We start from the raw sequence: 57,671 nt of genomic DNA, 5'->3' as shown, positions 1-57,671 counted from the left end.
CCAAAGTGTATCTTTTTTGACCATTTGGACTTTTACAACATCTATTCTTTTTCTACTCATTATGGATAACCTCTATACTTTCTATTAAGTCAGGGTGAACGATGGATGTGATAGAATCGTCATTCATATAAATGGAATATAGCTCATCTAATTTTGAATTATTTTTTATGTTTGATGAAAAGGCGATAATGCCTTTAATAACATCGATGTGTGGTTGATGCATTAAATATTGGTATAATTCTTTCCATGTTTGATTCATTCTATTTAGTCTCCTTTAATTGTTTAATTGTCCATGCTTTTCTAGCGTATGGATTTAATGGATGCATGATTTCAATTGTTTGAGGGTTTGTTAATATATTGATTTTCTTTTTGTGAGGTTTTAACATGTCTAATACATCATTCACTCGGTTTTCCACAAGGGGTTTCTTACCGTAGGAACCCCAAGCCAATAAAACACTATCGGCTTCTTTGACAGCTTTCATAATGTGAATATCCGTATGCTTGTCATGGCTGTTTTCGATATGTTTCAGATTAATAGGTGTCGTAATATTAGAATATAAATTCACAAAATAAATTGCACCATATTCATCCATTTCTGAAATTTTGTTCATAATTAATTGGGTTGTTAAATCTATTTGAAGCATGCCTGTCATATTCGGTTACATGGTAATGATGACGATAGATTGTTTCTTGTCATCCCATGTTTTCTTTAGTAAATACCGATGTTGCTTATCATCACTAAATATAGCTTCAGTTTCTACTGAAAAATATAGCTATCCATCGGACATTCAAAAAATGGCTGTGGAACAAGTTGTTGAACAAGCAAAATTAATGGCAGGTCAGCAATAAAAATAAATTCAATGAGCGCATCCAAAGTTTGGATGCGCTCATTTTTCACTTTATAAAATTAAATTCAATTTCAATCACTCGCTGTGGCATTTCTAATACTTTCTTATACTGAAAGTATTGATAAAATTGATTTAATTCCTTTTTAATCATACAGAGAATGCGTCTGTCTATATCCTTCATATGAGGATATTTTGAATTAATATCTAGAAATTCTCTAAACGCTTCTATACTAAATGTATAAGTACCTTCATCTTGATATTCTGTAAATAAGCGATATAAATGTTTAGAATATATTGATTTTAAGTTAGTGAAATCAGACATTGAAAAACAAATACTATTCTCATCAAAGTTATTTAAAAGGTATACGAAATCTGGATTTAAGGCTATAGATAACTTTTTACCTTCAAAATCAATCATAGTTTTATCATCATTAAACATACTTAACTGCTTACTTTCAAATTCACTATAAACACTGAAATTTAATGATTTTGCCTTTTTAATAGTATTTGTAAAGTCCGGTTCAAAACGCTTTTTACTACGACTTGTATAATTAGCTATTTTCTTTATTTCACTAATTTCTAATATCATACGCTCGGATCCGCAATGTTTTAACAAGCTACATATAGCAAAAAATAAATTAAGTTCTACTGCTTTAAAATCATTAAATATAACTTTATTTAAATCGCTATGATATTCTACAAACACATTTCCATTAAATTTTGTCATGAATTTTATTCCTCTCCATGTTATAAGTTAGCACTCGCCAAATTTATTAATAGTTTCCCACTTCTATATAATCATATTAATCAATTTCTCAATACTTCTCTATTGTTATTTTAAAAAAGTTTGATTTATTTAAATATCCATTTGCTTCTTGCTTTTGGATTGAGTGGATGAATAATTTCATTGGTCTGCGGATTGATTAATCTCTTCACTTTCTTTTTATGAGGTTTTAACATTTCCAACACTTCATTGACTCTAGACTCAACAGAAGCTTTTTTAGCGTAAGCACCCCAAGCTAATATAACTTCATCTGATTCTTTCACCGCTTTCATAATTTGAATGTCTGTATGCTTGTCATGGCTATTCTCTAAATGCTTTATATTTATTGGTGTCGTAATATTGGAGTATAAATTCACAAAATGGATTGAACCAAATTCATCCATTTCTACAACTTTGTTCATAATTAGTTGAGTCGTTAAATCTAATTTTTTCGTTCCTTCGAAATTTGGATAACAAGTTATAACTGAAATTATCTTTTTATCATTGTCCCATGTTTTTTTGAGTAAGTAACGATGTTGATTATCGTCACTAAATATTGCTTCAGTTTCTAATGTACACTGTATATTCTGCATGATTGATGCCTCCTATTAATATTCTTCTGGTAATAACATGACGTAATAAGAAAGGTCTACATCATCTTCTCGGATGATGTAGACCTTATTAATATTGATAGCTTTTGAATAATTTGCCTTATGAATTTTTACGTACTCTGGACGTTCTTGTTTATGTTTGATGTAAAGTTGGTCACTATACATATTAAATTGGAAAATATGAAAATAATCTGTGACTTGCTCTTTAGATTGTTCATGTTCTCTATATGAGACAATTTTCCATAATTGTTGCTGTAACATTTCTGGTAAGTAATTGGCAATACCACGTGTAATATAACGTTCCATGCTCATTTCTCCTTTTCTATATCTTTCATTATTGTAATAACTTCTGTAATGACTGTGACGCTTATCTGAGCTATGTGTATCCATTTATTCATTATTATGATTCTCCTTTTCAAGTAAGTGTCTTTGATCTAGTAGTGGCATAACTGTGTTATGAAGATATAAGAAGTCCATATCGTTTGTTTCATCAATATAACCAATAGCAATGAGTTGTTTTTGGTAGTAGAGAATAAAGGGGTATATATGCCTTTCATGAAGTGTGTCAGAGTAGTAAGTATACGTATGAAGTATTTTGTTGGTGAGTGGACCAAGTCTGACATATTGATCAGGAAGGATATTATCTGCCACTTCCTCGATAGATTCACATTCCCATTTTTCGTCCTGTGGTAGACTGAATAAGTTTGTTATATAGTGCTTGAGTTGTTTTTCTAGTGTCATCATTATGACCTCCTAATGTGTTTGATGGATGTATGCATGTGATACATCATTTTGATAATATAAGTTTGAAATAATATTTGTTTCACTTAGAAATCCCACTGAAATACAGAAAATATCCCAATCGAAAATCATCACAATTGTTGATATGACAAGGAAATCCCATTATCCCGCTCATTTCTCGGGAAATATAGCTATATATTTATATATCATTTGGATTTGTAGATATCATTACGACTTACTTTTTCTTTTTATATTATTTATTTATAAATAATAATGGGATTCCGGGATTACGCTTGCGTAATCCTTCTCTTATATGGATTTATCAAATCCCATTATCATCCCGTTTATTTTTTATTTTGGGATGTTCTTTCGTCATACAATATAAGCATGCATGTTCGTTAGGGTAGCTACATTTGTGGATAGAATATATGAGATGTGTGTTATTGGATGACGAAAGGACAATATTCATTATGAGATAGGCAAATAGAGTGTTTGAGATAATAATAAAGACGAAGTGCTGAGTTGCACTTCGTCGAGAGGGGTATTATGGAAGAGTTGTTTAATGATTTCATGATTGAGTTTTAATGTGACATAGAACTGCTTTTTATGATGGTCGTCTTTACGAATATCAATGTGGTCTATGACTGTAAGGTATAGTGCTTTGAGTTGTGCTTTATCCATGGTTTCGATATTTTTGAATATATGACGTAATATAGTCGCAATCTCATTAGCGTCATATATTGTTTTGGGAGCACTTTGTTGTTGCTTAAGTTGATTGATTTGATTTGTGATGTCATTGAGTTGTTTTTCATACTGATGAATCGTATTTTTAAGCACAGATGTTAAGTCTGGATTATCTTCAAGTGTTTTGATCAAGTTATCTAATTTGATTTGGACCTCATCATATTGTTGTTGCTTATATGCGATATCATGATTGAGTGCAGACGTATCAATTTGATGTTCTTGATTGACACGCTCAACGACTTGTTTGATAACTTTGTCACTTTTAACGATTTCGAGTATTTGATCCATAACATATTTTTCAATTACATCGGCTCTGACACTATTCGCAGAACATACTTTTGACCCTTTATTACGAAAGTTACTACACGAATAGTAGCGAATGCGTTTTTTAGTACCATCTTTAAGTGTATTCGTTGTATTCGATGCTGCGTATGCCGCTCCACATCTTTCACACGAAATTAATCCAGTCAAAAGGTTGGTTCCTTTACCATGTACTTGTGGTTTTTCACTTACTTGTTTTTTACGTGCTTGTACTTTATCCCATAATGTTTGGCTAATAATAGGGGTGTGTTTGCCTTCGGCAATTACGGGTTTATCATTTAACCCTTTACGTCGTTTATCATTCCAATCTTTGTATTTCGCGAATTGTATTTTACCGACATAGAAGGGATTAGAGAGAATATAAGTAACAGCTGAAATACTAAATGGATTCCCTTTCTTTGTGACATAACCTTTATGGTTGAGCGCATTGGCAATTTTACGATAGCCATGCCCTTTGGCATATGATTCGAAGATATACTTTACAACATTGGCTTCATGTTGATTAATCATAAGTTCGTGTTTACTGTCAGGTACTTTATCATACGCATAGGGAATATTACCCTGATAATACCCTTCTTTCGCTCTAATTGTCTGGCCCATAAATATATTGTCTACAATATTATTGCGTTCAAATTCTGCGAAGCTCGCAAGCACCTGGAGCATGAGCTTACCACTACTCGTGCTAACTTCCATACGTTCAGACAGACTGAAAAATTCGACATTTTGTTTATGCAAATCTTCAACGATTTTGAGTAGGTCAGATGTATTACGTGCTAATCGATTTGTTTTGTAGACCATAACACAATCGATATGACCATTTTTAGCGTCTTGTAACATACGTTGTAGTGCAGGGCGGTTCATAGATTTTCCGGAAATACCACGATCTGCGTATACATCTACCACTTTGAAGTTATTAAATTGACAGTATTCTTCAATCTGATTGATCTGGCCTGTTATCGAGTAGCCTTCTGAGCTCTGCATCTCAGTCGATACGCGTACATAAATTCCCACACGCTTTTGTTTAAGTTTTTCCATGATGTTTCATCCTTTCTTATGATACAATCGATGATTGTTTAGTTTGATTAACGATATTCAGTGGTTCATTTTTGAAATAAATACCTGTAAGTGTCTTGTTTTCAGTAATATGAATGACATCAATATAAGGATACAAGATGTTTAACGTGAAACATTTTTGTATTACATTATGAAATGCGCTTTGGATGTGCTTAGAATTGATAGATGTCAGTGTATTTTGTTGGTGTAAGTTTTGTATTTCTGTTTTGAATATTTCTGCATCTATCGTTCCTTTGGCTAACTTATTGATGAGTTGTGCTTGGGTGTACGTGCGCTTAGTTTCCAGTGTGTTTTGTTTTTGGATGTGTTGTTGAATGGCATCATTTATTTTGGAATAGACCTGTTGGTCTTGAAAGAAGTGTCGACATGTTGTTAAAACACTTGTTTCTATATCTTTAGCGTTAATCCCTTTAAATTCACAGACAAAACGAGATTCATTCATATTTCGAGGACAGACATAATAACGTAATGTATTATGTTGTTTGTTTCTGATTGTCATATTGGTGAGTGTTGAGCTACAACATGGACATTTGATTTTTTGTTTCAGTTGATTAGCTGAAGGTGTTCGTTTGACATGTTTTTCAGAACGTAAAATCTGCGCTTGTTCATAGCTACTGATAGAAATAATAGGTGGAAACATGTTGTCATATTGTCCATATTGATTGATAACGCGACCACAGTAATTGGGATTCATAATAATATTACGTACTTGATAAGGTTTCCGGTTGAGTAGTTTGTTATCTTCTTCTAAGAACTGTGTAATTTTTTTATAGCCATTACCTTGAAGATAGTAATTGAATACGGCAATTACCGTTGGTGATTCATTTTTATTTATCGTGAATGTACCACGTTTGTAGTGGTAACCAAAGGGGGCGTGTGTAGTTATCAATTTACCCTGACGCGCTTTTTCTTTTATCCCGTTGCTTACTTGTTCGCCAATATTATCAGATTCTAATTCGGCCAAGCTGATGAAAATATTGAGTTTAAGCCGATCGAATGCTTTATCCATATCAAAATAGCCATCATGAACACTTAAGATATGAACATGATATTTTTGGCACAATTTCATGAGTTTTAATGCATTTTTTAGATTACGATGAAGTCGATTCAGACGATAGCAACATAGTACGTCACATTGTCCTTGTTGAATCAGTTCAGTAATTTGCTGGTAACCGTTTCGCTTATCAGTGCGTCCTGATTGCTTATCGCTATAAAATGTGATGTGTTGAATATTGTGTTTTTCAGCTAATGTCTTGATGGCTTGTTTCTGTGCTGCTAGGGATTGTTGCTTTGTAGTGCTCTGTCGTAAGTAACCTATTGCTTGTTTCATCGTATTTCCTCCTTCCACATTGATAATATATATTTATGAATGAATTTACACATAAGCCCAACACCAATCAGGTGTTGGGCGTTATTATTAGTCATCAGCGTGATTGATTTCTTCAATCACTAAATCAGCGAGTAATGTGATTAATTCGTCCATATTATTCCTCCCAATTGACTTTGATAGTAGTAAAAGTGTTATACCAACATCGGAAATATTGTAATGAATTCGATATTTAGCTTTGAGCAGAGTCTGTCCAATTCAGAGTAATCTTCATAGGTGCCCCAAAAGACAATACGTTTAGGTTTGATGTTTTTAAGTTTAATGTCATTTATTAATTGGTTATCGTTGTCATAAGCTTTTGTAATTTTATAACCATTTGACCTACAGAAAGTTTTAATGTCATCAATAGGCGTGTTTTCTAAAAATTCAGATCTTTCATCTGTAATATTATGTGTTAATGCAATTACGTTCATAATTTTTTCCTCCGATTGATTTAATGAGCTACAACGCGTTTATAGCGTTGTAGCGGTATAACATTCAAATTTATAGTTCTAAATCGTCACTTGCTTCTTTTTCTCTGGCTTGATTAACAAAGTCATTAAGCAAATTTGGATTTGTATTCCCATCAAAGTGCGGTAGTGTGAATGGTTCTGAATTTGAGCTTAAGCCGAAAATAGGGGCAAGTTCTTTATCCAATTTAAGATGATAGAATACAATACTCCTAGGTTTTCCTTGAGTATCTTTGACATTACGTTTGATGGCTATCCGATCGGAATCCATCTGGATATATCCTTCTGATCTTAAACTATCTATTACATTTTTTACATCTTGATATTGGTTTTCTTCTAGCATATGTTTAAAAACATCTTTAAGCATCTTGACTTGGATGTGATCGTCTTTCAGCTCAATAAGGCCATAATTTTCAATCATTGTGGAGAGTTTTTCATTTTCCGCAAACTTACTACGATTGCGTGCCACGAACTGAACCACACTATCAATCGCCTTGGCTGCCAAACTGCGTTCACTTACGGAATCTACATGATAACTAACTAGATACTCTCTAACTGCATCCAAATCGATAGGGGTTGCAATTACACGTTCTAATATTCGTGCTGATGCCATAATGGTGGCGTAGCGCTTGAACATACGTATGCCTACATTGTTTGTTTCATTGTTAAGTTGTGTTTTGAACCAATCGTGTTCTCTATGAAACCACTTGATTACTTCAGATTCACGATTTAGAAGATATTCAGCTACTAACGGCATTACGTGTCCGTAGTTTTTTGATGTTCCTTTTTTAATGGCGTCCGCATTGTCAGCACTTGTTGTAAAGACATCAGAAATTTCGATGCATCTTGCTCTCAAACCATCATTTGCACTAGCATCTTTGAAAATAGTGTGTTCTGCTGTACTGATCACACTAGATCCAAAGTGGTGAGGATTTTTTACATTTCCCTCTCGATTAGCACGTAGACGACCTTGCCCCTCTGCTAGGGAATAAAGCAAACCATTGGTATCTTTAAAGGTCGCTGCTGATAATTCGTCTAAGACAATAGGAACCCCAAAGTTGTTACTTAAGTATCCTTCAATTGCATTACGAGTGCCGTTCCACCCTCTGAATAATGTCTGGTCACCTTTAGATGGGTTGCCTGCAATTGAGACTCCTAATGCCGCGGCAGTTGATTTACCTGTGCTGGAATTTCCCATAAACGAGAAGATGGTACCTGCGAATTCAACTTCATGTTTTGTTTTTAAAAATGCAGTCACTAATGAAGAAACAGCAAAAATTACTGCAAGCTCCAGTAATAAGTTCCCTTTTACTTCATCAAGGTACATTTGCCACCAGCCTTCAAATGTACCTTTAGGTTGTAAGTCATACTTTGTTTCACAAATGATTTCATCAGCCTGAGACTGCTCGATGTCTTTTGAAAGATATGGTTCATCTAATGAAATGACAGTACCTTCATCAGTACTTAAGACACCTACACCTGTATACAATGTAGAAATGGGCAGTGATTGACGCATTAATTGTAGTGCATTACCTAGCGATTTAATGTACTTTTCATTGATGCTGAACCCAAACATAACCAGTCTAGGTAACTTTTGTGTCGTTAGAATATCTGACGTTTCAATACGTTCAATATTTTTGCCATCCGTGATAGTCAATTTCTCAACCCCTGTAGTAGGGTCGAGAAATTTGTTTTCTATGATGATTGGACTAGATAAACGAATTATCTTATCTTCGTCATTTTTGTTTTTTGCTCGAATAAGTTCATACCATGCAGTTGAATCTAACCAGTATGGATATTGCTCGAAGATGTTGTTAGCCATTAGCGTTTACCTCCTGTATTAAAAAGTCGAATTTTTTGATACAGGATAGGAGATTTGTTAGAAATTCTTTTGATAGGAGCGTCGCATCCTTTTCTTTCCCACGCCCCAAACATGCGACCTACTTCTCTAATTTCATTAGTAGTACAGTTGAAAGTGCCAACCTGATTTACTAAGTCATTAAAGATGAACGTCTCTCCGCTGTATTTTTGTTTCGCAGCTTTCTTTGATGCTCCATACAATTGTATTACTCGAATAGGTTTATACTTCATAAGTAATTACCGCCTTTATAATTTTTTCTGAATCATAAAGATTCATTACGTGTATTACATCACACAAAAATAAACCTAACTGTCTAACCAAGAATGATTGGTTAGACAGTTAGGTTGAATAAAGATTGGTACTAAAGAGATTGAGTTGTAGTAATTATTTTTTAAAATATTTTTGTCTCAAGTTTAGATTATCAATTACATTCATAGAATTAATTAGAGATAGATGAGTTTCACTAGAAATTTTAAAGTCATAAATGAATAAGTTTAGGTCGTACTTATTTAATTTACTATGAATTAGGTCATTTTTAGCATGGAGAGGTGTTATTGTATTACTCCATTTTTTTGTCGTTTTTATAATTTGACTACTCAAATTAAGAACTTCTATAGGCGCATTTGTATGAAAGAAATTCATGTTCTCGCAAATATGAGTGTAAACACCTGATAAAGTACTAAGCAAAGTTTCCATAAATGGTAGCTGATCCATATAAAATAATTTATGTATAAACAAATTTGATGCATTTATAAGTTCATTATCGATGATATGAAAAGATGAAAAATCACCTTCATCATCTTCATTTCCTAATTTGTCATCAGTGAAGACAATGTGTAAGTGATTTTCAGTTAATTCATCTATGTCGTTATGTAGTTGTTGAAAATCAGCGTTGAATTTTAATTTTTGTTCCTCAAAATCTTGGAGTTCTGAATAATTAACTTTTTGCTTTTTTAATATATTTAATTCTTGCTTGTTAAATAGTAAAGCAAAATAGCTATTGTTGCCAGATGCATTTTTGTGTTTAGCATGTGTATTACTGTCTATGTACAAATATCTAAAATAAAAAACAGACAAAATTGTTAGTACATCACTAAAAGGGAACCTTCCACGAATGTTGTCTTTTGATAATTTACCAATTAATGAATTTAGATTTGCAGTTATCTGTTTTTCTTCATCTGTGTTGATATCAGGGAACCTATTTAATAGTGTCTGTATTATAGATGAAATAAGTTGTTCTTTTGTGAAATATCTTTGAAATATCTCATTATTTTTGTCATTTAAATCTATATTGATTTGTGTACTTATATCAGCAATCATATTTAAGTTTTCCCATTCTTCATGTGAATATGATGAGGAATAGTTATTTGAATAATTATAGTTTTTACGTTCGAGACCATTTTTAATTGTAAAAGCAGTGTTTAGCATATTATCCAGTGATGTGATATTCGGATTATTTTCATCGTAAAATCTAAAAGGTATATTATTTTTATAACCAAAAGTAGCATTTACAGTAGCTCTTTTAAAAGTAGTGTCGTCAAGAGCTATAGATCCATCATTATGTAATTTTAATAGTACATGTTCCTTTAGTTTACCTTTAGGTGTGAACAAATAAGTGAAAATTGCATTTTTATACTCTTCAAATTGATCATCTAAGTTTGAGGCATACATAAACCTTGTTAAGACTTCATAAAATCCTTCGTTGAATCCACGCATAAAAGTATCTACACCATCATCAATACCTAACAAATAAATTAAATTTGGTAAAATATTTTTTATATAAAGTTTATTATTTTGAAATTGATAACGTGTATAATTGCCTTCATTATCGAATTCGACTTCAATTGTTGATGAACCTTCAATATCTTCTAACGATATGTTTATTTGATTGATTATATCCTGCATGAATTCAGAGTTATACTTTGAAATTAGTTTTAGTGTCATGTATATAGTCATTCCTTTATTATCATTTACTTCTATTTAAATATAAGCTAAGATAGTTATATAAATAAAGGGAACGTACGTTCTGTTTTTGGGGGGTATTTATGAAAGGAAAAATTAAATCATTTAAAGAATTACACGAAGTTCTCGATGGATACAGAGGTAATAGTTTATGGTTATTTAGAGGTCATAGTAGCGAAAAATGAGATTTGGTGCCAAAAGCAGGGCGTTCACCATATGACAAATACAATGATAAGGTAAAAAAACACTCGATGAGTATACAGTTGGTAATGCGTATGTATTTCCCTTAAAAGTGGAATATGATTATGAAGTACAGTCTAAATATATTACTACATTAGCTCATGCTTGGTATGTTGTACATGATAATTTTGAAAAAGATCCTTATGATATGGATGAAATAATAAAGAGTATAGTACAAGCGCTTCATTTCTTTTCATTATTTTTTAAAAATCTTCATTTAAGACAAGAAGAAGAAATTAGATATATTATTTTTAATATCAATGAGGATAATTTATTAAAACCTAAATTGTATATGAATAGTAAACCATTCACAACTTGTAAATTCACTTATGAAATACTAAAGGAAATAATTATTAATCCCAACAGTGATAAAAATATAAAAGAAGTAAAATCCATGCTTATTAGGAAAGGGTTTACAAAAACTTCGGTCAATATGAGCAAATCACCTTATTAGTGCAATAATTATAAGTAATAAGAAGGGTAGTTTAGAATTTATTCAATACTGTGTTCTTTCCTACTATATGGATTATTTTTCATCACGAGCGTTTAATTTTTATTTTATCAAAGGCATCTCACTCAATGAAAATAAGGATTTGATGATTACATGGGATTTAAAAAGTATTATATGTCCTTCTGTTCATGTAGTGGGTAGATTAAATTTAATTATATTTGAAAATAGTAATATAAAGGAGTAATTTAATGATAAAAAAATTAGATAATATAGATTCTGAGTCAATAGAAAAGATATCAAATATATGGCTTAATTCTAATTTAGATGCGCATGACTTTATAAAACATGATTATTGGATTGACAACCTAGGTAAAGTGAAAAAAATGCTACCAGATTCAACAATTTACGTGTATTATGCTGATAATCAAATCGTTGGATTTGCTGGCTTATATGAGCAATATATAGCAGGTATTTTTATTACAGATAATTATCGTAATAAAGGAATAGGAAGGTTAATACTAGAAAGATTAAAAACCGATTATAGTGTACTTAATTTACATGTATATGAGAAAAATGAAGGAGCTATCCATTTTTATACCAAACACCATTTTGAAATAAGATCTAAGGAGTTTGAAGAAGATACTCAAGAATATGAGTATCTTATGGAATGGAGTAGTGATTGAAATTACAAAAGCAACAAATAATAAACTCTATCAAGCTCCACAACTTGATAGAGCTTTTTGTATATATTATAAGCTTTTATGATACTAGTTGATATTAGACGTAAAGTATTTATAGTAGTAATATATCGTTTTATCTAGCTATACGAAAAACCAATTACAAAAAACCGCATCATTATCTGATAAGCAGAAGCGTATCATAAGTGATGCGGTTTTTGATATGCTTCTGATTATCAATAATTTTGCTAAAAATCTAATTATAATATCTAAAAAAACATTATCTAATGTATTTTTGATATAATTAAAAGAAAGATAATTATCAGGAGAAAATAAATGAAACTTAAGAACATCAAAAACAATGAATTTAAAATTGATAATGACAATAATGATGTGGTATTGAATTCTTTAAATATAGGATTAAAATCGTATTTTAGTAGTTATAAAAGTATAAGAGAAAATTTTGACAAACGAACGTATAGTTATAGTCATAAACAGGATTACTATGAGAATTTTTCAGAAACTATTTTACATTTTCATCACTTTTTTGAATTAATATTAAAAGATTTATTAAGGAAAGAGGAAGAATTATTACCCTTAGATATAACGTGTGATTCATATAAGATAACGGAACTTATTAAGAAAATACCACTATCTAATGATGAGCGTATGGAATTTATTCAAGAAATAACTTCATCTAAGAAAAAAAAGAAAAATTTTAACACTTTGACCTTTTATAAATTACTTAATAGAACTTGTAAAGTAATTGAATTAAAACCAGAAGTAAAATTCAAATTCTTAGCAAAGCATAGATCAGAATTTGATTATTTAAACTACTTAAGAAATAAAATATGGCATCAAGGAAAAGTAATGCTTAAATATGAAGCGTTTGACTTTTTAATAGGACAATATATTTTACCCTTAGTAAAAGAATGCTTAGAAGTTTCAGAATATAAGGAAAAATATAGAAGCCATAAAATTTGGAGATTTAATAAAAACAGTTTAGAAATTAATCCTTTTGAAGATATAATTGAAGAATTTAAAAATGAATCTCCAGCGATTGATAAAATTGCTGTCTTAAAAGAACTTGGTAGAGCATCCTATTATAGTCATTATGGTAAAGGTTTTGGTAGCATTATAGATTCAAGAAATCAAAGTGCTAATCAACTAGCACAAGCTGAATTGGAAAACAGTTTATCTACTAATGAAATTTTAAAATGTCCATGTTGTGCTGCAAATTCACTAGTAACTTATACTCATACAGAAATTACAGATATAGAAGAAGTTGAATATGAAGATGAAAATGGAAATCATCGAATTGAAGAATTTAAAGACTATTATGAGTATATATACAAAGTTAAGTGCGCAAATTGTGGTTTTCAATTAAATGATAAAGGTATTAAAAATTTAAAAGAATATGAATTTGATGTTGAAGATTACTGGAAAAATATAAATCACTATTAATAAAAGGGAGAGAAAAAATATGACGACAATCGGATTTGAAGAAAAGTTATGGCAAGCTGCAGATAAGTTACGCGGGAGTATGGATGCGGCAGAGTATAAAAATGTAGCGTTAGGTATTATATTCTTGAAATATGTATCTGATTCGTTTGAGGAAAAATATGAAGAATTATTGAATGATGAATATGCTGATGAAGAAGATAAAGATGAATACTTAGCAGAGAATATATTCTGGATTCCTAAAGAATCAAGATGGCAATACATAAATGATAATTCTAAGAAGCCAGAAATTGGTCAAATTATCGATAAAGCTATGATAGCAATTGAAAGAGAAAATGAGTCTTTAAAAGGGGTCTTGCCTAAAGATTACGCAAGACCTGCATTAGATAAAGAAAAATTAGGCGATATTATTGACCTATTTACATTCAAAGTCGGAGACTCTGAAAGTAAGAAACAAGATGTTTTAGGTCGTGTTTATGAATACTTTATCGCAAAATTTGCGAGCGCTGAGGGTAAAAATGCTGGGGAATTCTATACACCCGCTTCAATAGTTAAATTACTTGTTGAAATGGTTGAACCTTATCAAGGTAGAATTTATGACCCTTGTTGTGGGTCAGGCGGAATGTTTGTACAAAGTGAACATTTTATAGAACGTCATCAAGGTCGTATAGATGATATTGCTGTTTATGGTCAAGAATCTAATCCAACTACATGGAAATTAGCAAAAATGAATTTGGCTATTCGAGGTATAGATAATGATTTAGGTGATCATCATGCAGACACATTTCATAATGATTTACATAAAGATTTGAAAGCTGATTTTATATTGGCTAATCCACCATTCAATGCAAGTGATTGGGGACAAGAAAAATTATTAGATGATTACCGCTGGAAATTTGGTATTCCTCCAAAAGGCAATGCCAACTATGCATGGATTGAACATATGATTTCTAAACTTGCACCAAGTGGTACTGCAGGATTTGTATTAGCGAATGGTTCGATGTCTACAAGTGGTAAAGATGAATTAGAAATACGTAAAACCTTAATTGAACAAGATTTAGTTGAGTGTATTGTCACATTACCAGGGCAACTATTCTATTCAACTCAAATTCCAGTATGTTTATGGTTCGTGACAAAAAATAAAGCTAAAAACGGTAAGAATGAACGTAGAGGAGAAGTACTATTTATAGATGCTAGAAATATAGGAAGCATGGTATCAAGAACATTAAAAGAATTCTCAGATGATGAAATAAAAGATATAGCAAATATCTATCATTCATGGCGTGGAACAAACGATAATCAATATGAAGATAAAGCAGGATTCTGTAGAGTGGTAAAGACAGAAGAAATAAAAGATAACGAATATATCTTAACACCAGGACGTTATGTAGGATTAGCAGAAGTAGAAGAAGATTCAGAGCCATTCGAACAGAAAATGGAAAGAATCACAGCAGATTTGAGCGAACAATTTGCGAAATCAAAAGAACTCGAAGACCAAATCCGTAAATCAATGGAGGGATTAGGTTATGGAGTATAAAGTAGAGAATCTCATAGATAGTGTTTCAAAAAAACATACTTTTCCAGGTGATAAAATAATATTCTTGAATACTTCAGATATTGAAAAAGGATATGTACTTCATAATAATTATTCAATGATTGATTCATTACCTGGTCAAGCAAAAAAATCAATTCAAAAAGGAGACATCTTATATAGTGAAATAAGACCTAAAAACGAGAGATTTGCGTATATTAATTTTGCTAGTGATGACTATGTAGTATCAACAAAATTAATGGTTTTAAGAAATAAAAAGCCTGAGATACTAAATACTAAATATTTTTACTTATATATAACTAGTAAAAATACAATAGATTATTTACAAAATTTAGCAGAATCAAGATCTGGAACGTTTCCACAAATAACATTTAGTGAAGTTAAAAACATGGTTATAGATATACCTACCCTTGCAGTTCAAAATAAAATTGTAAATTCAATAGAATCTATCGACAAAAAAATAGAGTTAAATAAAATAATAATTGCAAACCTTGAAGAATTTTCACAAACCATATTCAAGCGTTGGTTTGTTGATTTTGAATTTCCTGATGAAAATGGCAATCCATACAAATCAAGCGGTGGAGAAATGGTTGATAGTGAGTTAGGTGAAATACCTAGCGGTTGGAAAATAATAGAATTAAAAGAAGTTACTGAAATAATTATGGGACAATCTCCAAAAAGTGACACTTACAATACACAAAATGAAGGTTTACCTCTTTTGAATGGAGCCACAGATTTTAAAAATAGAAATATAAAACCTACAAAGTACACAACTGACCCTAAGAAAATAGGTCAGTTTGGAGATTTTGTATTCGGTGTAAGAGCTACAGTTGGTTTAGTTACTGAATTAGATAGAGATTATGCTATAGGACGTGGAGCAGGTATTGCAAGGATAAATTCTACACATAAAGAATGGCTATATGAAATTTTAGTAAAAGCATTTCAATACTTTGAAAACAGTATCAGTGGTAGTGTTTATATCAATGTATCAAGTAACGATTTAAAAAAATCTAAAGTTATATATCCTTCTAAAAAAATTCTTGATGCATATCATAAGAATTTAGTTAATAATTTTGAATTAGTGAAATCTATGAAAATGCAAATTAAACATTTAACGCAATTAAGAGACACGTTACTACCAAAATTAATGGCGGGTGAAATTGAGATACCTGACGATATCGAGGTGAATGAAGATGAGTTTTCAATTTAGTGAGGATGATTTAGAACAAGTTGCACTTGAATGGTTTGATGAACTTGGTTATACGGTTAAGAATGGTCGTGAAATTAGTGAAACAGGTATTATGCCTGAACGAGAGAGTGATAAGGATGTTGTGCTTGATGGTCGCTTGGAAGCGGCTTTGAGACGTATTAATCCTGAATTACATAATAATGCGATTCAACAGGCTATTCATGAAATTTCTATAGAAAAATCGCCTAATTTATTAGAGAATAATCGTACTTTTCACGAGATGATAACGAATGGTATTGAAGTTGAACATTATAATGATGATGGTGAAACGATTAATGATTTAGTCTATGTGTTTGATTTTAATAATCCAGGAAATAATGATTTCTTGGCTATTAATCAATTAACTATTGTGAATGGTGATTATAATAAAAGACCTGATATTATTTTATTTATTAATGGTCTTCCAGTTGTAGTTATTGAACTTAAAAGTTCAACTAATGAATCTGTGGGTGTTGTTGATGGTTACCGTCAATTAGAAACTTATAAAATGAGAATACCACAATTATTTAATCACAATGCTGTATTGGTGACCAGCGACGGTATTAATACAAAAGCGGGCTCTATGACTGCGGATTATGATCGTTTTATGACGTGGCGTACAAAAGATGGTAAGACCGAGGCTTCATCTACAATGGCGAGTTTAGATGTCTTGATACATGGTATGTTAAATAAGGAAGTTTTATTAGATTTAATACGTCATTTTATATTATTCCAAGATGATAGCAAAGGACATATTGTTAAAATTTTAGCTGCTTATCATCAATATTATGCGGTTAATAAAGCCGTTGATCGCGCAATAGAAGCCACTTCTGACCAGGGAGATGGTAAAGGCGGCGTGATTTGGCATACACAGGGCTCAGGTAAAAGTTTGACGATGGTTTTCTTTTCGGGAAAATTAATTCAAAAGTTAAATAACCCTACTTTAGTTGTTGTAACAGACCGTAATGACCTAGACAATCAATTATATAGTACATTTGTAAAATCTAAGGGTCGTTCTGGTAAAGGATTATTAAGACAGACACCTAAACAAGCAGATTCTCGTAAAGAGTTGAAAGAACTATTGTCAGTTGAATCTGGAGGTATTGTATTTACAACAATGCAGAAATTCGAACCAGAAGAAGGCAAAGTTACTATGGATGCCTTAACAGAACGTAGAAATGTTATTGTAATGGCCGATGAAGCACACCGTACACAATATGGTTTTAGCGCATCTTACGACGAAAAAGGTGAAGGTATTAAATATGGTTATGCCAAATATTTAAGAGATGCTTTACCTAACGCTTCATTTATTGGATTCACTGGAACGCCTGTATCTTCGACAGACAAAAATACACAGATGGTTTTTGGAAATTACATTGATGTGTATGATATGACGCAAGCTGTTGAAGACGGTAGTACGGTTAAAATATATTATGAAAGCCGAATAATCCCATTAAATTTACCTACAGATTTAGATATTGATGCAGCTTATGATGATATTACTTCCGGACAAGAAGACGATGTCAAAACACGATTAAAGTCTAAATGGTCTCGAATAGAAGCATTATCAGGCTCAGAACAACGTGTTCATTCTCTAGCAACTGATATTATCAATCACTTTGAAACAAGACAAAAGGCGATGAAAGGTAAAGGCATGATTGTCACAATGAGTCGCCGTATAGCGGTTGATTTATATGATGAAATTGTAAGACTAAAACCCGAATGGCATTCAGATGATGATAACCAAGGTGTTATCAAAGTTGTAATGACAGGTTCATCAAGCGATCCTAAAAACTTCCAGAGACATATTGGTCCTAAAAAAAGAAGGAACCTGCTAGAGAGTCGTATGAAAGATGTTGAAGATGAATTACAACTCGTTATTGTGAGAGATATGTGGTTAACAGGTTTTGATGTACCTTCTATGCATACCATGTATATTGATAAACCAATGCATGGGCATAATCTAATGCAAGCAATTGCACGTGTGAATAGAGTGTTTAAAGACAAACCTGGTGGCTTAATTGTGGACTATGTAGGTATCGCTGAAAGTCTTAAAGAAGCTTTAAAAGAGTATACAGATTCTGATAAAGATCAAACGGGTGTGGATACAGATAAAGCTTTAGAAATTATGTTAATGAAATACGATGTCATTCAAGATATGTTATATAATCATGATTATTCTGACTTCGAATCAGATAAAAAATCTGATCGATATAATGTCATCTCAAATACGATGGATTATGTAATTGGCTTAGGCGAAGAAGAAAGACAACGATTTGTGAATACAGTCACTGAACTTGGTAAAGCATTCGCTTTATGTGCAACAGAAGAAGCAGCTCAAGAATTAAATAGTGAAATTGCGTTCTTAAAAGCCGTTAAAGCAGGCATCGTTAAACTTTTAGCTCCTTCAACTGATGGTGGTGGTCCTTATAAATCTCCCGCTGAAGTTGAAGCTGAAATTAATCAGTTGATATCAAAATCCGTTGTAACTGAAGAAGTTGTAGATATATATCAAACACTCGGTTTAGAAAACCCAGATATTTCTATTTTATCTGATGATTTCTTAAAAGATGTAGAAGGACTACAACAGAAAAATGTAGCTGTTGAATTATTGAATAAATTACTTAAAGGCCAAGTTAAGTCATTAATGAAAACGAACGCAACCGTATCTAAACAATTTTCTGAGATGCTAGGTAAATCTATTCAAAAATACAACAATCGGTCTATAGAAGCTTCTAAAGTTATTGAAGAATTAATACAAATGGCAAAAGAAATTAATCAAAAGCAGCAACGAGGTAAAAATTTAGGCTTGAGTACAGAAGAAATTGCTTTTTATGATGCATTAGCTTCACATGAAACAGCTAAAGAAGCTTTGGGCGATAAAGAGTTAAGAGCCATTGCACATGAGTTAACTAAAACAGTTAAGGATAACATGAGTGTTGATTGGTCTAAACGAGACAGTGCTAAAGCTAAAATGAGAGTTCAAGTTAGACGCCTATTAAAGAAATATGGCTATCCACCAGATCTTCAAAAAATGGCTGTGGAACAAGTTGTCGAGCAAGCAGAATTAATGGCAAGTCAGCAATAAAAAAATAAATCATAATGCGGTTAGAGAAACATTTCTCTAACCGCATTTATTAGTATCCTCGTTCAATTAATTTTTGTTTTTCCTTCTCAAGTTCAGGAATATCTTCTTCATCTGGTAATGCATCTATATAATTTAGTCCTAGATGATTTAATGCTGTTTCTAAATCAACATCCTCGCTTTCCATGTACCTCCAAACTTTCAAACTAGTATATTCATCATAAACCTCATTGTAATGGTAATTACCAACAATCATTTTATCACCCTTCGCCATATAATTAAGATTATTCTAAACTAAAGGTCAATATTGGTCAACGTTTTATTCTTAATTAATTTTCCATCATCATACACTATAAGTTAGTGACTGAACCTTTCTTGTATATAATTTTCCAGCTAATTATAATTAAAGTAAAATAAATGTATCATCTATGCATTATTAAAAAAACTCTATTTGAATACTTTACAATTTGGTGGGGACTCGTAATTCGTCTTTTAAGATAACTCAAAGTATCTATTTTAATCATTTGCAGTGAAACGATGTTGATTTGTTTTGTTTCCATATTGACCTCCATGTATTTGCTATGATTTCAAAATCCATTTTTGACGTGCCTTAGGGTTGAGTGGATGCATAATTTCATTCGTTTCTGGGTTGATGAGTTGTTTCACTTTCTTTTTATGTGGTTTCAACATCTCTAAAACTTCTTTGACCCTAATTTCAACAACTGGCTTCTTAGCATAGGCACCCCATGCTAATATCACTTCATCTGATTCTTTCACTGCTTTCATAATTTGAATATTTGTATGATTATCATAAGCATTTTCTTCTAAATGTTTGAGATTGATAGGTGTTGTAATATTAGAGTATAGATTCACAAAATAGATGGACCCAAATGCATCCATTTCTGAAACTTTGTTCATAATGAGTTGGGTTGTTAGGTCAATATTGATAATGCCATCATAGTGCGGATACATCGTGATGATTGTAAGTGTTTGTTTTTCACTGTCCCATGTCTTTGTTAGTAAGTAGCGGTGAGTTCTCTTTTCGTCAAATATTGCAGTAGTGACAAGTGTATTTGTGATATTTTCCATTGATTTTATCTCCTTAATATTCATTTGGTAATAACATAATGTAATAAGAAAGGTCTACATCATCTTCACGGATAATGTAGACCTTATTGATATTGATAGGTTGATTGATATTTGCCTTTTGAGTTTTCACATACGCTGGTCGTTCTTGTTTGTGTTTGATATATAATTGGTTATTGTGCATGTTGAACTGGAAGATATGAAAGTAATCTATTGCTTCTAGTTCCTTGGACTGTCCGTTTTCACGTTCAGAGACGAGTTGCCATAATTGTTTTTGTAAGGAGATAGGTAAGCTATTGGCAATCCCCCGTGTTATATATTTATTCATAAGCGTTTTCCTTTCGTTCTGATTCTTTCATCCATGTAATGATTTCGCTTAGGATAGTTATGACTAATTGTGTTAGTTTGATATATTTATGCATTTTATTGTCCTCCTGTTAGTAAGTATCGTTCATCCAAAAGGGGCATGATGGTGTTGTGTAGGTATAAGAAATCCATATCGTGATTTTCGTCGATATAGCCTATGGCTATGAGCTGTTTCTGATAGTAGAGAATGAAAGGATAGAGATTTCTTTCGTGAAGTGTGTCAGAGTAGTAGGTATAGGTTTGAAGTATTTTATTACTAAGTGGACCAAGCCTTACATATTGGTCAGGTAGGATATTATCAGCGACTTCCTCGATGGATTCACATTCCCATTTTTCTTCCTTTGGCAGATTGAATAAGTTGGTTATATAATGCTTGAGTTGTTGTTCTAGTGTCATGGTTATGACCTCCTAATGTATTTGATTGATGTATGTACGTGATACATCTTATTGATAATATAAGTTTGAAATAACGTTTGTTTCGCTTAGAAATCCCACTGAAATACAGAAAAGATCCCAATCGAAAGTCGTGATAATTGTTGATATGACAAGGAAATCCCGTTATCCCGCTCATTTGTTGGGAAATATAGCTATATACTTATATATAATTTGGAGTTATAGGCGTCATTACTACTTACTTTTTTCTTTTTATATTATTTATTTATAAATAATAATGGGATTTCGGGATTACGCTCGCGTAATCCTTCTTCTCCATGAAGTTATCCAATCCCATTGCTATCCCACTCATATTTTATTTTGGGATGTTCTTTCGTCATATCAATATAAGCTTCACATTGAGCCATGATTTGTTAGCGTGTTGAATATATTTGTTAGATGAGTGTTATTGAATGACGAAAGGACAGTACATTTGTATTAGATTTGAAGAAATAGTGTTTGAGGCAAAAATAAAGACGAAGTGCTGAGGAGCACTTCGTCGAGTGGAGTGTTATTGAAAAGTTGTTTAATAATTTCATTATTGAGTTTGAGTGTAATGTAGAACTGTTTTTTATGATTACCGTCTTTACGAATATCGATACGATCAATGACCGTAAGGTATAATGCCTTGAGTTGCGATTTATCCATGGATTCTATGTTTTGAAATATATGACGTAAGATAATGGATATTTGCTTCGTATCGTAAGATGGTTTTTCTTGGTTTTGTTGCTGCTTGAGTTGATTCATTTGATTTGTAATGTCATTCAGTTGTGTTTCATATTGATGAATGGTTGGTTTGAGTGCAGATGTTAAGTCTGGATTGTCTTCGATCGTTTGAATTAGATTTTTAAGTTTAGTGTTAATTTCATCAAATTGTTGTTGCTTATAAGCGATGTCATGATTAAGTGCAGATACATCGACTTGATTCTCTTGATTAACACGTTCAACGACTTGTTCGATAACTTTATCACTTTTGACAATTTCCAGTATCTGATCCATAACATATTTTTCTATGACATCTGCCCTTACACTATTTGCAGAACACACTTTCGATCCTTTGTTGCGAAAATTACTACAGGAATAATAGCGTATTCGCTTTTTTGTACCATCTTTAAGTGTATTGGTTGTCGTGCTCGCAGACATAGAAGCAGAACATTTTGGACACGAAATTAACCCAGTTAAAATATTTGTCCCTTTACCATGGACTTGTGGTTTTTTGCTGACTTGCTTCTTACGAGCTTGTACTTTATCCCACAGCTCTTGACTAATGATAGGGGAGTGCTTTCCATTAGCAATTACCGGATGATCATTCAATCCCTTACGACGTTTTTCATTCCAATCTTTGTATTTGGCAAATTGAATTTTACCAACATAGAATGGATTAGATAAGATATAGGTCACTGAACCAATACTGAATGGTTTACCTTTTTTAGTGACATAACCTTTATAGTTGAGAGCATTGGCAATTCTACGATATCCATGGCCTTTAGCATATGATTCAAAGATGTATTTAACGATATTGGCTTCATGTTGATTAATCATGAGTTCATGCTTATTATCTGGTATTTTCTCATAGCCTAATGGCAAATTACCTTGATAATAGCCTTCTTGAGCGCGTCGGGTTTGGCCCATGAATACGTTCTCGACAATATTATTTCTTTCGAATTCCGAAAAGGAAGCTAGAATTTGTAGCATCAGTTTACCACTACTCGTATTGACTTCCATACGCTCAGATAAGCTGAAGAATTCGACATTTTGACGATGAAGGTCTTCAACAATTTTGAGTAAGTCAGAAGTGTTACGTGCTAGCCGGTTTGTTTTGTAGACCATAACAGAATCGATCTGGCCTTCGTTCGCATCTTTTAACAAACGTTGTAGTGCTGGTCGGTTCATAGATTTTCCAGAGATACCTCTATCCGCGTATACATCTACAACAGCAAAGTTATTGAAATCACAATATTCTCGAATTTGATTGATTTGTCCATCGATACTATATCCTTCAGTACTTTGCATTTCTGTTGATACACGGACATAGATACCGACACGTTTTTGTTTAAGTTGTTGCATATTTTTTCATCCTTTCTTATTTAGGCAATTGATGATTGCCTGGTTTGATTAACAATGTTTAGTGGCTCATTTTTGAAATAGATACCAACAAGGGCTTTGTTTTTAGTAATATGAATGACATCGATAAAGGGATATAACATGTTTAACGTGAAACGTTTTTGTATCACATTATGAAATGCGCTTTGGATACGCTTAGAATTGATAGATGTTAGCGTATTTTGTTGGTGTAAGGTTTGTATTTCTGTTTTGAATGTTTCTGCATCTATCGTTCCTTTGGCTAACTTATTGATGAGTTGTGCTTGGGTATACGTGCGCTTAGTTTCCAGTGTGTTTTGTTTTTGGATGTGTTGTTGAATGGCATCATTTATTTTGGAATAGACCTGTTGGTCTTGAAAGAAGTGTTGACATGTTTTTAAAACACTTGTTTCTATATCTTTAGCGTTAATCCCTTTAAAGTCACAGACAAAACGAGATTCATTCATATTTCGAGGACAGACATAATAACGTAATGTATTATGTTGCTTTCTTCTAATTGTCATATTTGTAAGTATGGCGCCACAGCATGGACATTTGATTTTTTGTTTCAGTTGATTAGCTGAAGGTGTTCGTTTGACATGTTTTTCAGACCGTAAAATCTGCGCTTGTTCATAGCTACTGATAGAAATAATAGGTGGAAACATGTTGTCATATTGTCCATATTGATTGATAACGCGACTACAGTAATTAGGGTTCATAATAATGTTACGTACTTGATATGGTTTTCGGTTGATTAACTTATTATCTTTTTCCAAATATTGTGCAATCTTTTTGTAACCATACCCTTGAAGATAGTATTTGAATACTGCAGTCACCGTTTGTGCTTCTACTGGGTTGATTACAAATGTGCCTTTATAATAATGATATCCAAAAGGTGCATGTGTGGTAATCAGTTTACCTTGACGTGCTTTTTCTTTTATCCCGTTGCTTACTTGTTCACCAATATTATTTGACTCAAGTTCAGCTAATGAAATGAAGATATTGAGTTTTAGACGATCAAATGATTTGTTTAAGTCAAAATAGCCATCGTTAACACTCAAGATATCTACATTGTACTGCTGGCATAATTTAATTAATTTTAGCGCATTTTTCAAATTACGATGAAGTCGATTCAGACGATAACAACATAATACGTCACATTGTCCCTGTTGAATCAGTTCAGTAATTTGTTGGTAACCATTCCGCTTATCAGTGCGTCCTGATTGCTTATCGCTATAAAAGGTAATGTGTTGAATATTATGCTTTTCGGCTAATGCCTTGATGGTTTGTTTCTGGGTTGAGAGTGATTGTTGTTTGAGTGTACTTTGACGTAGATAACCTATTGCTTGTTTCATCCTGTTTCCTCCTTCCAAATTGATAATATATATTTATGAACGAATTTATAGTTAAGCCCAACACCAGTGAGGTGTTGGGCGTTATTATTAGTCATCAGAGTGATTGATTTCTTCAATCACTAAATCAGCGAGTAATGTGATTAATTCGTCCAATGAAAAGACCTCCGATTCTATAAAATATTTAAGGATTTGATAATATGATAAACAGTCATTCTGTCGTCTCTTGTACTTTTCACAAAGAAATTAGTGAGAGCTACCTCATTCATAAATTCAGGGTGCAATTTATAAAGTATCAAGAGTTTACGTTGTGTCTCAGTTAACGTATAGGATTCTATATCATAGTCATGATCAATATAATTTACGACTAATTGTTGATTCTCTAATTCGACCAAAGAGCATAATGTGTATTGTGTTAATTTGAATTTAGTATTCATTTTAATTTCCTCCAAGTATTTGATTAAGTAAGCTACAACAGCCTTTAGGGTGTTGTAGCGATATTTTATAATCCTAAATCGTCATTTGCTTCGGATTGTTTAGCTTTCGTTACAAAATCTTCTAGCAAATTTTTATTTGTATTATCAACGAATGGTGGTGGTATGCTAGGTTCTGTTTTAGAACTCAAACCAAACATTGAAGCATAAGTCATATCTAGCTTAAGATGGTAAAAGACAATAGTCTTCTTTTTGCCATTAGAATCTGGGACACTACGTTTTGTAGTTTTACGGTTGCGGTCAGATTGGATATAATCTTTATCGCGTAAAGCATCTATAACTGTGTTTACATCTTGAAAATGATTTTCGTCCAACATATTTTTGAATACATTGGTAAGCATTTTAACTTGAATATGGTCTTTTTTAAGTTCAATAAGTCCATAATTTTCTATCATTGTTGAGAGTTTGCTATCTTCAGAGAATTTGCCACGATTTTGAGCTACAAACTGAACAATGATTTCGATAGCTTTCTCTGCTAGTGAGCGTTCTGAAACTGACTCCAAATGATAACTAACCAAGTATTCTCTTACTGCATCCATATCGATAGGTATAGCAATAACACGTTCGAATATACGAGCAGATGTCGTAATCACTGCATAGCGTTTGAACATACGAATACCAGTATTACTCGTTTCATTTTTTAGTTGGTTTTTGAACCAATCATGTTCCGCTTGAAACCATTTAATTACTTCGTCTTCACGTTTTAAAAGATATTCAGCTACTAATGGCATGATATGTCCATAATTGACCGATGTAGCCCTTTTAATTGCATCTGCATTGTCAGCGCTTGTTGTAAAGGCTTCAGATATTTCAATCGTACGGACGTTCAAACCATCATTACGTGCACTATTATTTAAAATACTGTGTTCTGCCGTACTTATCACTGTGGTGCCCCAATTTTTGAGTGCTTTGACATTACCATCTATATTAGAGCGTTGTCGGCCTTGTCCTTCTGCCAGACTGTACAACAATCCAGTAGTGTCTTTGAAGGTTGCAGCTGACAATTCATCTAATACGATAGGCACACCAAAGTTACTACTTAAATATCCTTCAAGCGCGTTTCTAGTACCATTCCATGATCTAAACAGAGTATTGCTACCTTTAGTAGGATTGCCGGCTATTGAAACAGCTAAAGCGGCTGCAGTCGATTTACCTGTGCTTGAATTTCCCATAAATGAGAAGATGGTTCCCGCAAACTCGACCTCATGTCTTGTTTTTAGGAAAGCCGTAACTAATGAAGAAGCAGCAAATACTACTGCAAGTTCTAGGAGTAAGTTCCCTTTAACTTGTTTTAAGTACATCTCCCACCAGCCTTTGAAAGTACCTTTTGGTTGTAAATCATAGTGTGTTTCACAAATGATTTCATTAGCTTGAGACTGCTCTATTTCTTTTGAAAAGTATGGTTTATCCAATGAAATGACCATACCTTCATCATCAGACTGTAATACACCTACGCCGGTATATAATTTAGATAATGGAAGTGACTGGCGCATCGATTGTAACGCATAGCTTAATGATTTAATGTACCGTTCGTTGATGTTGAAGCCGTACTTAATCAATCCAGGTAGCTTGAAAGATGTTAAGATATCTGATGCTTCAATACGTTCAATATTTTTTCCGTCTGTAATAACCAATTTCTCAACCCCTGTAGACGGGTCGAGAAATTTATTTTCAATAATTATGGGACTAGACAATTGGATGATTTTTTCTATATCATTGTTACTTTTAGGTGGAATCACTTCATAAAATCCATTTGAATTTAAAAAATATGGATTTTGCTCGAATATGTTGTTAGTCATTAGTTGTTACCACCTTTCCAGTTACGTTTGTGACGCATTGGATTAGGTCCTGTCTTACGGTAAACTAAGTTCCCATTACTATTCTTACCAATAATGACAAATGGAACATTTGGTGTGTGCTTTACAAAGTATGAGAACCAACGACCTACCTCTTGTTGAACTTCAGTTGAACAGGTAAATCCAGATTTTAAGTTTAAATCACTAAATGTAAATGTAATATCTTCAGATAGACTGAAAGCAGCACCTAAAATTCTTCTTTTAAATTCGTTAAAATCTTCACCTTTGTACTTCATAATAATTTACCTCCGACTATTTTAATTTATGTATCGGCCGAATACATGTATAAATATATAATGAAAAACGACAGGTGTAAGTTCGGAAAATAGGGGAGTAATTTCCATACAATAATAATTGAAAATTATATTGACAAAAAAAGAGTACCGACATTAGTCGATACTTCATTGGTATATAACTATTTAGTTGTAATATAAAAAAATTCTGAATAATTATCACTTTTATTTAAATGATAATTTAATGCTTTTTTTAATTCAGAAATGAGTTTATTTCTATGTTCCTTAGTAAATTTCGGTTGGCCGACTAATTCACTATTAGTTAACAGTTTGAGTATTAAATCTTTAGGTGCAGAAGATTGTGTTTCTTTATTAGTAATATATTTAGCTAAATTAATATCTATTGGAACACGCGTTTCATGTTTTAAATACTTGTTATAATCATACGATTGATATTCAGCTAATTTTGAGTTTATCTCGTCATTCAACTCTGCTAGTTCGCTTAAGTAGTATTCTAGAACATTTAATTTTTGATTATTATTAAGGTCAGGTACGGTTATAATATCTACGATTTTAGATTTAATACCTACTTCGACATTTGAATTCACTAAAAAATATAAGTAATAATTTGTCAGAGCTGTCTCATAATCAGTGGAATCTGTTATTTCATTTTTAATAAAATAAAAAAGGTTTTCATTGATTTTATTCATATGATTTAAGTCTTTTTCATTAGCACCATACTTTAAAAAATGAAGGTAATCAGAGTTGTTTGATAAAATATCATGTATTACATATTTACTTTTAGGTTTAAATGCAAAGGATTTTCCATTTTTAAAGTTATCTGGATTGATACCAAGGTAATGACAAAACTTTTTGAAGTTTGCTGAAAAGTTCGTTTTGGTTGGTATAAATAAATCATCATCTTCCCATTTATCTGGTTTGTTTTCAAGTGCCTCACTAATATCTGTAGAGCTTTTAACATTATTGTAATAAATGAATTCTACCTCTAATTTAATAATCTCGTTAAGATTCATTGAATATTCATTTTTATTACGAGTTTTACTAGCATTGTTTATTTCTTCATATGATTTGTTTGAATCATTAAGTACTTTCTTTACATCTTTTGGATCTATCTTCCCAATTATTGATTGCAACTCATGTCCCCAATCGCTGTTCATCAAATCACTCATTTCTTCATTTTGTTTTAATTATACTCTAAAGACATATAAATATTTATAGGGAACAGAAGTTCTTAAATTGTTATAATTAAAATAATTAATTTTTAAAATCAGTTTAATGTAGAAAAAGTTTGAACATAAAAGGGAACGATTTTAACGACTGAGATAGAAATAGTAAAGATCAATTTCTTTATTTGTGAGGCTATAATTAGTGAAAGGGGATCTAATTATGATAACTGAGGACATTCTCAAACAAATTTCTAATGTTTTTAATGGGGATGATGAAGATAGTGTTTATAATTATAAAACAGGCGCAGTTTAAACTAGAGTTGAAATTATTTTGGATTTAAATCGATTTTATGTATAAATTCTATAACTTTTAATTTTTGTTGAGTGACATAGGGATAGACATTGAAAAATGACTAGTTAATGATTTAGATATTCTTTTTTATTGTACATAAAGAGACTGAGACATTTATTTATGTCCCAGACTCCCAATTTATAACACGATTTAATATAAACTTTATGCTCCAATCAATTTTAGCATTATAAGTGCTTTGAATGGGGTTCCAATAAAACGGACAGCTCTGTTGTTAAAGTATCAATATCACATGGTTTTGATGCTTCAATCCACCATACAATAATGCCTACTACAGCTGATGATAAAAATTGGATTGTAATTTCATTATTTTCTTGATTCATGTTGTCGCGCATTTTCTTTGATAATGTTTGTTTAACTATATTAAGATCCGACCTTTTAAACAAAGTCTTTAAAATAGTGTACTGATCATCAATGACATATAATATTTCACGTAATGCCTTTTCATTATCCTCTGATTTTGCCATGTAAAGATTGCATTGATTTACTGCTGCACTCAAAATAAAATCAATAGCATGCTCATAAAATAATGTATTAATTTTACAGATGACTTGGGTGGAGATGATTCGTTTATAGAGGTAAGATGCATCATCTTATTTCTACTTCTAATTGCTAAGCAAAGAATTAGGTAGGCTAAACAGATAAAACGGTATAATGCAGTGATTATTAAATAATTAGTCATGATGCGCATCACTACAATCAAAAATTTTAGATGCCAGTTCATTGGCTTTATGAATATGTTTGAAAGTTTTTGTAGTCGATAATTCAGGCCAGCTAAACTACACAAGTCCTTCACGACTGCTCCAATTTTCAGGATCGGTTACATTGTCTCCAATACCCTTTAATAAATTTACTTTTTTTTATTTCAGAATCATTGGCTATATCAGGATAGTTAATATTTTGTATCTTACCTTTTTTAGCTTTCATAAAAGCGATAGCAGACGTACGTTTTGGTGTGAATATATCTGCTGATTTAACTTTATTATTAATGTACATAGAAATATGGAGTTGATAAGGGTTCATATCATAAGCATTTTCAACTAAGTCCATTATAGCGTCACCACCAGGTCTAGCAGCAGCTTCTATGACATAGAGTTGGTCGCCTTTGATTTTTATTTCCACATGAGCAACGCCTCGCGTAATACCTAAAGTCTGACACGTGCGGATTGCAAGGTTTTTAATATCTTCATTTTTATATCTGTGACTTGGGACTAAATGACCCATTTCAGTAAACCATGGTCTGGGAGATAAATATTTTTCGGTAACTGTAATGACCTCATAAAAATGATGACCACACAACACTTCAACTGAAACTTCGTCATCACTATCAATAAATGTTTCAATCAGAAATTTATTTTTAGATACATGAAAGGTATCAGCATAAGTCTCCATAATTTGTTTCGATTTTCTATAGGCATCCATGCATTCTTTTTCGTTATTTGCTAAGTAAACCCCATCACTGCCTCCAAAATCCATTGGTTTTATAATTACTGGGAAAGTAAATTCTTTGATACATTCTTTCAATTCTGTTGCATCATTAAATTGTATCGACTTTGCTGTAGGAATGTTTGCTTTTTCAAATAAGGATTTCATGATGTGCTTGTTTCTGCAAGCTTTAATAACCTTTGGTTCAAGGTAAGGCAAACCGTAGTCTCGATTTAATTGATTAGCTACTTCTAATGTCCAATCATTTAAGGGGACGATGCTTTTTGGTTCGTACCCCTGAATTTGATAATATGCTATCTCTTTCTTTATCTCTTCATAGCTTAAAGGATTGGCATCAATGCAAAAATCAAAATACGCATTGTACTTATATTTTGCATTTTGAATTGCTGTCCATATTTGAAAATCACCGATTGCTTTGCCACCAGCGTAAGCATGTTCTCTTAAAAACTGATCTGCACCTAATAACAATAGATATTCTGTCATATGAGCTTCCTAATTTTTATGAAATGATTAATATATAAAAATAATACTATATAAAATTATATTTGGAATATAGTTGGAATGAATTTTGGGAAATATGAATTTTATTAATTTGAGTATTTTGAATTGGTTTGAGAGAAGTGTAATGAAATTCGAAGCATGATTAAGAAGATTGGAAATATAAAAAAAGACTAATTCGCTCAAGCGAATTAGTCTTTTTACAATTAAGAGTGGGGGTCGTTCTAAACTCTCAATTGAAGCCCTACAATTGTTAGTTGTTTTTAATATTCGATATTCGGTGCTTTATTCACGTGTTTTTGATAACGTTTTAAAGCGCAAAAACCGATAGCGCCGATTACTGAAACTACTAATAGTTTTTTCATTTTTTTCACAATCCTTTAAAATTATTATGCATTAAACTACTATTTACTATAATAGTTTAGGTTTAAGCTTTTAGAAGTTTGTTGACGTGTACGTCTCATTAAATCAGGATCTTCAATTAATGATTGACCATAAGATGGAATCATTTTTTTGATTTTTGGTGTCCATTCTGATTTATATTCAGGGAAGTTTTTCTCTAATACTTCTAATGCAACTGATACTGAAGTAGAAGCCCCTGGAGATTCACCTAATAATGCAATTACAGTATGATCTTCAGAATTAACCACTTCTGTACCGAATTGGATAAAGCCTTTACCGTTTTCAGGTGTATCTTTGATTACTTGAACACGTTTACCAGCATTGTATAATTGCCAGTCTTCGTCACGTGCTTCTGGGTAGAATGTACGAATATGGTTCATAGTACCTTCTTTAGTCATCAAGATTTGATCAATTGAATATTTAATTAATGGTAAGTTTTTAACTGCTGATGCTAATAAAGTTGTGATGTTATATGGTTTAACAGATTTAAATAAATCTAAATTAGAACCTTGTTTAAGGAATTTAGGTCCAATACTAGCGAATGGTCCAAATAGTAATGTACGTTCACCATCAATATAACGTGTATCTAAGTGAGGTACAGTCATTGGTGGTGTACCTTGAGGTTCTTTACCGTATACTTTAGCATCATGTGCTTGTATAACATCTGGATTTGTACAGATTAAGAATTGACCAGTGATTGGGAATCCACCTAAGTGTTTACTTTCAGGAATACCTGTTTTTTGTAATAGTGGAATTGCGCCACCACCTGCACCAATAAATACATAATCAGCTAGTTGTGTTTCTACACTACCACTGTTACGTTGACGTACTTTAACTTCCCATTTACCGTCTTTACGTTGGTTAAAGTCCATTACTTCGTGGTTGTATTGAACATCTACATTAGGTTGTTTTTCTAAGTTTTTGGCCATTTTACGAGTAAGTTCACCAAAGTTTACGTCAGAACCTTCATCAATTTTACTAGCTGCCATAATGTCACCTGCACTATGACCTTGCATCATTAATGGAATCCATTTTCTCATTTGTTCAATATCTTCTGTATATTCAATATTGTCGAACATTGGGAATTCTTTCATAGCTTCATAACGATCTTTTAAAAATTGAACGTTATTTTTACCTCTTACAAAGCTAATGTGTGGTAGCGGACGAATAAATTCTTCAGGGTTACTGATTGTTTTGTTTTGAACTAAATGACTCCAAAATTGTTTTGATAATTCAAATTGTTCATTAATCTCTTTCGCTTGCTCAATGTTAATTGAACCATCTGGTTGTCTAACTGTATAATTCAATTCACATAAAGCAGCGTGTCCTGTACCAGCGTTATGACGCTCGTGAGAACTTTCATCACCTGGACGATCTAAACGCTCGTATAATTTAATATCCCATTCTGGTGCTAATTCTTTAATCATTGTACCGAATGTAGTACTTAATACCCCAGCGCCAATTATTACAACGCTTTTTGACTCTTTGTTAGTAGCCATTATCTAATCACCTTTCCTTATCTCAACTTGCAACTATAGTATAATACTAAATCACCTATCATTAAAATACATATTTTTTATAGGTGCCATTCTAATATGGAATCTTTTTTATTTCTACTATTAAAACATAGAGAGAAATAAATTTTTTAAATATCTTTTTTGTTATTCGATTGATGTATAACTTCATTTTAACAGAAAATTTACAAACATTCCATAATATAGCATTGCTAATTAAATATAGAAAAATTATAGTTCTATGTAATTTTACCCCGATCAATCTTCAACAAACACGACTATCAAAATATTTGTACATTTATTTATTCACGCACGTGCGTATGTACACGTGCGTACATATTAAAGTAGGAAAGTTTAATTTTCTAATATCAACATTGAGCAACTGGAAAGATAACAGCTATTTTAAAAACTTCCTATATAATAGTTATCCATATACACGCAAATTATCCAACTTTCACATGTTCTAACCATTACTTTTTTCTATGGGTTAGATAGATAATATGTATTTGATATATATGTTGCAGCGTTTTATAATAAGTATGTAATCAATTTACAGCGCAAATCATTCGTTATGACATGCCATGGTATAGGACTAAATGTGAACGGCGCTAATTTAGAGTATTAAATATGAATTTTTCATAATAATGTAATGAGATTAAATTTTTAATACATTGTTAAGTGAATAATTTAAATTGCTTGCAATGATTAATGATTTTTTGCATTAAATGTTGAAAGGAAATGAATGTAAAATGGCTGACAAAAATTATACAGCAGCAAATATGGTAATAAATACTTTGAAAAATAATGGTGTGGAATATGTATTCGGTATCCCAGGTGCTAAAATCGATTATTTATTCAATGCACTTGAAGATGATGGCCCAGAACTTATTGTAACGCGTCATGAGCAAAACGCGGCAATGATGGCACAAGGTATTGGACGCTTAACAGGTAAACCAGGTGTTACCTTAGTAACAAGTGGCCCAGGGGTAAGTAATTTAACGACTGGACTTTTAACAGCGACATCAGAAGGAGACCCTGTATTAGCATTAGGTGGCCAAGTTAAACGTAACGATTTATTACGTCTAACACACCAAAGTATTGATAATGCAGCATTATTAAAATCTTCAACAAAATATAGTGAAGAAGTTCAAGATCCAGAGTCATTATCAGAAGTTATGACAAATGCGATGAGAACTGCAACTTCAGGTAAAAATGGCGCAAGTTTCATAAGCATACCGCAAGATGTTATTTCTGCACCGGTTGAATCACAAGCGATTGCACTTTGCCAAAAACCTAGCTTAGGTGTGCCAAGTGAACAAAATGTTAATGAAGTAATTGAAGCGATTAAAAACGCGAAATTCCCTGTATTATTAGCAGGTATGAGAAGTTCAAGTTCAGACGAAACGAATGCAATCCGTAAATTAGTTGAAAAAACAAATTTACCAGTTGTAGAAACATTCCAAGGTGCGGGTGTGATTAGTCGTGAACTAGAATCCCATTTCTTTGGTCGTGTTGGTTTATTCCGTAACCAAGTCGGTGACGAATTATTAAGAAAAAGTGACCTCGTTGTTACGATTGGTTATGATCCAATTGAATATGAAGCGAGCAATTGGAATAAAGAATTAGATACTAAAATTATTAATATAGATGAAATTCAAGCGGAAATTACAAATCATATGCAACCAGCAAAAGAATTGGTTGGTAATATTGCTGGCACAATCGAACTTATTTCTGACAAAGTCGATGAACCTTTTATCAGTCAAAAACATTTAGACGAATTAGAAACTTTAAGAGCGCATATACTTGAATCAACTGGTATCAAACCAACACATGAAGATGGCGTGTTACACCCAGTTGAAGTCATTAAGTCAATGCAAAAAGTATTATCAGATGATACAACAGTAACTGTAGACGTAGGTAGTCACTATATTTGGATGGCACGTAAATTTAGAAGTTACAATCCAAGACACTTGCTATTCAGTAATGGTATGCAAACGTTAGGTGTTGCGTTACCATGGGCTATTTCAGCTGCTTTAGTACGTCCTAATACACAAGTTGTATCCGTTGCTGGTGATGGTGGTTTCTTATTCTCAGCACAAGACTTAGAAACTGCTGTACGTAAAAATCTTAATATCATTCAATTAATTTGGAATGACGGTAAATATAACATGGTTGAATTCCAAGAAGAAATGAAATATGAACGTAGTTCAGGTGTAGACTTTGGTTCAGTAGACTTCGTTAAATATGCTGAATCATTTGGTGCTAAAGGCTTACGTGTAACAAATCAAGAAGAATTAGAAGCGGCAATTAAAGAGGGATACGAAACTGAAGGACCAGTATTAATTGATATCCCAGTGAATTACAAAGATAATGTCAAACTTTCAACAAATATGTTACCTGACGCTTTTAACTAATATCGAATCAAACGGCGAAAATGATTAATTATTTATCAAAATAGGAGTGAATAAAGTTATGACTAACGTACTATATCAACACGGCACACTAGGTACATTGATGGCAGGCCTTTTACAAGGTACTGCTTCAATCAATGATTTATTAAAACATGGAGACATTGGTATTGCGACTTTAACAGGTTCAGATGGTGAAGTGATTATCGTTGATGGTAAAGCTTATCATGCCAATGAACATAAAGAATTTGTAGAATTGAAAGGTGACGAATTATCACCATATGCAACCGTATCAAGATTTACACCTGATAAAACGTATAGCACGAGCAATAAATCTTCAGCAGAAGTTTATGATGAAGTTAAAGAAAAAATGTTAAGTGAAAATTTATTCTCTGCTGTTAAAATTTCAGGAACATTTAAAAAAATGCATGTACGTATGATGCCAGGACAAGAACCACCATATACAAGATTGATTAACTCAGCGAATAGACAACCTGAACAAATTGAAGAAAATATCAAAGGTTCTATTGTAGGCTTCTTTACACCAGAATTATTCCATGGTATTGGTTCAGCAGGTTTCCATGTTCATTTCGCTAATGATGACCGTAATTTTGGCGGACACGTATTGGATTTTGAAGTTTCAGATGTTACGGTAGAAATTCAAAACTTTGAAACATTTGAACAACATTTTGCAGTCGATGATGAAGCATTTACAAATACGGATATTGACTACAAAGATATTGCAAAAGAAATAAGACAAGCAGAATAAAGGAGTAGCGAGCAAATATGTTAGTTGAAAGTTTTAACCCTTTTAATAATTTGCTACTTTCAAGTATTGTAGCCGCAATACCAATTATATTATTTTTATTATGTTTGACTGTATTTAAAATGAAAGGTGTTTATGCAGCAATTACAACGTTAATCGTTACAATTATTGTTGCTATGGCTTTCTTTAAATTACCAGGAAGTATTGCAGGCGGCGCTACTTTAGAGGGCTTTTATCAAGGGATTATCCCAATAGGCTTTATTGTAATCATGGCAGTTTGGTTATATAAAATTGCTACAAAAAGCGGCCAATTTGCTATTGTTCAAGATAGTATCGCGAGTGTCTCACGAGACCAACGTGTTCAATTATTATTGATTGGCTTTGTATTTAATGGATTTTTAGAAGGTGCTGCAGGCTTTGGCGTACCTATTGCCATTTGTGCGGTACTATTAACACAATTAGGTTTTAAACCTTTGCAAGCTGCGATGTATTGTTTAGTAGGTAATGCAGCAGCAGGTGCTTATGGTGCGGTAGGTATACCGATTGCTATTGTGGATACTTTGAATTTGCCAGGTGGTGTAACAACATCTCAAGTAGCGTTAATTGGTAATTTAACGTTAGGTTTTATTAGTTTCGTTGTGCCATTTTTATTAATGTATATTATGGATGGTTTTAAAGGTGTGAAAGAAACTTTCCCAGCCACTTTAGTTGTGGCAGTTACTTTCACAGTTTTACAAGTGCTTATTGCAGCTTTTGCTGGACCAGAGTTGGCTGATATTATCCCTGGCCTTGTAGCAATGATTGCATTAGCATTGTTCTCAAGAAAATGGCAACCTAAAAATATTTTCAGAATTAATAAAGATGAAAAAGCAGATGCCGTGCCTAAACATTCTATTGGACACATCACTTATGCATGGAGCCCGTTTATCATTTTAACGATTGTTGTGATGATCTGGAGCTTACCAGCATTTAAAGGTTTATTTGAAAAAGGTGGCGCCCTAAGTGCACTTGTTGTGAACTTTAATGTGCCGGGTACGATGAATGCTGTGACTAATAAACCGAATGAACTGACATTCAATTTCTTTGCTCAAACAGGTACAGCGATTTTAATTACAGCGATCATTACAATTATTATTGCGAAAAATATGAGCTTTAAAACGGCTGGTCATTTACTGGGTCTCACAGTTAAAGAATTATGGATTTCAGTGTTAACCATTTGTTTCATTTTAGCAGTATCTAAAATTACAACATATGGTGGATTAAGTAATGCTATGGGACAAGGTATATCTAAAACAGGCACTGCCTTCCCATTATTGTCACCACTACTTGGTTGGATTGGTGTATTTATGACGGGATCCGTCGTAAACAATAATTCATTGTTTGCGCCAATTCAAGCCTCTGTTGCTGAACAAATTGGTACAAAAGGTTCATTACTTGTTGCAGCTAATGTCGCTGGTGGTGTAACTGCTAAGATTGTATCACCACAATCTATAGCTATCGCTACAGCAGCAGTTAATAAAGTAGGTAAAGAATCAGAACTGATGAAAATGGCAATGCGTTTCAGTATCGGATTGTTAATTCTCGTTTGTATTTGGACATTTATTTGTAGTTTATTTATTTCATAAAATGAATTTGAAAAGACCGAAATTAAAGCATATCATGCTCGCTACTTAGCTATATGAGCATGTATGATAAGTTAAAAAGTTAGTGGAAATACCGCATAGATTATTTCCTGGAAAATATTTATTATAAAACCAATTAAAAAACACTAAAGTCGATGGCGTTTTGTCATACGACTTTAGTGTTTTTTGTGTTCCTCAAAGTTTTGCTGTATATAAAGTATTATTTATGCTAAAGGTACCCCAATCAATTCTATACACATTTTCAATTTTATTTGGACAAAAATGCTAACTGCGATACACCAACTCTAACTATAAAAATTGTGTTAGTTATCGCTTTTTAAAATTAAATATAGGTGTGGCTAGCAGTGGTTTAGTTAAATTGTTTAAGTGTTAAGTCAATGAATTGATCACTTGCTTTTGTTAAATTTTCTAATTTGTTATAACCAATCACTACTGTGTTTGTAAATGATTGATTTAATTAAACGTAAATGGCGTCACTATTATGTTCAGTAGAACTACTTGGTATAAATGTGAGGACGCCTGTAGAAATTGCAAGGCGATCGGCATTGTCTACGTTTGAAGTTTCTAAAATAATATTAGGGTAAATGTTGTATGTTTCTAGAACTTTATTGATGATCTGTTTAAGTCCGTATCTATCTTTTAGAATGATAAAGTGATCGTGAGATATGAGTGACATGATTTCATTGGAATTTAATTCATTTTGTTGGATTCTTTTATATAAATGGTGCTGAGGTGGCACAACTAAATATATCGGTTCCGTATAGATTTGAGTGTATTGAATATTTTTATTCCATAATGGTAGTGTATTTAGACATAAATCGACTTTACCCTCTAGTACTTGTTTTTCAATGTCTTGGGAATTACCTTCGATTAAGTTAATTTTAATATTAGGAAAAAGATTCATAAATTTAGGCAGAATTTTATGTAGTATATGGAACGCTAATGTAGGTGTAACACCTATGTTTAAAAAACCGGAATTCAAGTTTGAAATATTAGTGATTTTTCGCGTTACATCATGATAAAGTCGCTCTTGTTCTTGTAGATATTTATAATAAAGTTGACCTTCGGGCGTAAAGGTAATGGGATGTTTTTTACGATTAAAAATAATGATGTTCCACTCAGTTTCAATATTTTTGATAAAACTACTGAGATAGGGCTGGGAAACATAGAGTTTATTGGCTGCCTTGGTTATTGTTCCTTCATTGATGATCGTTTCAATATATTTATAGTTACGGTTAATAAGGCTCCCTACTTAATGACATAAGTAATTACTTATATGTTATATATACTAAAAACTATTTTACATTTAGTCAATATGAACAGACAATATATATGTTGCGTTTAATTCTTAAGGGGAAGGCACTGTAACTAGAAAGGAAGTCAATTTTTTATGGAAAATAGTACAATGGATATGGAATGAATTTGGACAAAAAATTTCACGATGAATTTTGTAGTTAACTTTTTGGTTAATTTGAATATGTATTTACTGATTGTTTTAATTGCAGGCTATGCGCAGTCTCAATTTAATGCCTCAGATAGTTCGGCTGGGCTGGTAGCAGGTTTATTTATAGTCGGATCACTGATGGGTAGATTTGTTATGGGGAAATATATCAATAGTTTAGGACCTAGAAAGGTACTCTTAATTGGAATTGTATTATTTACAATTACGAGTGTTTTTTATTTTGTAGAATCTTCATTATTATTTTTAATTATTGTTAGAATCATTAATGGATTTTCATTTGGGATTTGTACAACTTCAACTGGATCAATAGCAGGGTATATAACACCGGAAACTAAAAAAGGTGAAGGTATCAGCTTTTTTAGTTTGAGTATGGTGCTTGGTGCAGCCATTGGCCCATTTTTAGGTTATTGTTAATGCAACAATATTCAATAGAAGTCATCTTTGGACTTAATCTTGTATTGAGTTTTATTTCATTGATTTTGGCAATATTTATGAAAGTACCTTTTGAAACAATTGCTAGAACAGCAGAGGATAAAGGGTTTAAGGTTTCAGATTTTATCGCGAAAGAAGCCATTCCAATTGCCATTATCGTGTTTATAGCTGGTCTTTCTTATTCTTCTATTCTTAATTATATTAAAGTTTTTGCGCAAGAGAGAGACTTAATTACAGCTTCAAGTTATTTTTTCGTTATCTATGCAATCGTCTCAATTTTTTCAAAACCAGTTTGTGGTAGATTAATGGATGCAAAAAATGAAAATATAGTTATATACACTAGTATTATATTTCAAGCTATCTATTTCTTAGTTATTGCATTTTCACATTCAGCATGGATGTTATTAATTGGTGGTGCTTTATTAGGATTAGGTTATGGTAATATCACGTCTACGTCTCAATCGGTATCTGTCAAAGTCGTACCAAAAGAAAAAATTGCGCGAGCAACCTCAACATTCTTTATCGGTTTAGATTTAGGCTTAGGATTTGGGCCCTATATACTAGGTTTGTTTACTAATCAGATCGGGTTAGGCAATATGTATATAGTAATGGCTGTATTATTAATTGTCACTTTCTTTATCTATCACTTCATACATGGTAGAAAAAGAGTGTGTCAAAAGCATAATCATGCCCCTCGTGAAATATTGAATCCATTTTCAAGAATTTGAATTATTTAATTAACATATGCCCCTTTCAATGATGGCACATATAAGTGCAAACTTGAGAGGGGATTTTTATATATTTTAAATGGTTACACATAATACAGCTGCTAACAAATTGATTAAAGCCTGAGCATCTATTTATGTTATACAAGCGCAATCAGTTTACGATATGTACAAAGCTGTAATTTTAGTTGTTTAGTTGGTACACTGAATATACCGTAGTTGTTAATACAAATACATAAAAATTATAAGATAAATGAAAGGAGGTTGTTTATGTTTTTAGCATGGAATGAAATAAAGCGTAACAAATTGAAATTTAGTCTGATTATCGGTGTCTTAATTATGATTAGTTATTTGCTGTTCCTATTATCAGGTTTGGCAAGTGGTTTAATGAATATGAATAGAGAAGGTATTGATAAATGGCAAGCAGACGCCATCATTTTAAACAAAGATGCGAATCAAACGGTTGAACAATCAATGTTTGATAAAAAGGATGTTGCAGATACATATAAAAAACAAACAACGCTAAAGCAATCCGGTGTCATTGTATCTAATGGAGATAATGAAGAAAATGCATTGCTATTTGGCGTAACAGATGATTCTTTTCTCGTGCCGAATATGATTGATGGAAAGAAATTTAATGCTGATAATGAAGTCGTTGTTGATGAAACGTTAAAAGAAAAGGGATTCAAACTAGGTGATACATTATCGCTATCACAATCCGACGAAAAGTTAAAAATAGTTGGGTTTAGTGAAAGTGCTAAATATAATGCTTCTCCGGTACTTTTTTCAAATAACAAAACCATTGAAAATATTAATCCGTCATTAACTGAAGATAAGACGAATGCGGTTGTTGTAAAAGATAAAGATTGGCAGTCTAAAGATTTAAATCATAATTTAGAAGCGATTGGTATCGAAAGTTTCGTTAAAAACTTACCAGGTTATACAGCGCAAAACTTAACGTTAAACTTTATGATTTCATTTTTATTTATCATCTCTGCTACAGTTATTGGCATCTTTTTATATGTCATTACATTACAAAAAACGAATTTATTTGGCGTATTAAAAGCACAAGGCTTTTCAAATGGTTATTTAGCCAAAGTAGTGTTGTCGCAAACGTTTATCATTGCCTTGATTGGTACGGTCATTGGACTGGTATTGACCATAATTACAGGAGCGTTCTTGCCGAGTGCGGTACCGATTAAATTTAGCGCCACAACATTATTAATTTATGGGGTTGTCCTTATCGCTGTTTCATTAATAGGTAGTCTATTCTCCATATTAACGATAAGAAAAGTTGATCCACTGAAAGCGATAGGGTAAATGAGGAGTGTATAATAAATGCTAGAATTTAAAAATGTCACGAAATATTTCCAAGATGGAAACCAAAAAATAGAAGCTGTGAAACCTACCTCACTAAAATTTAATCAAACTGAACTCATTGCAATTATAGGACCTTCAGGATCTGGGAAAAGTACTTTCCTAACTATGGCGGGCGCACTTCAAACACCGACGTCTGGAGAGATTCTCATTAATGGTAAGGAAGTCTCCCAGATGTCTCAGAAAGCATTAGCAAACACGCGGATGCAGGAGATTGGCTTTATACTTCAAGCAACTAACTTGGTGCCTTTTTTAACGGTGAAACAGCAGTTTAAATTATTGGCTAAACAAAAGAAAGATGTATTAAGTCAAACTGAATATAAGCAGTTGATGTCACAACTCAATCTCGAAGCAATTGAAAATAAACTGCCGAGTGAAATTTCTGGTGGGCAAAAGCAGCGTGTAGCCATTGCTAAAGCGCTATATACCCAACCTTCGATTATTTTAGCGGATGAACCAACGGCTTCGCTTGATACACAAAATGCGATGGAAGTCATGGAAATTTTAAAAGCACAAACATCAGAAAAAAATAAAACGTGTATTGTGGTTACACATGATGAACGACTTACATCCTATTGTGACAAGGTTTATCATATGGAAGATGGCGTGTTAACACATACTTAAATAACGGTTTAATATGGGTACGGTGATATTAAATTATTGTGAAAGTTAAAGTTATAATCTCTAAATAAGGGGATGAGCATAATCAAACATAGGCATGAAATGGATTTGTTATGGAAAGCATATAAATATGAGGTCATGTGGCATAGTCAACAAAGCTATAATGAGATTAGAGAAATGCTTAAAGGGCAATGTGAATATAGAGATGTTGAAGAAGCAATTGATCATGCACTGTCCATACAGCCTAGCAAAGGTTCGGTAATCAATACATTTAGCCATATATGGGGTTATTTTAAAAAGTTTTGTAGCGCCTCAGAGAAAGCATTATTTAAAAAGCTGAAGGCACAATACTTAATAGATCGAATCGATACACATACGCTCATTTTCTTTATCTATTGTATGACAAGATATTATGATGTTACGTATCTCAAGGAATCCACATTAATCAAAAATTTTTCAATCGCAAATAGATCATTTAAATAGGATGATTTGCTAACACGATGGTTGATTCAAGTTTATGATATACGCTGTGTGATTTAGTCGATGGTATGGGCGATAATTTTAATGTCATTACAATATAAAGTTTCTTAATCTTAACGGTTGGTGCATATGAAGCATCAATCGTTATTTTTGTTTTAAATTTAAAAAAAGTTGTTTCATATACTGTTTATATAACTAATTGACTCTATAATAATGGAATGGTAATATTATCCCTATTAATCCAATCGGAATAATAAGTGTGTGGAGGGATAAAGATGAAAAGAATGAAATTAGGATATTTTTTAACTGGTTTTGGTCACCATGTTGCGAGTAGTAGACACCCAGATGCATTAGAACGTGGGGGTATGAATTTAACGAAAACCATTGAACAAGCAAAAACGTTAGAGCAAGCTAAATTTGATTTTCTATTTGTGTCTGATAGTTTATATCTTGATAACAAGACGCATCCAGATATGTTTACGATGTTTGAGCCAATTTCTTTAATGTCTATTGTAGCTAGAGAAACTCAAAATCTTGGATTGATTGTGACAGGATCTACTTCATTTTCAGAACCATTTAGCCTTGCGAGAATCTTTTCGTCTTTAGATCATTACAGCAATGGCAGAGCGGGTTGGAATATTGTTACATCAGGTATTAATCATACAGCGAAGAATTTTAATGGCACTACGAATGCAAATCATGATTTACGCTATGATCAAGCCGAAGAATTTGTGAATATTTCTAAGCAATTATGGGATTCTTGACGTGGCGTTAATACGGAACATCTTCATGCTGCAGGAGGCTTTTTTAGTGAAAAAGAGCCAGAACCAATTAATTATCAGGGGGAATTTTACAGTGTAAAAGGCCCATTAAATATTGAAGCATCACCTCAAGGTTATCCATTACTTGTACAAGCAGGTTCTTCAGAAAAGGGTACAGAATTTGCGTCGAAACATGCAGAAGTTGTATTTACAGCGCAAAATGATATCAACGATGCAATCACGTTTGCACATAATTTGAAAAATAAAGTTGAACAAAAGCACGGAAATGCACATGAAATTGTTATTATGCCAGGTATTTTTCCATTTATTGGAGAAACACGCGAGGCAGCGGAAGCGCAATTCCAAGAATTACAAGATCTCATTGTGCCAGAGATGGGAATAGAGTTATTATCTTCTTATTTAGGTGATACAGATTTAAGTCATTACGATTTAAATACACCGTTTGAAAATATTGAAGTAGAAAAAGGAAACAATATACAAAGTCGTGTAGACTTAATCAAAGATACAGCGAAGAAGAATGAATATACTTTAGAAGATGTAATGAAGCACGTTGCTGGTGCAAGAGGGCATCATATCGTCGTTGGTACTGCTGAAGATGTAGCGGATAGAATGGAAGCATGGTTTACAAGTGGTGCAGCAGATGGATTCAATATTATGCCACCGCTCAATCCGACGCAGTTTGATTTATTTGTCGATAAAGTGATTCCGATTTTAAAAGAAAGAGGTTTGATTCAAGCGGCTTATAGTGAAGGGACTTTACGTGAAAAGTTGGGATTAAATCAAAAAATACATAGTTAATATGGATAGATAAAAAGCTAGAAAAAGTGACGACATCGCATCCATTTCGATATTAATTAGAAGGTATTTGCATATAAAAAATAAACAAAAAGAGAACGCACCGTTTAAAAGCGCGTTCTCTTTTTTATATGTGCAAACGCAACATATAGCCTTTAGCTAACTTCATTAATCACGAATCGCGTTAACTACATCAACCATGTCATCGTGAATAACAACATCTGCATCTCGATCATAAGGCGTTGCATCCTTATTAATGATAATAAGGTGTTGACCTTCAAAATAAGAAATGAGACCTGCTGCAGGTTGAACTACAAGAGAGGAACCTAAGACGACTAAGGTGTCAGCTGCTTGAATTTTTTGAATCGCATTAGAAATAGTCTGTTGATCTAACATTTCACCGTAAAGTACAATATCGGGTCTGATTGGACTACCACATGTTTCGCAATGGCGTAGATGCTTTGCCATCACTGTGGCTTTATCATATTTATGTTCGCATTGGATACAATAGAAGCGGTTTAAGGTTCCATGAAGTTCGTCAACATTCGCGCTTCCAGCATCTGTATGCAGTCCATCGATATTTTGAGTAATAACACCTAATGAACGTTGATGGTGTTCAAGTTGAGCAATCCATTCGTGTGCGACATTAGGTTGCTTGTCTGCCAATAGTAGGCGCTTATGATAAAAATCAACAAATCCTTCTGGATCATTTTGTAAGTATTCAGCGCTTAGTAAATATTCAGCGCTTAGTAAATATTCTGGAGCGTAGCCTTCCTTTGAAATCTCATCAAACAAGCCGCCCATAGATCGAAAATCAGGCACGCCACTTGCGACAGAGACGCCAGCACCTGTGAAAAATGTAATCTGATTCGCATCTTTAATAATCTTTTTTAAGTGTTCAATATTTTGATTCATTTATCTCACTCCATTGGAAATTTTAAATAATATGATGCAAATACGAGTAATATGCGTTGCGCTTTTAATATAATTTTAAATTTTAGAAAGTATTTTAGCAAATATAAGAGAATTTAAATGATGTTCAAAAGAGGTTCGTCAGATACAAGACAATTTTATGAAGCATGCTTTATAATGGGTTTAAAATGAGAACCGAGGTTATTTTAGTGAAGAAATTGTGGATTTGGGGAGCAAGTATCATAGCGATAGTTATTGTAGTAGGGATTGTGATGGCAGTCTTTGTAAGTCAAAAGCCATCAAAACAGGTAACACACTCAAAATTCGTGAATCATCCGATACCTACATTATTTTTACATGGGTATGGTGGCAGTGCCAATTCAGAGAAGTTCCTGGTACAACAAGCTGAAAACAAAGGCGTCACTCACGATGTCATCACCGCAGTGGTATCTGAAAATGGTAACGTCACGTTTAAAGGTCAGTTAAACAAAAATGCCATCAATCCTATAGTGAAAGTTGAATTGGAAAATAATAAAGACGGTGACTACGATAAAAATGCAAAATGGTTTAAAAATGTTCTGGTAGCCCTACAAAAGGAATATCAATTCAAACAATTCAATTTTGTAGGTCACTCTATGGGAAATTTATCATTTGCGACGTATATGCTGAATTATGGTAACGATGCCTCTCTACCACGTTTGAATAAACAAGTAAATATTGCGGGGACATTTAATGGTGTCTTAAATATGAATGAACAAGTTAACGAAATCAGTGTGGATAAAGAAGGGAAACCAAGTCGTATGAATCCACCGTATCAGCAATTGCGTGAATTGAAAGCAATTTATCAAGGCAAACAGATTAAAGTGTTGAATATTTATGGTGATCTTGAAGACTGCACGCACTCTGACGGTCGTGTATCGAACAGTTCTTCAAAGTCATTGAAATATTTATTGAGCAGTAGTCCGGAAAGTTATCAAGAATCAAAATATCATGGTAAGCAGGCACAACATAGCCAATTACACGAGAATAGAGATGTCGCTAATGAAATTATTAAGTATTTATGGGGAACGTCATAAAATTAAACATTTAAGGGTTAGAATTGAAAATTTATAAAGCGTGAATTGGTTTATTGTTATGGATAAATTATACAGTATAAAAGACATAGAAATGCATGGAAAGTGCGTTGCCTAGGTCTTTTATATTTTGTCGTATTATCATTGTTAAGCTTCAAAGTAGAGATAGCGAGGTTGAAGTGTTTAACTTTTCATTATGTGGTGAAAGGTGTTCACGTAATGTATTTTTATGTTTAGGCTGTGTAATGAGTTGGTTGCTATTAGCTTAGCAACATATTTAATATAAGTTGTTAAGGATCAGACAATTTTATTGTTCTGAGCCTATGTTCGGGTCAGTAATGATTTGCATTAACTTAGAAACTTCGGAAATTAATGTTTCTTGGTATGGTGAGTCTGCACTGAGGTATAAATCGATAAGGCGCACCATGCCGTTACTAATAAATGTAAGGTAGACATAGTCATCTAATTTTTGATTTAAGCCTTCTTCATAAGGAATTTTTTTCTCGAATTCTTTTTCCATAAAAGTACGCAAATTTTTCTTATATTTATCAGAATATTGGATACTGAAGAGTTTGGTGAAAAACGCTTTGTTTTCTTCAAAAAACGCAAACCAAATTTTAACACCCTGCTGCATACCGAGTTCTTTTTGGCTTCACAAATTTCTTCGAGCGCTTTGAATTTTTTATCGACAATACGGTCTAATAAGTCATATTTATCAATATAATGTAGATAAAATGTTTTTCTCCCGATTTGCGCGTGTTCTGTAATATCTTTTACTGTAATTTTATCAAAATCTTTCTGTTCAAAAAGCTCATAAAAACTATCATTAATGGCCTTTCTTGTTTTTACAATACGTAAATCCATCGTGATTACACCTTTCTTATAACCCACTTTCAATAAAATGAGTATTATTTCTCATATTGTACTACTTATGAATTGTATAATTGATTCTATTTGTTATGATTCAATTATACACACATGATACATAATTAGTTGTCAAAAATCTTTTTATTGGGAAATATTATTGTGATAATTTATGCATAATACATTTATTATTAAACAAATTTCTTGAACAATAATTACTCTAGCTAATAAATTAAATATTAGTAAAGAATAATTTGATTTAAAAAGGCGTCATAGGGATGTCTGATCACAAGGAGAAGAAAGTGCTTCAAGAATTAAACGATTTTATAAAACATTATATCAGTCGCTAGGAGATGCTCACTTCAATGTTATCATTATAGTGTTTTACACAAAATCATATTTTAAATAATTGCTTTTAATATATAAAGGACAAACAAGCTTATATACAAATGACGCACCTCAATTTAAAAGCGGTTAGTCTTTTTTATTGGATATATCTTTCGTAAAACACCAATTTAAGGTAGAAAACAACTAAAAAATAATTTAATATTAATCTAAGGAATAATATGACCTGGCTTATATATTATAGAGATGCATACGGACACATATACCTTAAGTAATGAATCATTGTGGAGGTTTGTAATGTCAACAGAGATTAAGGGAATTACATTTTTTACAGATAATTTAGTGGATACATCATCCCATGCTTGTAATACATTCAACGTCAATCCAACATACAAGGAACTCTTTTTTGATAATAATGTTTATACCATGTCGAGTGCGCAAGGAAAATTCAGGTTGTCAAATAACCACCCATTAAAAGTAGCAAATTATGCACAAATTGAACAATATGCAATATTTTTTGTAGGAAATGTGTTTCATACTATGGGTGCTTTTAGTTCAACGAATAGTCAATTACCAGTTAATACAATCGTTGGTCGCTATAGCTCAATCGCTGCTCAAGTTAGAAGAATGGCTGGCAATCACCCGATGGAACGTTTTACAACGTCAATGTTAACTTACAGTAAAAATACTTGTGCATTTAATGACTATCTTGATGCGGCAGGCGTTGAATTCGATCATCGCCCCTCAACAGTCGGTGGCATGGAACCGATAGTTATTGGGAATGATGTATGGATTGGACAAGATGTATTGTTTTCTTCAAAAGGTATCGCTGTCGGTGATGGTGCGATAGTAGCAGCTGGTTCAGTGGTTACCAAAAATGTGCCACCTTATGCAATTGTGGGTGGTAATCCCGCTAAAGTAATAAGATATCGATTTGAAGCACATATTATTGAAAGATTACTTAAATTAAAATGGTGGCAATATGGATTTGCAGATTTCAAAGGCGTGTTTTCTAAAAATTCAGATCTTTCATCTGTAATATTATGTGTTAATGCAATTACGTTCATAATTTTTTTCCTCCGATTGATTTAATGAGCTACAACGCGTTTATAGCGTTGTAGCGGTATAACATTCAAATTTATAGTTCTAAATCGTCACTTGCTTCTTTTTCTCTGGCTTGATTAACAAAGTCATTAAGCAAATTTGGATTTGTATTCCCATCAAAGTGCGGTAGTGTGAATGGTTCTGAATTTGAGCTTAAGCCGAAAATAGGGGCAAGTTCTTTATCCAATTTAAGATGATAGAATACAATACTCCTAGGTTTTCCTTGAGTATCTTTGACATTACGTTTGATGGCTATCCGATCGGAATCCATCTGGATATATCCTTCTGATCTTAAACTATCTATTACATTTTTTACATCTTGATATTGGTTTTCTTCTAACATATGTTTAAAAACATCTTTAAGCATCTTGACTTGAATGTGATCGTCTTTCAGCTCAATATAACCATACTGCTTCTAAAGAACAATCTACTCATAACAACGATGCAACAAGCACTAAGGAAGCCAAAGGTAATGCAGAAGCTTCATCAAATTGGCTTACTAAAAATAAAAAGTTACAAGAATATGGTCAATATCACGGCGGTGGTGCACATTACGGTGTAGATTATGCGATGGAAGAAAATACACCTGTATATTCTTTAGCAGATGGAACTGTGATTCAAAGTGGTTGGAGTAACTACGGTGGTGGTAACCAAGTAACAATAAAAGAGAAAAATAGTGACTATTATCAATGGTACATGCATATGAATAAATTAAATGTAAATAAAGGTGACGAAGTGAAAGCAGGTCAACAAATTGGACAATCAGGTAATACTGGTAATTCAACAGCACCACACTTGCATTTTCAACGTATGCAAGGTGGCGTAGGTAATGAATATTCAGTTAATCCAGATTCTTATATCAACAACAATCAATAATTTTATCAGAAAAAATCACGTCTTATTATAGGCGTGATTTTTTTATTTGAACTTAAGAAGTAGATATGTTTAAATATAATTGTTATAGTTACATTTAAAAAGGAGATGATTCATTGAATTTAGAATTTAATATCGCGGTTCACGTATTAACTTTCTTAAGTAAACATTCATCTGAAAGATTTAGTAGTGTCGAATTGTCATCAAAAGTTTGTGTTAATCCTGTGCAATTAAGAAGAGTTATGAGCAAACTATTAGAAGAAGGTTACATTACAACACAAAAGGGCAAATATGGAGGGTATCGAATAAATGGTAATGTGTTAGATACGCCATTATCCAATTTATTTAAATTATTCGCTTCTAGTCAATCATTTGGCAGAATTTACACAGGTACAAAAGAAAGTGACTGTAAAATTTCAAATGAAATGAGTCGAGTAATGTCAAACTACCATCGAAAAGAATTTGAAATAATAGAAAAATATTATCAAAATATTTCTATTGGAGATATATTAAACGATATTTTAATGGAGGGTTACAATGAAAAAGTATGATTTATTAATTTTAGGGTTTGGTAAAGGTGGAAAAACACTAGCAAAAACAGCTTCAGCTCAAGGGAAACAAGTAGCAGTTGTTGAACAATCCAAAAAAATGTATGGTGGTACATGTATCAATATCGGCTGTATTCCATCTAAAACATTAGTGCACGAAGGATTAGAAAGTGGATCGTTCAATCAAGCATTTGAGCGTAAAGAAGAAGTCGTAACGGCCCTTAATAAAAAGAATTATCATAACTTAGCAGACGATGAAAATATAACAGTATTAGATTACAAGGCTAGCTTTAAATCCAATACGGAAGTAGACTTATTAGATGAACAAGGCAAAGTTGTAGATACTTTAACAGCAGATGACATTGTGATAAATACTGGTGCAACACCTGTTATTCATGATATCAAAGGTATTAAAGAATCTAAACATTTATATGATTCTACAGGAATAATGAATTTAAGCGAACAACCTAAACGGTTAGTTATTGTTGGCGGAGGATATATTTCTTTAGAATTCGCATCTATGTTTTCGAACTTTGGTACACAAGTGACTGTATTAGAAGCGAATGATAAATTAATGGCAAGAGAAGATGAAGAAATCGTTTCACATGCGATTAAAGATTTAGAAGATAAAGGTGTAAAATTCGAGTTAGGTGCTCAAACTTCAGAATTTGAAGATAAAGATGGATATACAATCGCTAAAACGAATAAAGGTGATTTTGAAGCAGAAGCGGTATTACTCGCAATTGGTAGAAAGCCAAATACTGACTTAAATTTAGAAAACACTGATATTAAACTAGGTGAACGTGGCGAAATAGAAGTCAATAATCAGTTGGAAACAGCTGTCAAACATATCTATGCAATAGGTGATGTAAAAGGTGGCATGCAATTCACTTATATTTCTTTAGATGACTTTAGAATTGTTAAAGACAAATTATTCGGTTCAGGTGCTCGCACTACAGAAAATAGAGGTGCAGTACCTTATACGGTATTTATAGATCCTCCATTATCTCGTGTAGGATTGACTGCTAAAGAAGCAAAAGAACAAGGGTATGAAATTAAAGAAGGTAAACTACCAGTAAGTAATATACCTCGTCACAAAATTAATAATGATCCTAGAGGTCTGTTTAAAGTTGTGATAGACGCAACAACAAATAAAGTACTTGGCGCTACTTTATATGGTTTACAATCCGAGGAAATCATTAATTTAGTAAAACTGACAATTGACCAAAATATTGACTATACAGTTTTACGTGACAATATATATACACATCCTACTATGATAGAATCATTTAATGATTTATTTAATATTTAATTATATATAAATGTAATAAAGGCACATCACATATTGACGAATTGTTCAATAATGTGGATGTGCCTTTTTTTATTGAAACGACATTAACTACTCTTCATCCCGATTTTAATACTTGTAATTACGATACAGTCAAACAACTACATAGACATATATCTATATAGTTGTTAATCTATTTAATATCTAGGAGGTAGATATATGTCTTATAAAGAACTCTCAACAATATTAAAAGTGTTATCAGATCCAAGCAGATTGGAAATATTAGACTTACTTTCTTGTGGTGAATTATGTGCTTGTGATTTGTTGGAGCACTTTCAATTCTCACAACCAACACTCAGTCATCATATGAAGTTATTAGTAGATAACGAATTAGTTTATACACGTAAAGATGGTAACAAACATATGTATCAACTTAATCATGTTATTTTAGATGATATCAATCAAAATATAAACATTATTAACACATATAACCAACGTTGTGTATGTAAAAATATAAAATCAGGTGAATGTTGATGATGACGACTTTAGCAATTGTAATTTTTCTTTTAACTTTAATCTTTGTGATATGGCAACCTAAAGGTTTAGATATTGGTATTACAGCTTTAATTGGGGCGGTCATCTCTATTATTACAGGTGTTGTTAGCTTTTCTGATGTACTAGAGGTAACAAGTATCGTTTGGAATGCCACTTTAACATTTGTAGCTGTTATTCTTATTTCATTAATATTAGACGAGATTGGATTTTTTGAATGGTCTGCAATACATATGGTCAAAGCTTCAAACGGTAACGGCTTAAAAATGTTTGTATATATTATGCTATTAGGATCAATAGTAGCTGCATTTTTCGCAAATGATGGTGCAGCTTTAATCTTAACGCCAATTGTATTAGCGATGGTAAGAAATTTGGGTTTCAGTAAAAAAACGATATTCCCTTTTATTATTGCAAGTGGATTTATTGCTGATACTACATCACTTCCATTAATTGTGAGTAATTTAGTAAATATCGTTTCTGCTGATTACTTCAATATTGGATTTATTGAGTACTTTAGTCGAATGATTATTCCAAATATATTCTCTCTGATCGCTAGCATATTTGTATTATGGCTTTATTTCAGAACATCTATACCAAAAACTTTCGAAAAAAAGAATCTTATGAACCCAAATGATGCAATTAAAGACTTAAAATTATTTAAGATTTCTTGGCTAGTATTAGCAATATTACTTGTAGGCTATCTTGTTAGTGAGTTTATTCAAATCCCTGTATCGATCATTGCTTGTACGATTGCACTTATCTTTGTGATCTTAGCTCGTAATTCTCCTGCAGTTCATACTAAACAAGTGATTAAAGGTGCACCATGGAATATTGTTCTATTTTCTATAGGTATGTACTTAGTTGTATTTGGATTAAAAAACGTTGGCATCACATCAATTTTAGCTGAAGTATTATCTAATATTTCAAGTCATGGATTATTCAGTAGTGTTATGGGCATGGGCTTTATATCAGCATTTTTATCATCCATTATGAATAATATGCCTACTGTCTTAATCGATACTATAGCGATTGGACAATCTAATGTAGTAGGAACCATTAAAGAAGGTATGGTTTATGCCAATATAATAGGTTCTGATTTAGGACCGAAAATCACACCGATTGGTTCTTTAGCAACATTATTGTGGCTACATGTGTTAACACAAAAAGGTGTAAAGATTTCGTGGGGAATATATTTTAAAACTGGAATCATTATTACTATTCCGGTACTATTTGTCACACTCTTAGGTTTATATCTCACACTAATTATATTTTAAGAAAAGAGGCTTTAACTATGGATAAGAAAACAATTTATTTTTTATGTACTGGCAACTCTTGTCGTAGCCAAATGGCAGAAGGTTGGGGAAAGAAAATTTTAGGTGACAGTTTTTATGTCTATTCTGCTGGAATTGAAACACATGGTGTTAATCCAAAAGCAGTAGGTATTGATATCTCAAATCATACATCAGACTTGATTGATAATGATATCTTAAGACAATCAGATTTAGTCATAACATTATGTAGCAATGCAGATGATAATTGTCCCATCATACCACCTAACGTCAAAAAAGAACACTGGGGCTTTGATGATCCAGCAGGAAAAGAATGGTCAGAATTTCAACGTGTTAGAGATGAAATCGGAAGTAGAATACAAGAATATAAAGAAACGCTCGTATAATGCGAGCGTTTCTTTATATAGTTGATACAGTTGAAATTTTAAAAAATTATAGCATATTGCTGAATTTATAGAGATATATTCCTTAAAAATTGAATAGGGTGCAATTATATGATATATAATACTTGATACATATATAAATAAGTAAAATTTATCTTACTTTATAAACCGCATCATTAACTGATAAGCAGAAGCGTATCACAAGTGATGCGGTTTTTTAGACATTTAATAATAAAATTTATCATTACCAATGGTTTATAACATGAAATTGTGCATTTATATGATTAGCTAAGAAAAAAGACTCGAGCTTAATCGAGTCTTTTTTACTTGAACTTATTATAGTAGGAGTTATTGTTATTGTGTTTTTTTTAATTAGTAATTAAAACATAGAAACCAATTATTAAGATCAATATTGGTAAAATAATTATTAAATAAATAGAAAGCGAACCGAAGATGTTAGTCATCATAGCCAATGCGAACAAAATTAATGCAATTAAATTTAATAAATTCAGTCCTAAGGTTTTAGACATATTTTCACCTCCATAATTTAAAGAACTATTTAAAATAGTTCCTAACCGTTATGATGTCGGAGAAAAGCTGGGATTTGTCAAAACAACGATTGAATATGCATTAAAAGATAAGAACATGAAAGATGAATTAAAAGCATTTATTAACAACTTAAATTTATAAAAAATAAACGCAATCCACTTAACAATAGTGAGATTGCGTTTTTTTATCTTAAGTATAATCAGTTTATAATATCAACAAATTTTTCATTTGCTGTTAAATAATAGCCATCAGAAGTTTTTAATCTAGGTGTAAGTTTGTCAGTGAATGCAAGATCAACAATATCTAATGTCATTCCAGGTTTTAAAGTTTTAATTGGATCGTTGTTAAATGAAATAGTTTCGTACAATTTACATTTTTTAATAACTTCTATTGATTTTGGAATATGAGATACATAACCTTCAATCTTATTAAGGTTTATTTCTGTTACAAACGCTTTATCCGCTGTGATGTATAAATCATCATTGGTGATTAATAGAGGTGTTTGATCAGCACTTTTCCCAGTTGCTTTAATTTTTATAAGTTGCCCTTTTGCAATTGAGTCGAGGGGATCATTGAAATCAGTATTTTTATATCTGTTGATTTCTTGTTTCACAACAATATGGTCAGGCGCATGTACTAGATAATGATCCGTATTTAATGAAACAGCTTCTTTTTTATCTGAAATAAATTCAAGGTGAAAGTTCTGACGTTTTAATTTACTTTGGTCATTAAAATTTGGATAAGTTGCACGAACTAACACTTGGTCAAAGCCGTTATATTGAATTGAAATATTAAAATCAGTATCTTCAAATTTCAAATCGTCTGTTTTAATATAAATACAGTCATTTTCTACTATGAAATCCACTTTTTTACTGAAGCGGTCATCTTTAATTTTGACTAATTTTACTGCGTCAATAGCTATATTAGGTTGTTTATACAATTCTATGACTTCATAAAATGTATTATTGATTAGTCTTGTACCATTGTATATGGCAGTACATTTTGTTTTAAGTTCAACCAAATTCTTGAAACTTTCAGGATATTTAAAATAAACCATGTGATCTTTAATATATTTATAAGCATTTGCTTCATAAATCATATATTCAATATATGATACAAAATTCTTTTGATTATGGTGGTATGTATGATAAACATTTTTATACTTATCATTTATTAATAATTTTTCCATCTCGTAGCCTGCACCTGTGATTACAGATTCAACTTCATTGAATTGTTGATAAAAGAAATCCTTGTCATTAGAATTCAAGAATGTTTTTGTAACTAAGAAACGAGAAATAAAATCCATTTCTAAACTACGACATAAAATTTGCTCTTTAGCGTATTCAGGAAGTTCCATTTGAATAATTTCTTTAAGTACATCCAAATTAAACTGAGATTTTTCCATCATGTCAGTGGCTTTTATTAATGAAATATTATCAGCATAACGATTTACATGATAGACAGGTTCTGGTGACATAGAAGCACTTTGAGATTTACTGATTAATTCAGAATAAAACAGTTTATCTTCTCCATACTTTAAATTTTTGAACTTCATATTGTTATCAATAACAGTTGAGCGCTTGAACACTTTACCCCAAGGGCCAACAGCTCTAAATATATTATAAATTTCATAAGGTACCAGTCCATTCGCTTCTTTATAAGAAGCGAAGTTAGCTACTTTTCTTATTTCATTATTCATATGTTTGTAACATTGACCAAACCCAATATCTGAATTATGTGTTTGCATCTGACGAATTAATTTAGGAAAACCTTCTGCTTCTAACCAATCATCAGCGTCTAGTATAGTTAAATATTCTCCATTGGCTTCTTGCATACCAATGTTACGTGGGATTGCAGGGCCGCCTGAATTTTCATCTAATTGAATAGCTCGAATAAATTCATATTGTTCAGCATAACGATTTAATATTGCGTACGAACCATCTGTGGAAACATCATCCACAAAAATAGCTTCAATTTGCGACTTATCAATATTTAAATTAATTAAGGATTGAATACAATTTTCTAAAAAAGGTTCTTTGTTATATACTGTTACCACTATTGAAATTAATTTCTGAATTGTAATCTCCTCCTTATTGCTTGTAACTAAAAGTGTTTATCACCATTATATATTATTTTCATGTAATGTACATTCAAATATTAATAAAGATGATTAACTACGTATTTGAAGATACATAAAGTGAAATTATACTTTTAATGTTTATAGCTCGACTTTTAGTGCCTTATATGTAGAAATGCATCAAACATGACTCTAAAAATAATTCACTTAGAATGTTACTCTATTCATTTAACAGGTTTGCTTATTCGTTTCTATGCCTCTTGTAATGTTATAGTTTAAGAAATTATAATAGCGAATGCGATTAAATATTCAAATGGTGATGTGAACATCTATTTAAAAGTAGAAGATGCTAAAGTTATCGTCATCATGGAAAATGATGCACCGAATTTAACTCAAGAAAATGTAGAACAAATATTTAATCGTTTTTATATGGCAGATCGTTCTCGTATAGGATATGGAAGCGGATTGGGCTTATCAATTGCACAAAGTTATATGAAGAAAATGGATGGTAAAATATGCGCAAAATTAGAGAATGAAAAAATATCCATTATATGTGAATGGGATAAACGAAGCGAGTAAAAACTATAAAACTGCTTATATATCATTTCATTGGTTGTAAGTTATACGCTATAAGTATTGGAGAAGGTTGCCTATGAATAATTTTAAAAAGATATTTACAAGTAGCACGAAAACGGCAAATAAGAAAGTAATCACCGTATATGTGATTTTGCGCTTAATTGTTATGTTCAGCCTTATTAATGAATTGATATTTATCCAAAGATGGGATGTGATTTTCACCCTTGTTTTGACGCTTGTACTCTTTACCATTCCACAATTAACTGAACGATTATTAAAAATTGAAATTCCTAATTTACTTGAATTTATAATTATTCTGTTTATTTTTAGTTCTACAATTTTAGGTGAACTTGGAGATTTTTACAGTTATTTTAGGCTATGGGACACAATGCTTCATTCAATTAATGGCTTTTTAGCTGCAGGTATCGGATTTTCACTAGTATTTTTACTTAATAAAAATGTACGAGGAATCAATTTAAATCCACTGTTTCTGGCAATCGTTACTTTTTGTTTTTCTATGACAATCGGTGTGATGTGGGAGTTCTTTGAATATACTGTTGATCAGGGGATGGGTATGGACATGCAAAAAGATCGAGTAGTTCAAAAAGTGAATAGTGCAGCTTTGGCAAATGAGCACAATACTGTGCATCACATTGATAATATTGAGAAAACAATTATAGAGAGTAAAGACGAGTCGGGAAATCATGTAGAAAATGTGGTTGATGGTGGCTATCTTGATGTCGGCATACATGACACAATGAAAGATTTATTTGTGAACTTGCTGGGTGCAGCTACATTTAGTGTGCTAAGTTATTCATACGCGAAATACGACCGGAAAAAATATAAATTTGTGAAGAATTTTATTCTAAAAAGAGAAAAACCATAATTGTTCACTGTCGATATTATGAAGTTAACGACACCTGAAATTAAGCTCAAATAGTTAAACCTGAGGTCCTTTTTGTTCAATATAATCA

At 32.2% G+C, this 57,671-nt stretch carries 52 protein-coding genes and 8 pseudogenes (1 of these 60 only partly in view); 25 read left to right on the top strand and 35 right to left on the bottom strand.

The window, feature by feature from the left end; genetic code table 11:
* The 13 genes and pseudogenes from NSR03_RS13510 to NSR03_RS13445 all read right to left on the bottom strand — a co-directional run.
* Positions 1-60, bottom strand: partial view of a JAB domain-containing protein gene (locus NSR03_RS13510; RefSeq protein ID WP_069821213.1) — the 5' end (the start) only. The gene continues 264 nt to the left of window position 1, outside the view; 60 of the gene's 324 nt are visible here — the first part of the coding sequence; its start codon is at positions 58-60; the stop codon falls past the left edge of the window.
* Complete coding sequence (locus tag NSR03_RS13505) at positions 53-259, bottom strand: hypothetical protein (protein WP_069821212.1); 207 nt, start codon at positions 257-259, stop codon at positions 53-55. Before NSR03_RS13505 ends, NSR03_RS13510 begins: the two co-directional genes overlap by 8 nt.
* Position 260: 1 nt before the next feature.
* Positions 261-746: pseudogene (locus NSR03_RS13500) on the bottom strand (DUF1643 domain-containing protein).
* A gap of 148 nt (positions 747-894) precedes the next feature.
* Positions 895-1,575, bottom strand: a complete 681-nt coding sequence (locus NSR03_RS13490; protein WP_069821211.1) for a replication initiation protein — start codon at positions 1,573-1,575, stop codon at positions 895-897.
* A gap of 125 nt (positions 1,576-1,700) precedes the next feature.
* The gene (locus NSR03_RS13485) at positions 1,701-2,204 is read right to left on the bottom strand and encodes a DUF1643 domain-containing protein (RefSeq protein WP_064210982.1); all 504 of its coding nucleotides are present in this window, start codon (positions 2,202-2,204) and stop codon (positions 1,701-1,703) included.
* 15 nt (positions 2,205-2,219) lie between these two features.
* Positions 2,220-2,528 carry a DUF960 family protein gene (locus NSR03_RS13480; RefSeq protein ID WP_069821210.1) on the bottom strand — a complete coding sequence of 103 codons (309 nt, stop codon included), beginning with the start codon at positions 2,526-2,528 and terminating at the stop codon, positions 2,220-2,222.
* A gap of 84 nt (positions 2,529-2,612) precedes the next feature.
* A complete protein-coding gene (locus NSR03_RS13475; protein WP_069821209.1) occupies positions 2,613-2,963 on the bottom strand; it encodes an SAUGI family uracil-DNA glycosylase inhibitor in 351 nt (116 codons plus the stop codon).
* Between the two features lie 468 nt (positions 2,964-3,431).
* The gene (gene ccrB / locus NSR03_RS13470; protein WP_285336497.1) at positions 3,432-5,063 is read right to left on the bottom strand and encodes a cassette chromosome recombinase CcrB; all 1,632 of its coding nucleotides are present in this window, start codon (positions 5,061-5,063) and stop codon (positions 3,432-3,434) included.
* Positions 5,064-5,079: 16 nt separating this feature from the next.
* A complete protein-coding gene (ccrA, locus tag NSR03_RS13465) occupies positions 5,080-6,432 on the bottom strand; it encodes a cassette chromosome recombinase CcrA (protein WP_285336499.1) in 1,353 nt (450 codons plus the stop codon).
* A 191-nt stretch (positions 6,433-6,623) separates the two neighbouring features.
* Positions 6,624-6,902: a hypothetical protein gene (locus NSR03_RS13460; protein ID WP_285336501.1), complete on the bottom strand. Its 279-nt coding sequence runs from the start codon at positions 6,900-6,902 to the stop codon at positions 6,624-6,626.
* Between the two features lie 70 nt (positions 6,903-6,972).
* On the bottom strand, positions 6,973-8,760 hold the full coding sequence (cch1, locus tag NSR03_RS13455; protein WP_285336502.1) for a cassette chromosome replicative helicase: 1,788 nt from the start codon (positions 8,758-8,760) through the stop codon (positions 6,973-6,975).
* Entirely contained in the window at positions 8,760-9,029 is a 270-nt protein-coding gene (locus NSR03_RS13450; protein ID WP_031838353.1) for a hypothetical protein, read from the bottom strand. The genes cch1 (NSR03_RS13455) and NSR03_RS13450 overlap by 1 nt, the downstream gene beginning before the upstream one ends.
* Before the next feature lie 154 nt (positions 9,030-9,183).
* Positions 9,184-10,743: a hypothetical protein gene (locus tag NSR03_RS13445; RefSeq protein WP_285336503.1), complete on the bottom strand. Its 1,560-nt coding sequence runs from the start codon at positions 10,741-10,743 to the stop codon at positions 9,184-9,186.
* A gap of 310 nt (positions 10,744-11,053) precedes the next feature.
* On the opposite strand from NSR03_RS13445, the gene NSR03_RS13440 reads away from it, so the two are divergent.
* The 6 genes from NSR03_RS13440 (at position 11,054) to NSR03_RS13415 (ending at position 19,458) form a co-directional block, all read left to right on the top strand.
* Complete coding sequence (locus tag NSR03_RS13440) at positions 11,054-11,455, top strand: hypothetical protein (RefSeq protein WP_241958539.1); 402 nt, start codon at positions 11,054-11,056, stop codon at positions 11,453-11,455.
* A gap of 245 nt (positions 11,456-11,700) precedes the next feature.
* Positions 11,701-12,135 (top strand): GNAT family N-acetyltransferase, encoded by a 435-nt coding sequence (locus NSR03_RS13435; RefSeq protein ID WP_285336505.1) that lies wholly within the window; start codon positions 11,701-11,703, stop codon positions 12,133-12,135.
* A 330-nt stretch (positions 12,136-12,465) separates the two neighbouring features.
* On the top strand, positions 12,466-13,593 hold the full coding sequence (locus tag NSR03_RS13430; RefSeq protein ID WP_285336520.1) for a hypothetical protein: 1,128 nt from the start codon (positions 12,466-12,468) through the stop codon (positions 13,591-13,593).
* Between the two features lie 19 nt (positions 13,594-13,612).
* A complete protein-coding gene (locus tag NSR03_RS13425) occupies positions 13,613-15,127 on the top strand; it encodes a class I SAM-dependent DNA methyltransferase (RefSeq protein WP_340719244.1) in 1,515 nt (504 codons plus the stop codon).
* Positions 15,117-16,352 carry a restriction endonuclease subunit S gene (locus NSR03_RS13420; RefSeq protein ID WP_340719243.1) on the top strand — a complete coding sequence of 412 codons (1,236 nt, stop codon included), beginning with the start codon at positions 15,117-15,119 and terminating at the stop codon, positions 16,350-16,352. Before NSR03_RS13425 ends, NSR03_RS13420 begins: the two co-directional genes overlap by 11 nt.
* On the top strand, positions 16,336-19,458 hold the full coding sequence (locus NSR03_RS13415) for a type I restriction endonuclease subunit R (protein ID WP_340719242.1): 3,123 nt from the start codon (positions 16,336-16,338) through the stop codon (positions 19,456-19,458). Before NSR03_RS13420 ends, NSR03_RS13415 begins: the two co-directional genes overlap by 17 nt.
* A gap of 49 nt (positions 19,459-19,507) precedes the next feature.
* Here NSR03_RS13415 and NSR03_RS13410 read toward each other — a convergent pair whose 3' ends face one another.
* The 15 genes and pseudogenes from NSR03_RS13410 to lqo all read right to left on the bottom strand — a co-directional run bounded on the left by NSR03_RS13410 (position 19,508) and on the right by lqo (position 32,758).
* Complete coding sequence (locus tag NSR03_RS13410; RefSeq protein WP_285336363.1) at positions 19,508-19,729, bottom strand: hypothetical protein; 222 nt, start codon at positions 19,727-19,729, stop codon at positions 19,508-19,510.
* 199 nt (positions 19,730-19,928) lie between these two features.
* A pseudogene (locus NSR03_RS13405) lies at positions 19,929-20,015 on the bottom strand (JAB domain-containing protein); the annotation flags it as partial.
* 19 nt (positions 20,016-20,034) lie between these two features.
* A complete protein-coding gene (locus tag NSR03_RS13400) occupies positions 20,035-20,544 on the bottom strand; it encodes a DUF1643 domain-containing protein (RefSeq protein WP_285336364.1) in 510 nt (169 codons plus the stop codon).
* A gap of 13 nt (positions 20,545-20,557) precedes the next feature.
* Positions 20,558-20,869, bottom strand: coding sequence for a DUF960 family protein (locus NSR03_RS13395; protein WP_107360070.1), 312 nt, complete (start codon positions 20,867-20,869; stop codon positions 20,558-20,560).
* Positions 20,870-20,964: 95 nt separating this feature from the next.
* On the bottom strand, positions 20,965-21,303 hold the full coding sequence (locus NSR03_RS13390) for an SAUGI family uracil-DNA glycosylase inhibitor (RefSeq protein ID WP_285336366.1): 339 nt from the start codon (positions 21,301-21,303) through the stop codon (positions 20,965-20,967).
* Between the two features lie 474 nt (positions 21,304-21,777).
* Entirely contained in the window at positions 21,778-23,406 is a 1,629-nt protein-coding gene (ccrB, locus tag NSR03_RS13385) for a cassette chromosome recombinase CcrB (RefSeq protein WP_285336367.1), read from the bottom strand.
* 20 nt (positions 23,407-23,426) lie between these two features.
* On the bottom strand, positions 23,427-24,776 hold the full coding sequence (gene ccrA / locus NSR03_RS13380) for a cassette chromosome recombinase CcrA (protein ID WP_069821207.1): 1,350 nt from the start codon (positions 24,774-24,776) through the stop codon (positions 23,427-23,429).
* Between the two features lie 170 nt (positions 24,777-24,946).
* Positions 24,947-25,210 (bottom strand): hypothetical protein, encoded by a 264-nt coding sequence (locus tag NSR03_RS13375; protein ID WP_047505043.1) that lies wholly within the window; start codon positions 25,208-25,210, stop codon positions 24,947-24,949.
* A 65-nt stretch (positions 25,211-25,275) separates the two neighbouring features.
* Positions 25,276-27,066, bottom strand: coding sequence for a cassette chromosome replicative helicase (cch1, locus tag NSR03_RS13370; RefSeq protein WP_069821206.1), 1,791 nt, complete (start codon positions 27,064-27,066; stop codon positions 25,276-25,278).
* Positions 27,066-27,359, bottom strand: a complete 294-nt coding sequence (gene ssb, locus NSR03_RS13365) for a cassette chromosome ssDNA-binding protein (protein WP_002511823.1) — start codon at positions 27,357-27,359, stop codon at positions 27,066-27,068. The genes cch1 (NSR03_RS13370) and ssb overlap by 1 nt, the downstream gene beginning before the upstream one ends.
* A 179-nt stretch (positions 27,360-27,538) precedes the next feature.
* Positions 27,539-28,534, bottom strand: coding sequence for a hypothetical protein (locus NSR03_RS13360; protein WP_002511822.1), 996 nt, complete (start codon positions 28,532-28,534; stop codon positions 27,539-27,541).
* 546 nt (positions 28,535-29,080) lie between these two features.
* Positions 29,081-29,380, bottom strand: a complete 300-nt coding sequence (locus tag NSR03_RS13355; RefSeq protein ID WP_225486676.1) for a TetR-like C-terminal domain-containing protein — start codon at positions 29,378-29,380, stop codon at positions 29,081-29,083.
* 343 nt (positions 29,381-29,723) lie between these two features.
* Complete coding sequence (locus tag NSR03_RS13350; RefSeq protein WP_225486677.1) at positions 29,724-30,842, bottom strand: ATP-grasp domain-containing protein; 1,119 nt, start codon at positions 30,840-30,842, stop codon at positions 29,724-29,726.
* Positions 30,843-31,120: 278 nt separating this feature from the next.
* Positions 31,121-31,222, bottom strand: coding sequence for an SE2200 family small protein (locus NSR03_RS13345; RefSeq protein WP_019468545.1), 102 nt, complete (start codon positions 31,220-31,222; stop codon positions 31,121-31,123).
* 39 nt (positions 31,223-31,261) lie between these two features.
* A complete protein-coding gene (gene lqo / locus NSR03_RS13340) occupies positions 31,262-32,758 on the bottom strand; it encodes an L-lactate dehydrogenase (quinone) (RefSeq protein ID WP_002511820.1) in 1,497 nt (498 codons plus the stop codon).
* A gap of 764 nt (positions 32,759-33,522) precedes the next feature.
* Here lqo and alsS point away from each other — a divergent pair.
* Genes alsS through NSR03_RS13325 form a run of 3 tightly spaced genes read left to right on the top strand, consistent with a single transcriptional unit; the run spans position 33,523 to position 37,572 of the window.
* On the top strand, positions 33,523-35,187 hold the full coding sequence (gene alsS / locus NSR03_RS13335) for an acetolactate synthase AlsS (protein WP_002511819.1): 1,665 nt from the start codon (positions 33,523-33,525) through the stop codon (positions 35,185-35,187).
* Between the two features lie 58 nt (positions 35,188-35,245).
* A complete protein-coding gene (gene budA, locus NSR03_RS13330; protein ID WP_002511818.1) occupies positions 35,246-35,950 on the top strand; it encodes an acetolactate decarboxylase in 705 nt (234 codons plus the stop codon).
* Positions 35,951-35,967: 17 nt separating this feature from the next.
* A complete protein-coding gene (locus tag NSR03_RS13325; protein ID WP_019468547.1) occupies positions 35,968-37,572 on the top strand; it encodes an L-lactate permease in 1,605 nt (534 codons plus the stop codon).
* A 475-nt stretch (positions 37,573-38,047) separates the two neighbouring features.
* Here the strand turns inward: NSR03_RS13325 and NSR03_RS13320 are convergent, their stop codons facing one another.
* Entirely contained in the window at positions 38,048-38,809 is a 762-nt protein-coding gene (locus NSR03_RS13320; RefSeq protein WP_369076872.1) for a LysR family transcriptional regulator, read from the bottom strand.
* Positions 38,810-39,031: 222 nt separating this feature from the next.
* Here NSR03_RS13320 and NSR03_RS13315 point away from each other — a divergent pair.
* The 5 genes and pseudogenes from NSR03_RS13315 (at position 39,032) to NSR03_RS14500 (ending at position 44,267) form a co-directional block, all read left to right on the top strand.
* A pseudogene (locus NSR03_RS13315) lies at positions 39,032-40,212 on the top strand (MFS transporter).
* Positions 40,213-40,479: 267 nt separating this feature from the next.
* Positions 40,480-41,529, top strand: coding sequence for an ABC transporter permease (locus NSR03_RS13310; protein ID WP_011302089.1), 1,050 nt, complete (start codon positions 40,480-40,482; stop codon positions 41,527-41,529).
* An 18-nt stretch (positions 41,530-41,547) separates the two neighbouring features.
* Complete coding sequence (locus NSR03_RS13305; protein ID WP_011302090.1) at positions 41,548-42,210, top strand: ABC transporter ATP-binding protein; 663 nt, start codon at positions 41,548-41,550, stop codon at positions 42,208-42,210.
* Positions 42,211-42,309: 99 nt separating this feature from the next.
* Entirely contained in the window at positions 42,310-42,690 is a 381-nt protein-coding gene (locus tag NSR03_RS13300; RefSeq protein WP_285336372.1) for a YbgA family protein, read from the top strand.
* Positions 42,691-42,962: 272 nt separating this feature from the next.
* Positions 42,963-44,267 (top strand): annotated as a pseudogene (locus NSR03_RS14500) (LLM class flavin-dependent oxidoreductase).
* A gap of 165 nt (positions 44,268-44,432) precedes the next feature.
* Here the strand turns inward: NSR03_RS14500 and NSR03_RS13285 are convergent.
* A complete protein-coding gene (locus tag NSR03_RS13285) occupies positions 44,433-45,179 on the bottom strand; it encodes an NAD-dependent protein deacylase (RefSeq protein WP_069821204.1) in 747 nt (248 codons plus the stop codon).
* Positions 45,180-45,448: 269 nt separating this feature from the next.
* Between NSR03_RS13285 and NSR03_RS13280 the strand changes: the two genes are divergently transcribed.
* Positions 45,449-46,252 carry an alpha/beta hydrolase gene (locus NSR03_RS13280; RefSeq protein ID WP_372236938.1) on the top strand — a complete coding sequence of 268 codons (804 nt, stop codon included), beginning with the start codon at positions 45,449-45,451 and terminating at the stop codon, positions 46,250-46,252.
* Positions 46,253-46,556: 304 nt separating this feature from the next.
* On the opposite strand, the gene NSR03_RS13275 is transcribed toward NSR03_RS13280, so the two are convergent.
* Complete coding sequence (locus NSR03_RS13275) at positions 46,557-46,883, bottom strand: TetR/AcrR family transcriptional regulator C-terminal domain-containing protein (RefSeq protein WP_119497705.1); 327 nt, start codon at positions 46,881-46,883, stop codon at positions 46,557-46,559.
* Between the two features lie 116 nt (positions 46,884-46,999).
* Positions 47,000-47,113 (bottom strand): annotated as a pseudogene (locus tag NSR03_RS13270) (TetR/AcrR family transcriptional regulator); the annotation flags it as partial.
* A gap of 1,116 nt (positions 47,114-48,229) precedes the next feature.
* Here NSR03_RS13270 and NSR03_RS14495 point away from each other — a divergent pair.
* Positions 48,230-48,436 (top strand): annotated as a pseudogene (locus NSR03_RS14495) (CatB-related O-acetyltransferase); the annotation flags it as partial.
* 160 nt (positions 48,437-48,596) lie between these two features.
* Here NSR03_RS14495 and NSR03_RS13260 read toward each other — a convergent pair.
* Positions 48,597-48,929, bottom strand: a complete 333-nt coding sequence (locus NSR03_RS13260; protein ID WP_176721789.1) for a hypothetical protein — start codon at positions 48,927-48,929, stop codon at positions 48,597-48,599.
* A 110-nt stretch (positions 48,930-49,039) separates the two neighbouring features.
* Between NSR03_RS13260 and NSR03_RS13255 the strand changes: the two are divergent.
* The 6 genes and pseudogenes from NSR03_RS13255 to arsC form a co-directional block, all read left to right on the top strand.
* A pseudogene (locus NSR03_RS13255) lies at positions 49,040-49,438 on the top strand (M23 family metallopeptidase); the annotation flags it as partial.
* Between the two features lie 113 nt (positions 49,439-49,551).
* The gene (hypR, locus tag NSR03_RS13250) at positions 49,552-49,986 is read left to right on the top strand and encodes a redox-sensitive transcriptional regulator HypR (protein WP_002511808.1); all 435 of its coding nucleotides are present in this window, start codon (positions 49,552-49,554) and stop codon (positions 49,984-49,986) included.
* Positions 49,973-51,295, top strand: coding sequence for a hypothiocyanous acid reductase MerA (gene merA, locus NSR03_RS13245; RefSeq protein ID WP_002511807.1), 1,323 nt, complete (start codon positions 49,973-49,975; stop codon positions 51,293-51,295). The genes hypR and merA overlap by 14 nt, the downstream gene beginning before the upstream one ends.
* A 195-nt stretch (positions 51,296-51,490) precedes the next feature.
* Entirely contained in the window at positions 51,491-51,805 is a 315-nt protein-coding gene (locus NSR03_RS13240) for an ArsR/SmtB family transcription factor (RefSeq protein ID WP_002511806.1), read from the top strand.
* On the top strand, positions 51,805-53,097 hold the full coding sequence (arsB, locus tag NSR03_RS13235; protein WP_176721788.1) for an arsenite efflux transporter membrane subunit ArsB: 1,293 nt from the start codon (positions 51,805-51,807) through the stop codon (positions 53,095-53,097). Before NSR03_RS13240 ends, arsB begins: the two co-directional genes overlap by 1 nt.
* A 17-nt stretch (positions 53,098-53,114) precedes the next feature.
* On the top strand, positions 53,115-53,498 hold the full coding sequence (arsC, locus tag NSR03_RS13230) for an arsenate reductase (thioredoxin) (RefSeq protein ID WP_069821202.1): 384 nt from the start codon (positions 53,115-53,117) through the stop codon (positions 53,496-53,498).
* Positions 53,499-53,863: 365 nt separating this feature from the next.
* Here the strand turns inward: arsC and NSR03_RS13225 are convergent, their stop codons facing one another.
* Positions 53,864-54,025, bottom strand: a complete 162-nt coding sequence (locus NSR03_RS13225) for a hypothetical protein (RefSeq protein WP_176721785.1) — start codon at positions 54,023-54,025, stop codon at positions 53,864-53,866.
* Between the two features lie 43 nt (positions 54,026-54,068).
* On the opposite strand from NSR03_RS13225, the pseudogene NSR03_RS13220 reads away from it, so the two are divergent.
* Positions 54,069-54,185 (top strand): annotated as a pseudogene (locus NSR03_RS13220) (UTP--glucose-1-phosphate uridylyltransferase); the annotation flags it as partial.
* 58 nt (positions 54,186-54,243) lie between these two features.
* Here the strand turns inward: NSR03_RS13220 and NSR03_RS13215 are convergent.
* The gene (locus NSR03_RS13215; protein WP_081333684.1) at positions 54,244-56,100 is read right to left on the bottom strand and encodes a glycosyltransferase family 2 protein; all 1,857 of its coding nucleotides are present in this window, start codon (positions 56,098-56,100) and stop codon (positions 54,244-54,246) included.
* Between the two features lie 303 nt (positions 56,101-56,403).
* Between NSR03_RS13215 and NSR03_RS13210 the strand changes: the two genes are divergently transcribed.
* Positions 56,404-56,700, top strand: coding sequence for a sensor histidine kinase (locus NSR03_RS13210; RefSeq protein ID WP_080588287.1), 297 nt, complete (start codon positions 56,404-56,406; stop codon positions 56,698-56,700).
* Between the two features lie 73 nt (positions 56,701-56,773).
* Positions 56,774-57,583 carry a hypothetical protein gene (locus NSR03_RS13205; RefSeq protein ID WP_002506301.1) on the top strand — a complete coding sequence of 270 codons (810 nt, stop codon included), beginning with the start codon at positions 56,774-56,776 and terminating at the stop codon, positions 57,581-57,583.
* The last annotated feature ends 88 nt before the right edge of the window (positions 57,584-57,671 follow it).

This window comes from Staphylococcus sp. FSL W8-1207, assembly GCF_038003745.1.
GTDB classification, from domain to species: Bacteria; Bacillota; Bacilli; order Staphylococcales; family Staphylococcaceae; genus Staphylococcus; species Staphylococcus equorum.
This window is presented reverse-complemented; position numbering and strand designations above follow the sequence as displayed.

Bases quoted from the DNA above. Each gene is read 5' to 3' on its own strand.
- NSR03_RS13505 (WP_069821212.1), bottom strand. From the start codon at position 259: ATGAATCAAACATGGAAAGAATTATACCAATATTTAATGCATCAACCA.
- NSR03_RS13490 (WP_069821211.1), bottom strand. From the start codon at position 1,575: ATGACAAAATTTAATGGAAATGTGTTTGTAGAATATCATAGCGATTTA.
- NSR03_RS13485 (WP_064210982.1), bottom strand. From the start codon at position 2,204: ATGCAGAATATACAGTGTACATTAGAAACTGAAGCAATATTTAGTGAC.
- NSR03_RS13480 (WP_069821210.1), bottom strand. From the start codon at position 2,528: ATGGAACGTTATATTACACGTGGTATTGCCAATTACTTACCAGAAATG.
- NSR03_RS13475 (WP_069821209.1), bottom strand. From the start codon at position 2,963: ATGACACTAGAAAAACAACTCAAGCACTATATAACAAACTTATTCAGT.
- ccrB (WP_285336497.1), bottom strand. From the start codon at position 5,063: ATGGAAAAACTTAAACAAAAGCGTGTGGGAATTTATGTACGCGTATCG.
- ccrA (WP_285336499.1), bottom strand. From the start codon at position 6,432: ATGAAACAAGCAATAGGTTACTTACGACAGAGCACTACAAAGCAACAA.
- NSR03_RS13460 (WP_285336501.1), bottom strand. From the start codon at position 6,902: ATGAACGTAATTGCATTAACACATAATATTACAGATGAAAGATCTGAA.
- cch1 (WP_285336502.1), bottom strand. From the start codon at position 8,760: ATGGCTAACAACATCTTCGAGCAATATCCATACTGGTTAGATTCAACT.
- NSR03_RS13450 (WP_031838353.1), bottom strand. From the start codon at position 9,029: ATGAAGTATAAACCTATTCGAGTAATACAATTGTATGGAGCATCAAAG.
- NSR03_RS13445 (WP_285336503.1), bottom strand. From the start codon at position 10,743: ATGACACTAAAACTAATTTCAAAGTATAACTCTGAATTCATGCAGGAT.
- NSR03_RS13435 (WP_285336505.1), top strand. From the start codon at position 11,701: ATGATAAAAAAATTAGATAATATAGATTCTGAGTCAATAGAAAAGATA.
- NSR03_RS13430 (WP_285336520.1), top strand. From the start codon at position 12,466: ATGAAACTTAAGAACATCAAAAACAATGAATTTAAAATTGATAATGAC.
- NSR03_RS13425 (WP_340719244.1), top strand. From the start codon at position 13,613: ATGACGACAATCGGATTTGAAGAAAAGTTATGGCAAGCTGCAGATAAG.
- NSR03_RS13420 (WP_340719243.1), top strand. From the start codon at position 15,117: ATGGAGTATAAAGTAGAGAATCTCATAGATAGTGTTTCAAAAAAACAT.
- NSR03_RS13415 (WP_340719242.1), top strand. From the start codon at position 16,336: ATGAGTTTTCAATTTAGTGAGGATGATTTAGAACAAGTTGCACTTGAA.
- NSR03_RS13410 (WP_285336363.1), bottom strand. From the start codon at position 19,729: ATGGCGAAGGGTGATAAAATGATTGTTGGTAATTACCATTACAATGAG.
- NSR03_RS13400 (WP_285336364.1), bottom strand. From the start codon at position 20,544: ATGGAAAATATCACAAATACACTTGTCACTACTGCAATATTTGACGAA.
- NSR03_RS13395 (WP_107360070.1), bottom strand. From the start codon at position 20,869: ATGAATAAATATATAACACGGGGGATTGCCAATAGCTTACCTATCTCC.
- NSR03_RS13390 (WP_285336366.1), bottom strand. From the start codon at position 21,303: ATGACACTAGAACAACAACTCAAGCATTATATAACCAACTTATTCAAT.
- ccrB (WP_285336367.1), bottom strand. From the start codon at position 23,406: ATGCAACAACTTAAACAAAAACGTGTCGGTATCTATGTCCGTGTATCA.
- ccrA (WP_069821207.1), bottom strand. From the start codon at position 24,776: ATGAAACAAGCAATAGGTTATCTACGTCAAAGTACACTCAAACAACAA.
- NSR03_RS13375 (WP_047505043.1), bottom strand. From the start codon at position 25,210: ATGAATACTAAATTCAAATTAACACAATACACATTATGCTCTTTGGTC.
- cch1 (WP_069821206.1), bottom strand. From the start codon at position 27,066: ATGACTAACAACATATTCGAGCAAAATCCATATTTTTTAAATTCAAAT.
- ssb (WP_002511823.1), bottom strand. From the start codon at position 27,359: ATGAAGTACAAAGGTGAAGATTTTAACGAATTTAAAAGAAGAATTTTA.
- NSR03_RS13360 (WP_002511822.1), bottom strand. From the start codon at position 28,534: ATGAACAGCGATTGGGGACATGAGTTGCAATCAATAATTGGGAAGATA.
- NSR03_RS13355 (WP_225486676.1), bottom strand. From the start codon at position 29,380: ATGGCAAAATCAGAGGATAATGAAAAGGCATTACGTGAAATATTATAT.
- NSR03_RS13350 (WP_225486677.1), bottom strand. From the start codon at position 30,842: ATGACAGAATATCTATTGTTATTAGGTGCAGATCAGTTTTTAAGAGAA.
- NSR03_RS13345 (WP_019468545.1), bottom strand. From the start codon at position 31,222: ATGAAAAAACTATTAGTAGTTTCAGTAATCGGCGCTATCGGTTTTTGC.
- lqo (WP_002511820.1), bottom strand. From the start codon at position 32,758: ATGGCTACTAACAAAGAGTCAAAAAGCGTTGTAATAATTGGCGCTGGG.
- alsS (WP_002511819.1), top strand. From the start codon at position 33,523: ATGGCTGACAAAAATTATACAGCAGCAAATATGGTAATAAATACTTTG.
- budA (WP_002511818.1), top strand. From the start codon at position 35,246: ATGACTAACGTACTATATCAACACGGCACACTAGGTACATTGATGGCA.
- NSR03_RS13325 (WP_019468547.1), top strand. From the start codon at position 35,968: ATGTTAGTTGAAAGTTTTAACCCTTTTAATAATTTGCTACTTTCAAGT.
- NSR03_RS13310 (WP_011302089.1), top strand. From the start codon at position 40,480: ATGTTTTTAGCATGGAATGAAATAAAGCGTAACAAATTGAAATTTAGT.
- NSR03_RS13305 (WP_011302090.1), top strand. From the start codon at position 41,548: ATGCTAGAATTTAAAAATGTCACGAAATATTTCCAAGATGGAAACCAA.
- NSR03_RS13300 (WP_285336372.1), top strand. From the start codon at position 42,310: ATGGATTTGTTATGGAAAGCATATAAATATGAGGTCATGTGGCATAGT.
- NSR03_RS13285 (WP_069821204.1), bottom strand. From the start codon at position 45,179: ATGAATCAAAATATTGAACACTTAAAAAAGATTATTAAAGATGCGAAT.
- NSR03_RS13280 (WP_372236938.1), top strand. From the start codon at position 45,449: ATGGCAGTCTTTGTAAGTCAAAAGCCATCAAAACAGGTAACACACTCA.
- NSR03_RS13275 (WP_119497705.1), bottom strand. From the start codon at position 46,883: ATGCAGCAGGGTGTTAAAATTTGGTTTGCGTTTTTTGAAGAAAACAAA.
- NSR03_RS13260 (WP_176721789.1), bottom strand. From the start codon at position 48,929: ATGCTTAAAGATGTTTTTAAACATATGTTAGAAGAAAACCAATATCAA.
- merA (WP_002511807.1), top strand. From the start codon at position 49,973: ATGAAAAAGTATGATTTATTAATTTTAGGGTTTGGTAAAGGTGGAAAA.
- NSR03_RS13240 (WP_002511806.1), top strand. From the start codon at position 51,491: ATGTCTTATAAAGAACTCTCAACAATATTAAAAGTGTTATCAGATCCA.
- arsB (WP_176721788.1), top strand. From the start codon at position 51,805: ATGATGACGACTTTAGCAATTGTAATTTTTCTTTTAACTTTAATCTTT.
- arsC (WP_069821202.1), top strand. From the start codon at position 53,115: ATGGATAAGAAAACAATTTATTTTTTATGTACTGGCAACTCTTGTCGT.
- NSR03_RS13225 (WP_176721785.1), bottom strand. From the start codon at position 54,025: ATGTCTAAAACCTTAGGACTGAATTTATTAAATTTAATTGCATTAATT.
- NSR03_RS13205 (WP_002506301.1), top strand. From the start codon at position 56,774: ATGAATAATTTTAAAAAGATATTTACAAGTAGCACGAAAACGGCAAAT.